The following is a 55,929-nucleotide window of genomic DNA, read 5'->3' as shown; positions in this document are numbered from 1 at the left end:
GGCGGGTACGGCATCGCCGCCTCCGCCGAGAGGGGCAGGCGCTGCGCGGGCAGGCCCAGCCGCTCCACGAAGCGCTGCGTGTTCCCCGAGGCCGAGGAGTAATAGATCAGCCTTGCCTGTCCCATGATCCGGGCCCGCGCTCAGCTGAGCTGTCCGATCATGTCGGGCCGGAAGCCCGCCCAGTGATCCTCGCCCGCGATCACCACGGGCGCCTGACGGTAGCCGAGGTCCTGCACCATCTCCATCGCGGCGGCATCCTCGGTGAGGTCGATCACGTTGTAGTCGATCCCCTTGGCATCCAGCGCACGGGTCGTGGCGGTGCATTGCACGCAGGCCGGTTTCGAATAGACGGTGATGGTCATGTGTCCTGTCCCTTTGTTGGCTGTCGGCAGCGCGGGACAAGGCTCGTGGGCAGGGTGCCGCAGCACATAGCCACGCGCCCGGGCCCTCCGCCGCGGTCGTCGTCTATGTGCTCTGGCAGGTCTCCTGGCTCGCGGCTCGAGCGCCTCTCGGTCCGTCTTCCCGGCGCATCGCACCAGTGACATTCGGACATCAGGCTCGCCGCTTACAGTTGCGGGGGCAGCGCCGGAATCTCACCGGCTTCCCTCTTCGCCTGCGGAGTGACTCGCAGGAACCAAAGCAACATCATATTGGGATGCATGGTGTAGTGGTGTCAATATATAGATTGCCCTGCCGCGCGAAACTCTCGCGTGACAGGAGCGTGTCTTGCCTCAGGCCCCGTCGCCGAGCGCCCGGATATGCGCCGGGAGGCGGTCGTTCTGGCCATACATGAAGTGGTTCTCCATGCGCTCCGAGAAGCGGCTGGCCTCGGTCTCGCGACCCACGGCCTCGGCCATTTCGCGGATATGCATCGGGCTCGCCCCGCAGCACACGCCGAGATAATTCACCCCGATCGCCTGCGCCTCACGCGCGAAGGCGCCGATCTCGTAGCGGTTGCAGGCCAACGGATCGAGCGCGGTCGGGAAGGTCCGGCCATGCGGCGAGGGGCAGGTGCAGCCGTTGTGATCGGAGAGGTTGAAGAAGGTGGGCTCCTCTTTCGTGGTCCGGTAGGGCACGGGCAGGGCGCCGACATGGCAGCTCACCGCCGCGCGCACCTTGCGCAGCCACGGCATCATCGTCTGCGGCCCGCGGAAGCAGTTCAGCCCGACGACATCGGCGCCCGCCTGTTCAAGTTTCTGGCAGGTCTCGACGATGCCGACCCCGTCCATCATCTCGTTGGCCGCCATCGGTGCCAGCGTCAGCACCACCGGCAGCCCCGACGCCTTCGCGGCCTCGAGCGCGCATAGCGCCTCGCCCGCGTAGTAAAAGGTCTCGCCGATGAGAATATCCGCGCCTTCCTCGACCGCCCAGCCGACCATCTCGTCGAACATCGCGCGCACCTCGGCCTGCCGCGCCGGATCGGCCGGGTCCCAGATATTCGTGTTCGAGATATTGCCCGCCATCAGGTTTCCGGTCTTGGCATTGGCGACCTCGCGGGCGATCTTCAGCGCCGCGCGGTTGAGCGGCTCCAGCAGGTCTTCCTTGCCGATCACGCGCATCTTCTCGCGGTGGCCGTTATAGGTGAAGGCCTCGACGATATCGCTTCCGGCGCGCTGGAAATCGACATGCAGATTGCGCAGCGCCTGCGGGTATTCGAGCGCCACCTCGGGCACGAATTCCCCGGCGGTCAGATAGCCGCGCCGTTCCAGTTCGAACAGAAAGCCCTCGGCGCAGATTACCGGGCGCGCGTCGAGCAGGCGGGTCAGTTTGTTGTCATTCATGGAGAGATCCTCTCAGTTCATCCATGACCATCGTTGGACAGAGCCGAGCCTCACAGGAGACGGAGTGCCGTTCCCTGCTGCAATGGTCCTCGGCCGGGCCGCTGAATGCGACCGCAAGACGAAGAACGGGTTAGAGGCCGCGCCGCGCGCGTGCGCCGCCGCGCCGCACCGGCGGGGGCATCTCGATCGGCAAGGCGAAAGGCTGCGGGGTCAGCGACTCCAGCAACAGCTCGCAGAACACCTCCGCCGCTGGTGAGATCAGGGAGTGCGGATAGGCCTGCATATGGGCGACGATCGCCGCCTTCGCATAGGGCATGTCGCCCGGCAGCGTGCCAAGCCATTCCATGTAGCCCAGCGTGCCCAGCTCACGCGCCCGCAGCGGCGAGATCGGTCCTATATCGAGTTGTAAGAGTGAAAGCGTTCGTTCCAAAAGCATCGCGCCCTCCGCGCAAAAGGGCGGGATTGGTCGCGGCACGGCGATATGCGAGGTCCGATCTGGTCCATCACTCGACTCTCCGTCCCAGGGCACCCCGCCCGGGTTTAAGGTGACCGAGATGCGCGGCGGCGCATCCGAGATGGCAGGTCTCCTGACTCGCGGGTCGTGGCTTCACCGGACCTTCCCAACCTTTGCAGGTCAGTGGCGTTTTCGGTGGCGCTCGCCGCTTACAGTTGCGGGGGCAGTCACGGAGTTGGGCCTCGCCCGCACCGTGTTCCCTTTTCAGCCGACCCTTTGGGGCCGGACACCATCCCGGATTTGATCGCAGGAAAATCTCTCGCTGTCCAGACCGGATTGGGCGGCGGAGGGTACGCGGGCAGAGCCCCGTCCGAAAGGCTCCGCGTTGACAGAGATCAAGGCCCCGATGCGCGCCTCGGATAGAGTGCCCGCAAGTGCAAACAGGAGAGGCGAGCCCATGACGACGAAGAAAGAAGTCATTCCTTTCGACAGCTTACGCCGCGAGGATGTCGCGCTTGTGGGCGGCAAGAACTCTTCGCTTGGCGAGATGGTGCAGGAGTTGGGCGCCAAGGGTATTCAGGTCCCGCCGGGCTTCGCCACCACCGCCGACGCCTATCGGATGTTTCTCGATGAAAACAAGCTGACAGAGGCCATCGCGGGCTATCTTGCGGATTACGATGCGGACAAGATCACCCTTCATGTCGCGGGGCAAAGCATTCGCGACACGATCGTGGCAGGCGATTGGCCTGCCTCGACCGAAGCCGCAATCCGGGAGGCGTATCGCGATCTGTCCAAGCGGGCAGGGGTGCCCGAGGTCTCCGTCGCCGTGCGCTCGAGCGCGACGGCCGAAGACCTTCCCGATGCCAGCTTCGCCGGTCAGCAGGAGACCTATCTCAACGTCTCGGGCGAGGAGGAGCTTCTGACCGCCTGCCGCAAGTGCTATGCCTCGCTCTTTACCGACCGCGCGATCACCTATCGCAAGCTCAGAGGGTTCAATCACCTCGATGTCGCGCTCTCCGTGGGCGTTCAGCAGATGGTGCGCTCGGATATCGGCGGGTCAGGGGTGATGTTCTCGATCGACACCGAAACCGGCTTCGACAAGGTCGTGCTGATCAGCGCGGCCTGGGGCTTGGGCGAAAACGTCGTGCAGGGCGCGGTGACGCCGGACGAGTTTCAGGTCTACAAGCCGTTCCTCGGTAAGACGGGGATCAAACCGATCATCGAGAGGAAGCTCGGCGCGAAAGAGATCAAGATGATCTATGCCGGGCCGGACGCTCCGAACCCGGTGCGCAACGTGCCGACCTCGAAAGCCGAGCGCGGGAGGTTCGTCCTGTCGGATGACGAGGTGCTCGACCTCGCGCAGCAAGCGGCGACCATCGAAGCGCATTACGGGCAGCCGATGGACATGGAATGGGCCAAGGACGGCGTCACGGGCAAGCTTTACATCGTGCAGGCGCGCCCCGAGACGGTTCAGTCGCGAGTGTCCGCCGGGTCTTTGCGGCGCTACACGATCGGCGCGCATGGTCCGGTCGTCGTCAACGGTCTGTCGGTGGGCGAGCAGATCGCGACCGGGCGGGTCTGTCTGATCGAGGACGTCAAGGACATCGACGATTTCGTGGACGGCTCGATCCTTGTCACCTCGACGACGGACCCCGACTGGGTGCCGGTGATGAAACGGGCCTCGGCGATCATCACCGATCACGGAGGCAGAACCAGCCATGCCGCCATCGTCAGCCGCGAGTTGGGTGTTCCCGCCGTCGTCGGGTGTGGAGATGCGACCCATGTGCTGCATGACGAGCAGGAGGTGACCGTCTGCTGCGCCGAAGGAGACGAGGGTCTGGTCTATGACGGCTTTGCCGAATTCTCGGTCGAAGATCTGAACCTCGATGCGGTGCCGGAGACCAAGACCAAGGTCATGCTCAACCTCGCCAACCCGGCGATCGCGGCGCGCTGGTGGCGGCTGCCGATCGACGGTGTCGGTCTGGCGCGGATGGAATTCGTGATCTCGAACACGATCCGGGTCCACCCGATGGCGCTGCTGCATTTCTCCGACATTCAGGAGGCGGAAGTGCGGGAGGAAATCGAAACCCTCACTAGGGGATACGAGGACAAGTCCGAATATTTCGTCGATCAACTGGCGCTCGGCCTGTCCCGGATCGCCGCCGTGGCCTATCCGAACCCGATGATCCTGCGGCTGAGCGATTTCAAGACGAACGAATATGCCGACCTGCTTGGCGGGCGGCAGTTCGAGCCGGTGGAATCCAACCCGATGATCGGCTGGCGCGGCGCCTCGCGCTATTACGATCCGGCCTATGTCGACGGGTTCCGGCTGGAATGTCGGGCGATCCGTCGGCTGCGCGAAGAGGCCGGATTCGACAATGTGCTGGTGATGGTGCCGTTCTGCCGGACGCCCGAGGAAGCCGACCGCGTGCTGGCGGTGATGGCCGAGGAAGGGCTGGTGCGCGGATCGAACGGGCTGCAGATCTACGTGATGTGCGAAGTGCCCTCGAACGTCATCCTCGCCGAAGCCTTCGCCGAGCGGTTCGACGGGTTCTCCATCGGGTCCAACGATCTGACGCAGCTGACCCTAGGGATCGATCGCGACAGCGACAGGCTCGCGACGCTCTTCGACGAACGCCATGCCGCCGTTCAGTGGATGATCCGGACGGTCATAGAGAAAGCGCATGACGTGGGCGCGAAGGTCGGTCTCTGCGGTCAGGCGCCCTCGAACTACCCGGAATTCGCCCGCACACTGGTGGAGTTCGGGATCGACTCGATCTCGGTGACGCCGGACAGCTTTCTGAAGGTGAAAGGCCATGTCGCGGAGGCCGAAGGCAAAGGGTGACCGGACGCCCGCGGGCTGCACGCGTTAGAGGCGCAGCCCGGTCTCGGCGTCGAAGACCTTGGCCTTGCCCATATCGACCTCAAAGCTGAAGGGCGCGCCCGGGGGCAGGGCGTCCTCGGGCCGGACCCGGGCGATCACCTCGGTCTCGCCCAGGGCGAAGACGATCATCGTGTCCGGTCCGGTCGGCTCGACCAGATCCACCGGACGTTCGAAGACGAAACGGTCGGGGCCGGGCAGTTCGGTCCCGGCCATGAAGATCACCTCCGGCCGAAGCCCGAGGACGACCTTTTGCCCGTCGGGGGCGGTGATCCGCTCCGCGAGCTTTTGGGACAAGGGGAACCGAAGCGCTTCTGCCGCGCCCTCCGCCACTTCGACAGATACGCCTTCCGGCTCCCCGCGGCGCAGGACACCGGGCAGCATGTTCATCGGCGGCGAGCCCATGAAGCCTGCGACGAACAGGTCCACCGGATCGTCGTAGATCGCGCCGGGCTCGGCCACCTGACGGATATGGCCGTTATCCATCACCGCGATCCGTGTCGCCAGCGTCATCGCCTCGATCTGGTCGTGGGTGACATAGACGACGGTCTTGCCGAGCCGCTGGTGCAGCTTCTTGATCTCGGTGCGCATCTCGATCCGCAGTTTGGCGTCGAGGTTCGACAGGGGCTCGTCGAACAGAAACACTTCGGGCTTGCGCACGAGCGCGCGGCCCATTGCGACTCGCTGGCGCTGGCCGCCCGAAAGCTGGCCGGGCTTGCGGTCGAGATAGGGATGGATCTGCAGAAGCGTGCTGAACTCCTCGACGGCTTTGGTCTGATCGGCGCGCGGGACGTGGCGGGTCTGCATCCCGAAGGTGATGTTCTCGCGCACCGTCTTGGTCGGGTAGAGCGCATAGGACTGGAACACCATCGCGATGTCGCGGTCGCGCGGCGGGGTGTCGTCGACCCGTCGCCCGGCGATGTCGATATGGCCGTCGCTCAGCGTCTCGAGCCCGGCGATCAGGTTGAGCAGGGTCGACTTGCCGCAGCCCGAGGGCCCGACGAGGACAATGAACTCGCCCGCCTCGATCTCGAGGTCGATGCCCTTGATCACCTCGTTGGTCCCGAAGCGTTTGCGCACGCCCTGAAGGGAAATTCCCGCTGCCATCGCTACCCTTTCACCGCTCCGGCCGAGAGACCGCGCACGAACCACGCCCCGGCCAAGACATAGACCGCCAGCGTCGGCAGGGCCGCGATGATCGCCGCGGCCATGTCGACATTGTATTCCTTCACCCCCGTGGAGGTGTTCACCACGTTGTTGAGCGCCACCGTCACCGGGTTGCTGTCGCCGATCGTGAATGCGACGCCGAACAGGAAGTCGTTCCAGATCTGGGTGAACTGCCAGATCACGGTGACGACGATCGCGGGCAGCGACATCGGCAGCACGAGCCGGAAGAAGATTCCGAAGAAACCCGCCCCGTCGACCTTCGCCGCCTGAATGATGCCGTCCGAGACCCCGATGAAGAAGTTGCGGAAGAACAGGGTCGTGAAGGCGAGGCCATAGACCGTGTGCACGAGGATCAGCCCCGGGACCGTGCCCGCAAGCCCGAGCTGGCCCAGCACCCGCGCCATCGGCAGAAGGATCACCTGAAACGGAATGAAGGCGCCGAACAGCATCAGCGCGAAGATCGTATCGGCGCCGCGAAAGCGCCACTTGGTCAGCGCATAGCCGTTGAGCGCGCCCAGTATCGTCGAGATCGCCACCGCCGGGACGGTCATCATCACCGAGTTCCAGACATAGGGCGCAAGCCCGTTGCAACGCACACCTACGCAGGCGCTGTTCCACGCCTTCTCCCAGGCGCTGAAGTCGAGCGCCTGCGGCGGGCTGATGAGAGAGCCCTCCCTGATCTCGGCCAGCGATTTCAGCGAGGTCGATATCATCACCAGAAGCGGGATCAGGTAGTAGATGCAGAACAGCCCGAGCACCGCGAAGAGCAGCGCGCGCATCAGGCCGTGATGCAGCCCCTTGCGCCGGACGATCCCGCCTGTGCTGCGTGCGCTCATCCGGCTGTCTTCCTCAGTTCCGAGTAGAGATAGGGCACGATGATCGCGATGACCGTCATAAGCATCATCGTGGCACTCGCCGCCGCCACGCCCAGCTCGCTGCGCTGAAAGGCGAAGGAATACATGAAGGTGGCGGGCATGTCGGTGGCATAGCCCGGCCCCCCGCCAGTCAGCGCTATCACCAGATCGAAGCTCTTGATCGCGAGATGGGCGAGGATGATGACGGTGGAGAGGAACACCGGTCGCAGCATCGGCAGCACGATCCCGGTATAAGTGCGCCACGGACCCGCGCCGTCGATCGCCGCCGCTTTCAGCACCTCGTCATCGACCGAGCGGAGCCCGGCCAGAAACAGCGCCATCGCATAGCCGGAGCTTTGCCAGACGGCCGCGATCACCACCGTGTAGATCGCGTAATGCGAGTTCACCAGCCAGTCGAATCTGAAGCTCTCGAACCCGGCCTGATGCATCAACCGCTCCAGGCCGAGGCCGGGGTTCAGCATCCATTTCCAGACCGTTCCGGTGACGATGAAACTCAGCGCCATCGGGTAGAGGTAGATCGTGCGGATCACCCCCTCGATGCGCACCTTCTGGTCGAGCAGGATCGCCAGAAGGATGCCGATCGCCATCGAGATCGAGATGAACAGGCCCGAAAAGACAAACAGGTTGCGGATCGCCACGTACCAGCGCGGCGTCTGCCAGAGACGGACATATTGGCTCACCCCGTCGAATTGGTAGTCGGGCATCACCCCCGAGCGGGTCAGCGAGATATAGGCCGTCCAGCCGATGAAGCCGTAGACGAAGAACAGGCTCGCCGCGAAAAGCGGAGAGACGACAATCGCGGGCAGGCGCCTTTCCAGCGCCCGCCCGAACCTTGCCATGGGGCCCGTCCTCCCGGACATTGCAGGCCCTAGTTTTCCTGCGCGCGCTTGACCGCGGCAGCGAGTTGCTTGACCGCGTCCTCGGAACTCATGTCGGAGTTGAAGAACGCCGTCACAAGATCGAGGAACTCGCCGCGCACCGAGCGGGGCACCGCCATCTCATGCGCCATCGACGGCACCAGCGTGTCGTTCTCGATCGCGGCCAGCAGGTCTTCGTGCGAGCGTTTGGCACAGGCGTCGAAATCATCGAGCGGCACATCCGTGCGCGCCGGGATCGACCCTTTCGCGAGATTGAAGACCTTCTGGAACTCGGGCGACATAATCAACCGCGCCAGCACTTTCTGGCCCTCGATGCGGTCTTCTCCCTCCACCTTGAAGAAGGTGAAGCTGTCCGAATTCAGCACGAAGCCCTTGCCCGGCGTGGGCCAGCACAGGAAATCCTTTTCCGGAACCTTGCCCGCCGCGAGGAATTCGCCCTTGGCCCAGTCGCCCATGATCTGGAAACCGGCCTCGCCGCGCATCACCATCGCGGTCGCGAGGTTCCAGTCGCGGCCCGAGAAGTTCGGATCGACATAGCCGCGCAGCTTGCGCAGCTGATCGAAGGATTTGACCATCATGTCCGAGGTCAGGGCCTCTGGATCGAGCTCCACCAGCGCCTTGCGGTAGAAATCGGCCCCACCGATTCCCAACACCACGTCTTCGAACAGCGTCGCGTCCTGCCAAGGCTGACCGCCATGGGCGAGCGGCACGATACCCGCCGCCTGCAGCTTGTCGGCGGCTGCGTTGAACTCGTCCCATGTCGTGGGCATGCCTTCGACGCCCGCTTTCTTCAGCGCCTCGGGGTTGGCCCAGATCCAGTCGACGCGGTGGATGTTGACCGGGGCTGCGACGTATTTGCCTTCGTATTTCATGATTTCGGCCAGCGCCGGCGGCAACACATCGTCCCAATTGCCCTCATCCGCCACGGACTGGACGTCGTTGAGCGCGCCTTGCTGGGCCCATTCCTGAATGCCGGGCCCTTTGAGCTGCACGGCGGTCGGCGGGTTTCCGGCCACGACGCGCGCCCTCAGCGCCGTCATCGCGGCATCGCCGCCACCGCCCGCGATCGGCGAGTCGATCCATTCCCCGCCCTCGGCCTCGAAGGCTTTCTTCAGTTCTCCGACGGCCTTGGCCTCGCCCCCGGAGGTCCACCAGTGCAGAACCTCGACCGTGCCATCCGCCCGCGCGGCGCTGGCCGAGAGCGCGCCAGCGACACTCACCGCCGCCATCATGGCTTTACAAATATGCATGTTTTCCTCCTCCTCCCGGTCGCGCTTGCGGTGAAATTTCGCAGCCAGACCTGCGATCTAGGCTGGGGCGACATCGGTGAACCGTCATTGACCGGGATCAACGATCCGTGATCTGGGTGCGGCCGGGGGAGCGTTCTGCGGCATTCCTACGCAAGGCGAGACGATTGCGTAGGCCGCGGAAAGGCTTACCATCGACGTGGGATCACCGAAGGCCCCCGGGAATGCAGGATACCGACGCCGCACCAGCATTTGTCGAAACCGCCGAGGCGGTGCTGGCGCGTCTGTCCGTGCCGTTTCCGGACGGGCTGTCCGCCGAGGAGGCCGCCGCGCGCCTCGCGCGCCACGGCCCGAACGCCCTGCGCCGTCAGAAACCGCGCAGTGCGCTCAGCATCCTGCTGCATCAGTTCCAGGGGGTGATCGTCGCGCTTCTCGTTCTGGCGACGGTGTTCTCGCTGGTCATCAACGATATCGTCGAGGCGTTGGCGATACTCGTCGTGCTGCTCCTGAACGGCGCGATCGGGTTCTTCACCGAGCTGCGCGCGACCCGTTCCATGGAGGCGCTGTTCAGTGTCGCCGAGGTCCGTACCCGGGTGCGCCGGGACGGGATGCTGCGCGAAGTCGACGCCCACGATCTGGTGCCGGGCGATCTCGTGATGCTCGAGGCGGGCGACGTCGTGACCGCCGATCTGCGGCTGGTCGAAGCGTCGGGGCTTTATTGCGATGAATCCGTGCTGACGGGCGAGTCTCTTCCGGTGCGCAAGATCACCGAAGCGTTGCCCTCCGACGTCGTGTTGGGGGATCGTTCCAATATGGCGTTCAAGGGCGCGGCCGTGACGCGGGGTGCGGGGATCGGCGTGGTGGTGCGCACCGGCATGGAGACCGAGATCGGCAAGATCAGCCAGCTCGCGATGGAGGCCAGCACGGAGCCCACACCGCTCGAACACCAATTGACGCGGCTCGGGCAGCGACTTGTCTGGCTGACGATCGCCCTCGCCGTCGCGATCATCGTCACGGGGCTGGCGCAGGGCCACCCGCTCACCGGTATGATCCAGACCGGGGTCGCGCTTGCCGTGGCCGCGATCCCCGAAGGTATTCCCGTCGTTGCCACGCTGTCGCTCGCGCGTGGGATGTGGCGGATGGTGCAGCGCAACGCCCTGATCAGCCGGTTGTCCTCGGTCGAGACGCTCGGGGCGACCACGCTGATCCTGACGGACAAGACGGGGACGCTGACCGAGAACCGGATGAGCGTGGTTCAGGTCTTGCTCGACGGGGGGAGCGTGAATCTGGACGGCCCGGATAGCGGAATCGCGGACGACCGTCTGCGCGCGGCGCTGCAGATCGGCATGCTGTGCAACAATGCCGAGCTGGGGGACGGCGAGGATGGCCGGATCGGGGATCCGACCGAGCTGGCGCTACTGAGTGCAGCGCGAAAGCTAGGGGTGTCCGAAGACGGAGCAGAGTCACGCCTGCTCCAGCATGCGTTCGAGACCGACAGCCTGATGATGGCGACGGTCCATGAACTTCCGCAGGGGGGTATGCTCTACGCGACAAAGGGCGCGCCCGAAGCGGTGATCGCTGCGTGCTCCGAGGTTCTGGGGCCGGAGGGTGCGCGTCCGCTGAGCGATGAGGACAAGGCAAGCTGGATCGCCCGCAACGCTGAAGCGGCGGGCGAGGGGTTGCGCGGGATCGGACTCGCTATGAAGCAGGCGGAGGGGACGGAGGAGGCCCCCTATGAAGGGCTGACGCTGGTCGGTATCGCCTGTCTCGCCGATCCCCTGCGCAAGGATGTCCCGCCCGCGATCGCGGCCTGCCAGAGCGCAGGGATACGGGTGATCATGCTGACAGGGGATCACGCCGAGACCGCCGCACGCATCGCCAGAGATGCCGGGATCAGTGAGGACGGTGTAATGGCGATCGAGGGGAGAGAGCTGACAGGCCTCGATCTTGAGAGCGCCAGCGATGACACGCTCGACCGCCTGCGCAAGGCCAGCGTCTTCGCCCGCGTGGCCCCGGCGACGAAACTGGAGCTTGTCAGTTTCTACCAGCGCGAGGGGGAGACCGTTGCGATGACGGGCGACGGGGTGAATGACGCACCGGCGCTGAAGAAGGCCGATATCGGCATTGCGATGGGACAACGCGGCACTCAAGTCGCCCGCGAGGCGGCGCATATGGTGCTCAAGGACGATGATTTCGCAACCATCGTCGAGGCGGTGCGACAGGGCAGGGTGATATTCGGCAATCTCCGCAAGTTCATCGTCTACCTGATGTCGTGCAATCTCTCGGAAATCCTCGTGGTGGGGATCGCCGTGGGGGTGGGGCTCCCCGCGCCGCTCCTGCCCCTGCAGATCCTGTTTCTCAATCTCGTCACCGATGTCTTCCCGGCGCTTGCGCTTGGGATGGGGCATGGCGACGGACACGAAATGAGCCGTCCGCCCCGCGACCGTGCGGAGCCGATCCTCGCGCGGCGTGAATGGGAACGCATCGTCATTCTTGGGGTCATTGTAACCCTCGCGACGATGCTGGCCTTCGGAGGGGCGCTCTACGGGTTACAGCTTGCCCCCGGGGCCGCCGTCACGGTGGCCTTCGTCACCCTCGCGCTGGGCCAGCTTTGGAACGTGTTCAACATGCGGGAGGGGGACACTCACGCCTTGCGCAATGATGTGACGCGCAACCCTTATGTCTGGGGCGCGCTCGTGCTGTGTCTCGTGCTGATCGCGGGGGCGCTGTGGCTACCCGGGCTCTCCGACGTGCTACAGCTTCCGTCGCCCGGAATCGCGGGGCTGACGCTCGCCGGGGCGATGAGCCTGCTTCCGCCGCTGCTGGGGCATCTGGTCGTATCGCGCGCAACCCGCAGATAATTTCCGCTCCCGCGTTGAGCCACATCAATGAAACTGCCTCCTGTCTTCGCCTAGGGAAGATCATGGCCGTTCGTGACAGGGAGCGGTCTGTCGACTGGCATCACCTTGGGAGGAGGCGTGATGACTTGGGCGATCATCCAGAAGTCGGCCGCTGAACGCGCCGCCGCCACGCTCTCCGAGGAGGACCGCAAGGCGTTCACATGGGACACCGCGCGGGCGATGCTCGACGGGTTTCCCGATGGCGGATTAAACATCGCGCATGAGGCGGTGGATCGGCATGTCGCTGCGGGTCATGGGGATGACGAGGCGATCCTCTGGGTCGGCAAGGACGGCGAGCGGCAAAGCCTGAGCTATCGTGATCTCGCTGCCCGGACCGCCCGCTTCGCCAATGTTTTGACTGCGCACGGGCTGGAACCGGGCGACCGGCTCTTCGGTCTCGCCGGCCGGGTGCCCGATCTCTACGTCGCGGCGCTGGGCACGCTGAAGGCAGGGATGATCTTCTCGCCGCTCTTTTCCGCCTTCGGACCCGAGCCCCTGCGCACCCGGCTCGAGATCGGCGAGGCCAATGCGCTGATCACCACCGCCTCGATCTATCGCCGCAAGATCGCCGCGTGGCGGGACGAAATTCCCTCGCTCAAACTGGTGCTGATCATCGGCGACGAAGCGCCGGAGCGTTGCGTGGCGCTCGGCCCTGCGATGGCGGCGGCCTCGGAGTCGTTCGAGACGGTTCATACGGCACCCGAAGATCCCGCGTTGATCCATTTCACCTCCGGCACCACGGGCCGCCCGAAAGGCGCGGTGCATGTGCATAATGCGGTGGTGATGCACGCCGCCGCAGGCCGCTACGCGCTCGAACTGACGCCGGGCACGCGCTACTGGTGTACCGCCGATCCGGGCTGGGTGACGGGGACATCCTTCGGAATCATCTCGCCGCTGGTGAACCGGGTGCGGATGATCGTTGATGAGGCCGATTTCGATCTCGACCGCTGGTACGGCATCCTCGAGCGCGAGCAGATCGAGGTCTGGTACACCGCGCCCACCGCGATCCGCATGATGATGCGCGCAGGGAAAGAGGCGGCCGCGCCTTACGATTTCTCGACACTGCGGTTCATGGCCTCGGTGGGCGAGCCGCTCAATCCCGAGGCCGTGGTCTGGGGCAACGAGGTCTTCGGCAAGCCCTTCCACGACAACTGGTGGCAGACCGAGACCGGCGGCATCATGATCGCCAATACCCGCGCGATGGATGTGCATCCCGGCTCGATGGGAAAACCGCTGCCGGGGATTGAGGCGGGGATCGTGGAGCGTGTCGATGATGGGCTGCGCGAGTGCAAACCCGGCGAGATCGGCGAACTGGCGTTGCGCCCCGGCTGGCCCTCGATGATGCGCGCCTATCTGCATGAAGAGGCGCGCTACCAGAAGTGTTTCGTGGGTGGCTGGTATCTCTCTGGCGATCTCGCGATGCGCGACGCGGAGGGCTATTTCTGGTTCGTGGGCCGCGCTGACGATCTCATCAAATCCTCCGGTCACCTGATCGGCCCCTTCGAGGTCGAAAGCGCGCTGATCGAGCATCCGGCAGTGGCCGAGGCTGCCGTGATCGGCCTGCCCGACGAGACCGCAGGCGAGGTCGTGAAGGCCTATGTCGCGCTCAATCCGGGGTTCGAGCCGTCCGAAGATCTCGAACGCGACATCCGTGGTCTCGCGCGCAAGAAGCTCGGCGCGGCGGTCGCCCCGCGCGAGGTGGTGTTCCGCAAGACCCTGCCGAAGACCCGTTCGGGCAAGATCATGCGCCGTCTGTTGAAAGCGCGCGAGCTGGGCCTGCCGGAAGGCGATATTTCGACGCTGGAGAGTGACGAGACATGACTGCCGACAAACCGCACCTGACCCATGACCACATCCGCGAATTGCTCACGGCGATGATCCGTGTGCGCCATTTCGAGGATAAATGCGCCGAGCTCTACACGCAGGAAAAGATCCGCGGCTTCCTGCACCTCTACGATGGCGAGGAGGCGGTGGCCTCGGGCGTGATCCCGCGGCTTGGCCCCGATGATCGCGTGGTGGCGACCTATCGCGAGCACGGTCATGCGCTGGTTCGTGGCGTGCCGATGGAGCGCGTGATGGCAGAGATGTATGGCAAGGCCACTGGTGCCTCGGGCGGGCGGGGCGGCTCGATGCATATCTTCGACGCCGAACGGAATTTCTACGGAGGCAACGCGATCGTGGGGGGCGGGCTGCCGCTGGCCGTGGGGCTTGCGCTGCGCGACCGGATGATGGGTGCGCCCAATGTCACCGCCTGTTTCTTCGGCGAAGGGGCTGTGGCAGAGGGCGAGTTCCACGAGTCGATGAACCTCGCGCAGCTCTGGTCGCTGCCGGTGTTGTTCGTGTGCGAGAATAACGGCTACGCGATGGGTTCGGCCTTGGCGCGGACCGAGGCCGTGACCGACATACGGCGCAAGGCGGCGGCTTATGGGTTCGCGACCGAGCAGGTGGACGGGATGGATGTGGTCGCGGTCGAGGCCGCCACCCGCCGCGCGCTCGCCGCGATCCACGAGACTGGCAAACCCTATTTCCTCGAATGTCTGACCTATCGGTTCCGCGCCCATTCGATGTTCGACGCCCAGCTCTATCGCGACAAGGACGAGGTGGCCGCGTGGCGCGAGAAGGGACCGATCGTGCGGTTCCAGTCCTGGCTCTACGAGAGCGGGCTGATGCATCCCGAAGAGGTCGCGCAGATCGAGGCGGGGGTGGAGGACGAGATCGCCGCCGCCGTCGCCTATGCCGAGGGGAGCGAGTGGGAGCCGCTCGAGACGCTCACCCGCCATGTCATGGCCGAGGAACGCCCCGCGCCGCCCGCGCCGCCCGAACCCAGCGCCGAGACCGTCGAGATGACCTATCGCGAGGCGGTCAAGCAGGCCATCCGCGACGCGATGATCCGCGACGAGCGGGTCTTTCTGATGGGCGAGGATGTGGGCGCATATGGCGGTTGCTATGCGGTCTCGAAAGGGTTGATGGACGAATTCGGCGAGGACCGCATCCGCGACACGCCGCTGTCGGAGTCCGGCTTCACCGGGGCCGGGATCGGTGCGGCGGCCGCCGGGATGCGGCCCATCGTCGAGGTGATGACGGTGAATTTCTCGTTGCTCGCGCTCGACCAGATCATGAACACCGCCGCCACGATCCGGCATATGTCGGGCGGGCAGTTCGGGGCGCCTGTGGTTATCCGTCTTGCGACCGGCGCGGGCAAGCAACTGGCGGCGCAGCATTCCCATTCGCTCGAAGGGTGGTACGCGCATATTCCGGGGCTGCGGGTTCTCGCGCCCGCCACGCTGGAGGACGCGCGCGGGATGCTCTGGACTGCGATCGAGGATCCCGATCCGGTGCTGATCTTCGAGAATGTCATGCTCTACAACATGACCGGGCAGATCGCGGCGAATGCGGGGCCGGTCGATATCGACAAGGCCGCGATCCGGCGCGACGGCAAGGATATCAGCCTGATCACCTATGGCGGATCGCTGTGGAAGACGCTCGAGGCCGCCGAGGCGCTGGCGGGCGAGGGGATCGAGGCGGAGGTGATCGACCTGCGCTGCCTGCGCCCGCTCGATGATGAGACGATCATGGCCTCGCTCGCGCGCACGCGCCGCGCGGTGATCGTGGACGAGGGCTGGCGGTCCGGTTCGCTCTCCGCCGAGATCGCGGCCCGGATCGGCGAACAGGCCTTCTGGCACCTAGATGCGCCGGTGGGGCGGGTTTGCTCCGCCGAGGTGCCGATACCCTATCCCAAACATCTCGAGGACGCCGCCATTCCGCAGGTGCCCGCTATCGTCGCCGCCGTGAAGACGACGCTCGGGAAAGGGTGAGGCGATGGCCGTTTTCAAGATGCCCTCGCTCGGCGCGGATATGGAGGCGGGCAAGCTGGTCGAATGGCTGGTGAAGCCCGGCGACACGGTCAAGCACGGCGATATCGTTGCGGTGGTCGAGACCCAGAAGGGTGCGATCGAGATTGAGGTCTTCGAGGACGGCGTGATCGAAAAGCTGGTGGCCGAACTGGGCCAGAGTCTGCCCGTCGGCGCGCCGCTCGCGATTATTCAGGCGCCGGGGGAGGCGCTGGCGGAACCCACGGAGGAAGCGCCGCCAGTTGCGCCGCAGACCGCGACCGAACCCGCCTCGCCTGTGGCGGAAGCAGCGCCGCCAAGTGCGCCGCCTCCCGCCACCCCATCAGGGATCGCCGCCTCTCCTGCCGCGAAGGCACGCGCCGCAGAATTGGGGGTCGCGCTGGAGAGCCTGACCGGAAGCGGGCCGGGGGGCGCGATCGTGCTCGCCGATGTCGAGACGACGAAACCCGCCGCGACGCCGAGCCCGGCAGAAGATCGCGGCGCATATATTGCCGAGATGCGCAAGGCGATCGCCGCTGCGATGGCCCGGTCCAAACGCGAGATCCCGCATTACTACGTCACCCACACGGTCGATCTCGGCGCTGCGAGCGACTGGCTGAGCGCCGCCAATGCGGACCGCCCGCCCGAAGAACGCATCCTGATGGGCGCGCTCCTGATGAAGGCAGTGGCGCTGGCTGCACGCGAAGAAAAGGCGGTGAACGGGCATTTCGGGGAGGACGGGTTCACGCCATCCCCGGCGGTTCATCTAGGTCTCGCAATCGCGCTTCGGGGCGGCGGGCTCGTGGCCCCAGCAATCCTCGATGCCGACAAGAAAAGCCTGCAGGATTTGATGGAGGCGATGCGCGACCTCACGATGCGCGCTCGCGCCGGGCGGCTCAAAAGCTCGGAGATGAGCATGGCGACGCTGACCTTCTCGGCGCTCGGCGAGAGCGGGGTCGAGGCGATGGCCGGAATCATCGTGCCGCCGCAGGTCGCCATCGTCACTGCCGGCGCGCCCGGCCCGCAAGCATTGGTGCGCGACGGCAAGGTGGTTGCCGCGCAGGCCGTGACGCTGACTCTCGCCGCGGATCACCGCGTGAGCGACGGGCGGCTGGGCTCGAAATTCCTGACCGCGATCGACGCGAAGCTGCAAACGCCGGAGGAGCTATGACCGAAGATGAAATCCGCAGAGCCTATATCGAGGAGCTCGTGCGCGTCGCTCCCGATCTCGATCCCGCCGAAATCGCGGGGTCCGATCATCTTCAGGACGATCTTGAACTCGACTCGATGGATATTCTGAATTTGGTGATTGCGCTCGATAAACGCTTCGGCGTCGAGATTGCCGAAGCCGAGTATCCCCAGATCGCCACCCCGGATCTTGCCGCGGGGTTTCTCGCGTCGCGGATGTGAGAGGGAGGGGCGCAGCCGTATCTGGCGGAGCTGCTTTATCGGAAGTCCTGCGGGGGGCTGGATAGGGCTGCAAGCAGTCCGGCACCCCCCGCAAGAAGCCTCAGAGTCGCTGCAGCGGGATGCGCAGACTGATCGAGAGCACATGCGCGTCGTTCTCGAAGGTCAATGGAGCGACCGGCGATTCACCTTCGGTCAGCGGCGTGCTGCCGCCCTTCGCGGTCCCGAAGCTGTAATAGCGATAGGACATCTCGAGGATCGCCGGATGCTTGCCGGGAGCCGTCAGTTGGTAGGCCATGCCGATTCCGAGCGAATAGGCGAAATCGCCGTGGGTGTCGCCCGAGAAGGTCCGGTCTACGGAATCCTTCGCGGTATTCGTCCGCGTCCAGTCGCTGACCTTGTTGTTGGCGTAACCAAGTCCCGCCACGACGAAAGGATGCAGGCGGGAATTGACGCCCATCTGCTCGAACGGGGAATAGTAGAGATTACCCATCACCGCGCTGGTCGAAACCGAAGCCGAGGTGATGTCGGCATGCTCGCCGCTGGTCGTGTGCGGACCGGTCGTCGTGGCCGAGCCAGTCGTGAGGACGCTGACATCACCGCGGAAGCCGTTCATCCAGTCATAGCCGAAGGCGATCTCTCCGAAGCCACTCGTATCGTTGCTCAGGTTGAAATCGATCCGCGGATCGGACGGTCCGGGCGGGAGCCAGTGCTCGTCGGAGGGTCGGGTGTTTGCGACCCCGAGCCCGAAGCGTACGTAAGGTCCGTAAGTGACGCTTGCCGTGCCCACCTTGAAGAAGTTGGCCGAGTCTTGTGCCGTAGCAGCCGCCGGGGCCGCAAGGCTGAAGACAAGGGCGCAGGCCGCGGCCAGCTTCGTTGAAAATTCCATCTCGATGCCTCTCTGTCCGTCTTTAGTCATTCGCCGGGTCGGATATCCCCACGTCGCGGGATAATGATCTCCGAACCGTGCAAGCAGAAGTGAAATTCTCTGCCCACGCTTTACGCGAGGGCAGAGTGTTGCCTAGGTTCCATAGAGTCTCAGCCGTCATGCCCGGCGAGAACCGCGATCCGCACCGCTTCGGCTTGCGCGGCGAGGCTGGTCGCTGCCGCGCCCGTCACCGGCTGGCCGAGAATGGTCGTCACCGCCGTCACCGTGGCGGCCGTGATCGGCACGGTCTTGTCCGAGGCCGTGCCCAGGAAAATCGCCTCCAGCGTCGCGGTGTTGTTCGTCACCCCGAGACTCGAGAGCGCCGAGCTGCCATTCAGCGTGTCCTTGAGAAGGGCGAGGTTTTGCAGTGGCGAGTCGATGAAAGAGACGTTGTCCCAGTTCAGCGAAAGCTGGTCGATCGCCTGATTGAGCGGCAGGTTGTAGAACGAAACCATGGTCGGCGAAATCGTCGCCAGGGCTTCCTCATAGGCGCGCTGAAGCACGTGATCGGGTGAACGCGCCACGTTCAGCCGCCCGAGCTCGACCTCCGGAATTCCTTCGCTGGACCAGACGGGCTTGGTGCCGCGCGTGCCCGACGGGGTGCCGGCTTGCGGACCCTTGCCCTCGGAATCGGGGCCGGGGCCGCCCTGACCCTGCCCGGAAGAGCCGCTGGCGCCGCCATGGCCGCCGCTCTCCTCATGCGTGCCGTCGTCCTCGTGGCCGCCGCTACCATGGCCAGCCTCGCCGGTCTTGCCCTTCTGCTGGCCGCCATCCGTGTGATCGCCATCGGTATGCGAGCCGCTGTCCTGCGCAAAAGCGCTCGGCACGGACAGATGGAATGTTCCGAAGGTCGGGCCGGGCTGCACGGTAAGGCCCAGCCCCGCGATGAGCGCGATGCCGGCTACGGTCGTTGCGCGTTTTGCAGTCTTGCGTGTCATGACTGCCTCCTTGTTATGTTGGAAATGGGTCTGTCGACCCGGACCCCGCGCCGACGGGCGGGTCCGGGCTTTTGCGTTTCAGATGCGATCAGCCGTGCCCGGCGAGGATCGCGATGCGAACGGCCTCGGCATCTGCAGCGAGGGATGCCGCTGCGGTGCCCGTCACCGGAACCCCGAGGATCTGCGTCACCGCAATCACCGTATCGGTCGAGATCGGGACATTCTTGTCCGACGCCGCGCCGAGGAAGATCGCCGCGAGCGTGTCGGCATCATTCGAGACGCCGGAACTCGAGAGCGGCGTCGAGCCGTCGAGCGTTGCCTGAAGAAGGCCGAGGTTCTGCAACGGCGAGTCGATGAAGCTCACGTTGTCCCAGTTCAGCGAAAGCTCCTCGATCGCCTTGTCCAGCGACAGGTTGTAGAAGGAGACCATCTCGGGCGAGATCGACGCGAGTGCTTCTTCATAGGCCTGATCGATTACGTGCTCGGGCGAGCGCGCGACGTTCAGACGACCGAGTTCGACCTCCGGAATTCCTTCCTGAGACCAGGTCGGCTTGCCGCCGCCCGAAGAGGAGGGGGCGCCTGCCTGCGGCCCCTTGCCGTCGGAATCTTCTCCCGGGCCGCCTTGTCCCTGACCTTGCGATTGCCCGGTCTGAGCGCCTTTGCTACCCTGACCCTGACCGCCTTGATTTCCCTTGACGGTCCCTTGGCCGCCGGACTCCTGTGCATTGGCCGCGAAGCTTAGCGGACCGGTGACCGGTGCCTGCCATGCGATCGCGACTCCCAGCGCCGCTGCAAGAGCGACGAGCGAGACGCGAGATTTGCCCGTGAACAATGGATTACGCATTTCATCTTCCTCCACTTTGATGACGCATGGAACCCGCGTCGATCAGAGAAAATCACAGGAGAAGAGAGCGAACTTTGATTCCTATCAATATGATGAATATTTCTATCTAACCGCGTCACAGACCGACTCCGTGCTTCTCGATCCTCGTCTGCCACGATCGAGGTTGCGACCGCACTCCATGGATCTCGGCGGCAAGTTCCGGGCAATTTGGCGCCTGAGCGACGACCAGGTTTCAAGACCTGAGCGACGACCAGAAAGTCTCTTCCGCGAGGTTGTAATTGCCTTGCAGACGCATCGCCTTGATTTGCAATTCGCAGACCGGAAGTTCCGTGGAGAGATCGACCAGATGTCCCGCCGTGATCGGCTCCAGTGCGAGCGATTCCGGGACCCACGCGACCCCCATGCCGATCACCGCCATCTCGACCGCCGCCAGCGTCAGTGCCGTCTCGACCTTGGGCGCATAGCGGATCGCCGGGCTGAGATAGGGCAGGATACTGCGCTCCATCACTTGGCCGAAGAAAACGTCCGAGGGGTAGGCGATGTAAGGCGTCTCGACGGGACCGGCGCCCTCGGGCGCGGCTTTCGGCAGGCTGGAGTTGAAGACCGGGATCAGCCGGTCGGTGCCGATCGTGATCTCCTCGAGAAAATCGGCACGGGCGTCGTCTCTTTCGTCCGGCGTGCGGTAGACGATCGCGACATTGGCCTGCCGCGAGAGCAGTAGCCCCGTGCAGGCGTCGAGATTGGCCGAGCGCAGGCGGACATATATCCCCTCGCGCTCTGTCGGCATCTTGCGCAGGATCGATGGTATATGCCCGGTGGTCAGCGAGTGCTGGCAGGCGATCACCACGCGGTTGCTTGCCACGCTGTCGCCGCGCCGCAGATCGGCGACGAGCTGACGCAGCCCGTTCGACAGCTGCATGATTTGCTCTCGCTGTGCCCGCGTCGTCGGCTTGAGACGGATCGGCTTGTGCGAGCGGTCGAACAATTCGACGCCGACGAAATCCTCGATCTGCTTAATTCGGCGCGAGAATGCGGATTGCGTGAGCATCCTGCGCTCGGCTGCGCCGCTGAAAGATCCCGTATCCTCGATCGCGAGGATGTCTTCGAGCCATTCCAGTCGCATATCACCCCTAACTTGCAAGAAGTGCAAAACATATCAAGAATTTCGAATTTGCATACGGGATTGATCTGCGCAACGCTCGATACAGACAAGTTACCCAAGGAACTCCATATGCATCTCGCTCGCTTTCCCCGCGTTCATCTGGCGCATCTGCCGACCCCTCTCGAAAAGCTTGATCGCCTCTCGAAAGAGCTGGGCGGGCCGGAAATCTGGATCAAGCGGGACGACTGCACGGGCCTGTCGACCGGAGGCAACAAGACGCGCAAGCTGGAATTTCTGATGGCCGAGGCGCAGGCGATGGGCGCCGACACCGTGATGACGCAGGGCGCGACCCAGTCGAACCACGCACGCCAGACGGCGGCGGCTGCCGCGAAGCTCGGGATGGCCTGCCATATCCTGCTTGAGGATCGCACCGGCTCGAACGACGCCAATTACAACGAGAACGGCAACGTGCTTCTCGACCATCTGCATGGGGCGACGACGTCGAAACGGGCGGGCGGCAAGGACATGCAGGCCGAGATGGAGGCGGTCGCCGAGAAGCTGCGCGGCGAGGGCCGGACGGTCTACGTCATTCCCGGCGGTGGCTCCAACGCGACCGGCGCGCTCGGCTATGTGAACTGCGCCTTCGAACTGGTCGGGCAGGCGAATGACCGCGGGCTGGTGATCGACCATATCGCGACGGCGACCGGCTCGGCGGGCACGCAGGCCGGGCTGATCACCGGACTCAAGGCGATCAATGCCGGGATCCCGCTGACGGGGTTCGGGGTGCGCGCGCCGAAGGACAAGCAGGAGGCCAATGTCTTCGCGTTGGCGCAGAAGACCGCCGAGAAGCTGGGCTGCCCCGGTGTGGTGGCCCGCGAGGACGTGGTGGCCGATTGCAGCTATGTCGGCGAGGGTTACGGCATCCCGCGAGAGGATACGCTGGAGGCGATCCGCATGTTCGCGCAGCTCGAAGGGATCCTTCTCGATCCGGTCTATTCCGGCAAGGGCGCGGCCGGGCTGATCGACTATTGCCGCAAGGGGCATTTCAAGAAAGGCGAGCGCGTGGTCTTCCTGCATACCGGCGGCGCCGCGGCGCTGTTCGGCTACGAGACCGTCTTTGCCGAGGCCAACAAAGCCCTCGTGGTGGCCTGAGATCATGATCCGGCCGCGCTTCTCCAAGAGCTTCACCCAGCAGCCCCCGATCCCCCGGGAGGGGATCGAGGCGGCCGTGGCGGTGATGCGCTCGGGGCGGCTGCATCGCTACAACCATGCACCCGGCGAGGCGAGCGAGGTGGTGGAGCTGGAGCGCGAATACGCGCAATGGCAGGGCGCGCGCTATTGCCTCGCGGTGGCTTCGGGCGGACAGGCGATGCAGATCGCCCTGCGCGCCGCGGGGGTGATGCCGGGCGATCGCGTGCTGACCAACGCCTTCACGCTCGCCCCGGTGCCGGGCGCGATCGCGGCGGTGGGGGGCGTCCCGGTTCTGGTCGAGATCACCGAGGATCTGGTGCTCGACCTCGAAGCGCTGGAGACGAAGGCTGCGCAAAGCGGCGCGCGGCACCTTCTGCTGTCGCATATGCGCGGTCACCTGTGCGACATGGACCGTCTGATGGAGATCGCGACGGCGCATGGGCTGACCGTGATCGAGGATTGCGCCCACACGATGGGGGCGCGGTGGAACGGTCGGTTGTCCGGCTCTTTCGGGCTGGCGGGGTGTTTCAGCACCCAGACCTACAAGCACATGAATTCCGGCGAGGGAGGCTTGCTGACCTCGGATGACGCCGAATTCATGGCGCGCGCGACGGTCCTGTCGGGCTCCTACATGAACTACGAGAGCCATGGGGCCGGGCCCGCGCCCGAGATCTACGACAAGATCCGGCTGGAGACGCCCAACATGTCCGCCCGGATGGACAATCTGCGCGCGGCGATCCTGCGCCCGCAGCTTCGCCAGCTGGAACAGAGTGTTGCCGCGTGGAACGCGCGCTACGATCTGGTGGCCGATGGGCTGACGCGCTCGCCCGCGATCTGCCTGCCGCGTCGACCGAAGGCGGAATTCTATGTCGGCTCCTCGATCCAGTTTCGGGTGCCCGGCCTTGCGCCTTCCGAGGCCGAGGTCCTGATCGCGCGGCTTGCGGAGGCGGGGGTCGAGGTGAAATGGTTCGGGGCCGATCAGCCCCGGGGCTTCACCTCCGATCATCGCAGCTGGCGCTACGTCGCCGCGCAGGAGCTGCCCCAGACCGATGCGGTTCTCGCCAGCCTCTTCGATATGCGCCTGCCGCTGACGTTCAGTCTCGAGGATTGCGCGCATCTCGCAGGTCACATCGTCGATGCAGTCGAGAGCGTCCGCGCCAGGGTGAGCGCATGATGCGGCGGGTCGGCATTCTGGGCGGCATGGGACCGGAGGCGACGATCCTGGTTATGCAGAAGGTTCTGGCCAGCGTGACGGCGCGCGACGATGCCGATCATGTGCCGCTGATCGTGGATCAGAACCCGCAGGTCCCCTCGCGTATCCGCCACCTGATCGAAGGTACGGGCGAAGATCCGGGCCCGGGTCTCGCCGACATGGCGCGCCGGCTGGTGGCAGGCGGGGCGCAGGCTCTCGCGATCCCCTGCAACACCGCGCATCACTACCTGCCCGCGATCCGCGCGGCGGTCGACGTGCCGGTGCTCGACATGGTGGAGCTGTCGGTTGCCCGGGGCGCACGCTTGGCCGGGCAGGGTGGTAGGGTCGGCGTTCTTGGCTCACCCGCGCTGCGCAAGGTGAAACTCTTCGATTCAGCCGCAGCGCGACACGGGCTGGACCTGCGCTACAGCGAGGCGGAAGACGACCTTCTGGCTGCGATCCGCCAGATCAAGGCGGACGGCCCGCAACCGGGCGCGCGCGAAAAACTGGCGGCCGCCTCGAGCGCGTTGTTCGAGCGCGGCGCAACTGTGCAGATGATCGCCTGCACCGAATTTTCGCTTATTCCGGAGGCAGTCAGTCCCCGGGCGGACGTATTTGACACGCTCGACGAGCTTGTCAGTGCTATCGTCGCCTTTGCGACCGCACCGGCGGAGGGGCACAGCGATAGTGGAACGCGATAACCATCAAAGCGAGAGATACATCTCGCAATGTTACCAACGGAGGTTCTGACATGAACAAATTCAACAAGATGATGATGACGGCGGCGGCCGCGCTGACGCTCTCGACGTCCGCGCTCTGGGCCGAGACGATGACGATCGGGACGTTCAGCGATCCGACCCCGATGAACGCCGCGCGCGCCGAAAAGGCTTTCGAGAAGGCCACCGGCTGGACGATCGAATGGCGGGTGTTCAACTCGGGCACCGACGTGATCGCAGCCATGGCCTCGGGTGATGTCGAGGTCGCGGAACTTGGCTCCTCGCCGCTGGCGATCGCCGCGAGCCAGGGCGTCGACCTGCAAATGTTCATGGTGTCCTACGCGATCGGCGATTCCGAGAGCCTGATCGCGCATAACGGCTCGGGCATCAAATCGCTGGAAGATCTGAAGGGCAAGCGCGTCGCGGTGCCGGTGGGCTCCACCGCGCATTACTCGCTGATGGGCGCGATTTCCCATGCCGGGATGAAGGAATCCGATCTGACCATCATCTCGATGCCGCCGGACCAGATCGCCGCCGCATGGGATCAGGGCACGATCGACGCCGCTTTCATCTGGCCGCCGGTGCAGACAAATATCCTCGAGACCGGCAGCCGTATCGTGAGCGCCGCCCAAACCGCGAAATGGGGCTATCCGACCTTCAACGCATGGACCGTGAACACCAAGTTCGCCGAGTCCCACGAGAAGGAAATGGTGGCCTTCGCCAAGGCGATGAACGCGGCGAACAAGGCCTATCTGGACGATCCCTCGGCCTGGACGCCCGATAACGAGAAGGTCAAGGAGATCGCCAGCGTGACCGGCGCGGGCGCCGACCAGATCCCCGGCATTCTCAAGGGCTACACCTTCGTGCCGCTGTCCGAACAAGTCAGCGACACCTGGCTTGGCAATGCCGCGAACATCATGAAATCGACCGCGGAATTCCTGAAATCCGCGGGCCGCATCGACAGTGTCGCCGACGATTACTCGGCCTTCGTGAATACGAAGATCGCCGAAGACGCCCTGAAGTGAAACAGTCTTTCCTGCCCGGGTATACGATCCGGGCAGGACCAAGAAACCGAGAGGGAGCAGCGACGTGGGATTAAATGTCGAGGACGTATCGGTCGTCTATCCAGCGGCGGATGGTCGCCCGCCCGTCGAGGCCTTGAGCCGGATCAACCTGACAATCGAGGACGATGAATTCGTCGTGGCGCTCGGCGCATCGGGGTGTGGGAAATCCACGCTTCTCAACCTGATCGCGGGGTTTCTGTCGCCGTCCTCGGGGGCGCTGATGCTCGATGGCGAGCAGGTCTCCGGCCCGGGCGCGGACCGCGCGGTGGTGTTTCAGAAACACGCGCTCCTGCCGTGGCTGAACGTTTTGGACAACGTGGCTTTCGGCCTGCAGATTCAGGGCGTCGCCGAGGCCGAGCGCAAGAAGGTCGCCAACAGGTTCCTGAGCATGCTCGGGCTCGACGGGTTTCAGGGCGCGCCGGTGTACTCGCTTTCCGGCGGGATGCAGCAGCGCGTCGGCATCGCCCGCGCGCTTACCTGCGATCCGCGCGTTCTGCTGATGGACGAGCCGCTGGGCGCGCTCGACGCGCTGACCCGCGAAAAGGCGCAGGAACTGATCCTGAACATCTGGAACGACACCCATAAATCGGTCTTCTTCATCACGCATAGCGTGGAGGAAGCACTGTTCATGGGCACCAAGCTGGTGGTCATGTCGCCGCGCCCGGGGCGGATCACCCACGTATTCGACCTGCCGTTCTCGCGGCAGTTTCTCGATGGGATGCCCGCCCGACAGGTGAAGGCCTCCCCGAAATTCATCGAACTTCGCGAAGAAGTCCTGAAGATCATCTTCGCCGACGAAGAGGCCGCGGCATGACGGAGCAAACAACTCAAACCCCGACGAAACCGCCCGGACTGTGGGCGCGGATTTCCCGCTCGCGCGCGACCAAGCCCGGCCAGACCTACGGCGTCCCGGGGCAGGGCAATACGCTGTGGCTCTCGATTGGCTCGATCCTGTTTTTCTTCTTCGTCTGGTGGCTCGTGACCTTCATGGGCTGGGTGAAGCCGCTCTTCGTCCCCTCGCCGATGGCGATCGTGTCGAAGTTTCTCTCGGTCTGGAGCGACGGCTATACTGGCACCTCGTTTCTCGATCACGTAGTGATCTCGACCGTGCGAGTCTTCGGCGCCTTCCTGCTGGCTTGCGTGATCGGGATTCCGTTGGGGCTCGCGATGGGGATGAGCCCGATCATGCGCGGCATTTTCGACCCGCCGATCGAGTTCTACCGGCCGATTCCGCCGCTCGCCTACCTGCCGCTGATGATCATCTGGTTCGGCATCGGCGAGACCTCCAAGGTCCTGCTGATCTTCCTGTCGGTCTTCGCGCCGGTCGTGCTGGGGGCGCGCTCTGGCGTGAAATCCGCCGCGATCGAGCAGATCCACGCCGCCTATTCCTTCGGTGCGACACGCTGGCAGGTGATGCGCCATGTCATCATGCCCTCCGCGATGCCGGAGATCCTGACGGCGATGCGGATCGGGGTCGGCTTCGGCTGGACCACGCTGGTCGCCGCGGAGATGGTCGCCTCGACCAAGGGGCTTGGCTATATGGTGCTCTCCGCCAGCCAGTTCCTGCAGACACCGGTCGTGATCATGGGGATCTTCGTGATCGCCGCGATTGCCTTCGCTTTCGATCTTTTGATGCGCTTCGTCGAGCGTCGCCTCGTGCCCTGGAAAGGCAGAATGTAACGGGAAGAACCACCATGATCTACTTGAAGAAAGCCGTCCGGACAGCCGAGGCGGATCAGGAAGGCGTGCATGACATCGTCTCGAAGATGCTGGCGAAGATCGCGGCCGGCGGCGAGGACGCGGCGCGTCACTATGCAAGAGAACTCGACAAATGGACCGGCGAGATCGTCGTCACCCCGGAGCAGCGCGCCGCCGCCAGCGCCGCCGTGCCCGAGCAGCTCAAGGCCGATATCCAGTTTGCCCATAACAACGTGCGCCGCTTCGCCGAGGCGCAGCGCGCGACGGTCACCGATTGCACGATCGAGATACTTCCGGGCCTGACCGCCGGGCAGAAGCAGATCCCGGTCTCGGCCACCGGTTGCTACGTGCCCGGCGGGCGCTACAGCCACGTTGCCAGCGCGATCATGACGATCACCACTGCCAAGGTCGCGGGCGTGCCCCACATCACCGCCTGTTCGCCGCCGCGGCCCGGTCTCGGCATCCCGCCCGCGATCCTCTACGCGATGGACCTGTGCGGCGCCGACGTGATCCTTTCGATGGGCGGCGTGCAGGGGGTGGCCGCGATGGCCAATGGTCTGTTCGGCCTGCCCAAGGCGGATATCCTCGTCGGACCCGGCAACCAATATGTCGCTGAGGCCAAGCGGATCCTCTTCGGCCAGATCGGCATCGACATGTTCGCTGGCCCCACCGACAGCATGGTGATCGCCGATGCGACGGCGGATCCCGAGATGGTCGCCTATGATCTGGTGGGGCAGGCGGAGCATGGCTACAACTCGCCCGTCTCGCTCGTCACCTCCGATCGCGCTCTGGCCGATCAGGTCATGCGCCTCGTGCCGGAGCTGATAGAGACCCTGCCGGAACTCAATCGCCACAGCGCGAAAGCGTCCTGGGCGGATTTCGCGGAAGTCATCCTGTGCGACGGCGCCGAGGAGATGGCGCGGTTCGCCGATCAACTCGCGCCCGAGCATCTGCACGTGCAGTGTCGGGATCTCGACTGGTGGCTGGCCCGGCTGAAATCCTACGGCTCGCTGTTTCTCGGCGAAGAGACGACCGTAGCCTTCGGTGACAAGACATCGGGCCCCAATCATGTGCTGCCGACCTCTGGGGCCGCGCGCTACACTGGCGGGCTCTCGGTGCACAAGTTCATGAAGACGATCACCTGGCAGCGCGCCACCCGCGAGGCGGCCCGACCGCTCGCGGAGGCGACGGCACGAATCTCGCGGCTCGAAGGGATGGAGGGGCATGCGCGGTCCGCCGATATCCGGCTCTCCAAGTTCTTCCCCGAGGAGCATTTCGACCTGCGTCCGGCGCAGGTCCAGGGCTGACGCGGAGCGCGGACGGAGAAGGGAGGCAGGGATGCCGGAATTGTCCTTCACCCGGGCAGGCAACGGGCCGCCCCTCGTCCTCGTGCATGGCTATCTCGGCGGCAGCGCAATGTGGGACGCGCAGCTTGCGCATTTCAGCCCGTTCCGCGATGTCATATGTCCCGATCTCGCGGGGTTCGGGGCAAGCGCAACGCTCGAGGCGCCCGAGAGCATCGAAGGTCACGCGCGCATGGTGCTCGGACTTCTCGACCGGCTCGAGGTCGAGCGCTTCGATCTTCTCGGCCATTCGATGGGCGGCATGGTCGTGCAGGAGATGATCCGGCTGGCCCCCGCGCGCATCCGCAAGCTGATACTCTACGGCACCGGGCCGCGCGGCGTGATGCCGGGGCGGTTCGAGACGATCGCGCAATCCCGTGAACGGCTTCTGCGCGACGGGGTGCCCGCGACCGCGCGGCGGATCGCGGCGACATGGTTCCGGCAGGGAGAGGCGGCGGAGGGTTTTCCGCTCTGCCTGTCGCTCGGGCAGAAGGCGCGCCTGCAGGCCGCACTCGCAAGCCTCACGGCCTGGGAAGCTTGGGATGGCACGCCCGCTCTTGGCGCGATTGCAAGCCCGACCCTCGTCCTTTGGGGCAGCCGCGACCGCTCCTATGACTGGACGCAGCCCGAAGCGCTCTGGCGCGGCATCCCGGGGGCGGATCTCGCCGTGATGCCCGGCTGCGCGCATAACGTTCACATGGAGAAACCGGACCGGTTCGACAGGCTGGTCGGCGATTTCCTCGATGCGGCAGACTTTTAGCAGGACGCTGAAATCGCCGCGCCGCGACGGGAAGCCGGAAAACAGAAAGCCCAGAGCGAACTCTGGGCTTTGATCTTTGAAATCAATCTCTTGCGAGAGCTTTGGCTGCCGGCGGTAAGGAGTTGATCCGTCTTGCCTTCATGCTTAAGGCATTGCATGCGTTATTGTTTTTCTGCGTGGCCTCTTGGTTTTTGCTACATCCGGGTGTTCCGGGGCTAGATATTCGAATTCGGCGCGGCAGGGAATTTTTCGGTAGTCCGCACAGGTGATTAAGCCAATAAATCTTCCGAGTTGATAGAAGGGTCAGCCTAGCGATTTCACCGTCGCCCGCAGCAGGAGCACCCCGCCGCTACCGTGGCCGGATTTTACTCCGCCGTTGACAAGGCCCGGATGCGCGCAATGATCGCCGCTCAGGACAATACCTCCGACACGCTGACCGAGCTGATCCAAACCTCGCGCAGCCTGCGGCAGGACGAAATCACCGAGGAGATCGTGGAGCTTGCCACCGCAAGCCTGCCGGTTCGGTAATCGAGGAGGAGCCGATGTCGGAGACAATCGAAGGGGAACGCACCAAGCCCCAGCCCGCCGATGACGTGGCGCGCGAGGTCGATCTGCCGTGGTGCGAGCCCAAGCCCAGCCACGAGGATGTCCGCGCCCCCGATCTGACCCGCGAGATCATGGCGCATCCGAATTACTTGCAGGCCGATGAGGATGTCGATTTCCTCAACCGCGACGACATGCGCGGCGCGCGCCTGCAGCTCGATTACCAGAAGGCCGAGACGCTGCTGCGCGAACAGGGCATCGCCCATTCGATCGTGGTCTTCGGCGGCACCCGGATCCCCGAACCGCAAGGCGCGCATGAGAAGCTGGCAGAGATGGAGGCCCGAAGCGCGGCCGATCCGGGCAATGACGATCTGACGCGACGCGTCGAGATTGCCAGACGCGTCGCCGCGAAAAGTCGCTATTACGACGTCGCCCGCGAATTTGGCCGGATCGTCGGTGCGCGCGAGGGCCCGCATGGCAACCGGCTGGTGATCGTCACCGGCGGCGGGCCGGGGATGATGGAGGCCGCCAATCGCGGCGCCTATGATGCGGGCGCGCGCACGGTGGGGCTCAATATTACGCTCCCGCACGAGCAATTCCCCAACCCCTACATCACGCCCGGCCTGTGTTTCCGCTTCCGCTATTTCGCCCTGCGCAAGCTTCATTTCCTGATGCGCGCGCGGGCGCTCGTGGTGTTTCCGGGCGGCTATGGCACGCTCGACGAACTGTTCGAGACGCTCACGCTGATCCAGACCCGCAAGATCCGCCCGCTGCCGGTGATCCTTGTCGGGCGCGAGTATTGGAGCCGGGTCTTCGATCCGGATTTCCTTGTGGAGGAGGGGGTGATCGACCCCGAGGACCGCGACCTGTTCTGGTATGCCGAAAGCGCCGAGGAGATCTGGGAGGATATCGGGCGTTGGTATGCGCAGTTCGGTCGCAATATCGACGAACCAATGGGAGGAGAGGATGAAGATTTCATTTCACGGTGCCGCGCATGAGGTGACGGGCTCCTGCCATCTCGTCGAATGCGCGGGGCGCAAGATCCTGATCGATTGCGGCATGTTCCAGGGCCGCTCGGAACTGGTCGAAGACAATGCCGCGAAATTCGGCTTCGAGCCCTCAGAGATCGACATGGTGTTGCTGACCCATGCCCATCTCGATCACTGCGGGCGGCTCCCGCTTCTGGTCAAGCGCGGCTTCAAGGGCGAGATCATCGCGACCTCGGCCACGCGCGATCTGGCGCGACTGGTGATGCTCGACGCGGCGCATCTGCAAGAGGAAGAGGCGCGCCGTCATCACCGCCATGGGCGGCGCGGCGGGTCGCGTGAGGCGCTTTACGACACGATGGATGCGCTCGACGCGGTCGATCGGTTCGGGCGCAACGCGACTTATCGCAAGACGCTCTCGCTGTTCGACGGGATCGAGGCGACCTTTTTCGACGCGGGCCATATCCTCGGCTCGGCCTCGATCCGGCTTGACCTGACCGAGCATGGCCGCAGCCGAAAGGTTCTGTTCTCGGGCGATCTGGGCCCCGACAATCGTCCGCTTCTCAACGATGCCGACCCGCCGGAGGATGCAGATATCGTGGTGATGGAAACCACCTATGGCGAGCGTGACCATCGCGGGCTCGAGGCCTCGATCGCGGAATTCCTCGCCGCGATCCGCGCGACCACGGGGCGGGGCGGCAATGTCATCATCCCGACCTTCGCGCTGGAGCGTGCGCAGGAGTTGCTGTGGTTCCTGCGCGAGGGGATGGCCTCGGGCGAGATCGAGAAATCGCTGCGGGTGTTCCTCGACTCTCCGATGGCGATCTCCGCGACCCGGATCTTCGCGCGCCATGACGAGGCGCTGCGCCCGGAACTGGCCAATATCATCCACAAGGGGCGCGACCCGTTCCAGCTGCCCGAGCTGCATTTCACCCGCGAGACGCAGGATTCGATCGCACTCAACGAGATCCGCTCGGGCGCGGTCATCATGGCGGGTTCGGGGATGTGCACGGGCGGGCGCGTGCGCCACCACCTGCGCCACAATCTCGCGCGGCAAGAAAGTGCTGTGATCTTCGTGGGCTATGCCGCCGAAGGGACGCTGGCGCGGATCATCGTGGACGGGGCGAAACATGTGAAACTCTTCGGCGAGGAGATCCCGGTGCGTGCGCAGATCCACACGATCAACGGCTTTTCCGCCCATGCCGACCAGAGCGATCTGAAACGCTGGCTGGCCCGCACCCGCCACCCGGAAAAAATCTTCCTCGTGCATGGCGAGAAAAAGTCGATGGAAGCCTTCGCGGAAGGGCTCGACCCGGCGAAAGTGGTGATGCCCGAGCTGCATCAGAGCTTCGAGCTCTAGCCGCGCTCACAGCCCCGGCAGGTCGATCGCGACGGCCGCGTGATCGCTTGCATGGGGGCGGTGGCGGCCGATGCCGGGCAGGTGCTCGCCCTGATAGCGGGCGGCCTCGGTGCCCAAGCCCTTGCGCAGGATACGCGGCGCCGCATCGGGGTAGCGCGCGGCGAGCGCGCGCGAGGCGAGCAGCACATCGGGGCAATGGTAACGCGCCGAATGGGGGTCGTAATAGGTCCAGCGTTCGGGCCGGGGCATCCGCGCCATCAGATCCACGCTGAACCCGTGTTCAAGCGGCGCCGTCGCGCGGGGCAGAGGTAGCTCGGAGTCGTCGGGTTCGTTGAGATCGCCAAGGATCAGCCAGAGCGCTTCGGCCGGATTGTCGAAGTGCTGCTCGATCAGCGCCCGCGTCGCCAGCGCCTCGAGGTGCCGGGTGCGCCAGGCGGCGGCCTCGTCGGGGTAGGGCGATTTGAAATGCGTGATGAACAGCGTCAGCGCGCCCACTTCGACCATCAGGCAATCGCGCCGGAAGATCGGCATCTCGGGATCGACGCCCTCGGGCAGCTCTAGGCCCAGATCGCCCGGCGTCAGCGCGGCGTGACTGCGCACCGCTCCCAGCTTCCGGCGCGACAGCACCGCCAAATCGAGCCCGCGCCCGTCATTGCCCGGCAGGCAGACCCGCTCGGGGTAAGGCCGCGTGCCGGTGGGCAGCAGGTAGCGCGCGTGGAAGTGCTCCAGGGTCGCGAGGTCGAACACCTCTTGCAGCGCGACCAGATCGGCGTCGATCCCGGCGAGCAGATCGGCCGTCAACCGCCGGTCGATCGGATCGAGGCGCGGGTCCTCGGGGTCGTCGCTGTCCCAAGCCCCATGCAGCCGCCCTAGCTCCCGGTTCGGTAGCAGGCGCATGTTTTGGGTGTTGAGGCTCGCGATCCGCATCTTGGCGTCAGCATCGCATGGGCGGGGCGGTTTGGAACAGCGCGAATGCGTCCGTTGATCCTCCCCCAATGAAGCTGTCCGCCGTTATGTTTAGAAAAACGGAGGATCAGAATGGCTACGAAGCGACACAAGCCGGAAGAGATTGCCACGAAGCTGCGGTGATCACGGGGGCAACGCCTTGCAAGAGCTTGAGCGCGAGGCAGCGGGGCGCATCTTCGACACGCAGGTCGCTCGGATCGGTGAACATCGCCCGAACCGCGCTTTGGATCGTCTCCGGCGATGCGGACAGCGCAATGGCATTATCACCGGATTTCTACATTTTGGCCTTGCCGTCGACACCGGGCAACCGGCCTGACTTGGGGAGGATTGCCCTAGCCTCGGCCAGCACGGCGCAACCTGTCACTGCGTTGATGCGCCGCGCCTTCTCGGGATCATGGGCGTTGTGGGTTAACGCGTGCCAAATGGCCCTTCCCCTATTTGTCGCGCGAGATTAGCTGCTGGATGAGTGTTGGCGGGGCGTTTTTGCGTGCTTTTGTTTCTGCCCCATTTGGGTCAAATGCTGTTTGTAAGATTCATGAAAAGCTCTAACTATTGCGCTCGTTCAGAAAACCCAATCTGCATTGGACCGATTAAGTGAATTCGCAAGACGCTTTGATGCCGGGAGCACGCGGCGCCGAGGACCAAACTGCTCCTGACGCTGGCTACAAGGCCTTGATGGAGTTGATCGATGACGGGTTCTGCGTCATCCAGTTCATCGACGGTCCCAGAGGACCACTCAGCGATTACGTCCATATCGAAGCCAATTCCGGTTACGAGAGGCATACCGGGATTGACGGCATTGTCGGCAAGACCGTTTTCGATGTCGCTCCGCAAGATGGGGACGAGTGGGTGAAAATCTACGGCGAAGTGCTCAGAACCGGGGAGCCTCTGAGGTTCGAGCGCGAATTCGTTGAGGTCGGGCGGCACATCGAGGTCTCTGCGAGGCGGGTGGAGCCCGCAAGCAAAGCTCAGGTCGCGGTTCTCTTTCGCGATATCACCGATCGCAAACAGAAGGAGCGCGAGCTACGCGAAAGCCAGCGGCGCGCGGAAAAGAACGCGCGTCACGTCGCGCGAGCGCTCTCGGCCGGGGCGATCCTGGGCACTTGGGTCTGGTATCTCGACAGCGAAACCTTCGACCTCGATGACGACTTTTCCCGCAGCATGGGGCTCGACCCCGCGCGGGCTGTCGAAGGCCTGACCATCGAGCAGATTGTCGTAAACGTGCACGAGGACGACAAGCCGGGTCTGATGGCGGCGATCCAACGCGCGACGCAGCAGACGTCGCCTTACGCGCATCAGTTCCGTGTCCGGCGGGCCGACGGGCGCTATCACTGGGTCGAAGCCAACGGCCGGATGGAATCGCAAACACCGCGCATTTTCGCAGGCGTTCTGATGGATCTCGATGATCGGCGCGCCATTCTCGAGGAGCGCGACAAGGCGGCCGCGGCGCTGTCTCAGCTGAATGAGACTCTGGAGCAGCGCGTCGAAGAGCAGACCGCGAAACTGATGCAGCAGGAGGAGAAACTCCGGCAGGCCCAGAAAATGGAGGCCGTGGGGCAATTGACCGGCGGTCTCGCTCACGACTTCAACAATCTCCTCACCGCGATTTCGGGATCCCTCGAATTCGTCGCGAAGCGCCTTGAAGATGGGCGTCCCGAGGAAATCCTGCGTTATCTGGAAGCCGCGCAATCGTCGACCGAACGTGCCGCAGGCGTCACCCAGCGCTTGCTTTCCTTCTCGCGTCAGCAGTCGCTCATGCCCAAGCCCACCGACGTCCCCCAGCTGGTGCACGGTATGGAGGACCTGTTGCGGCACACGATCGGGCCGCACATCTTGATCAGAACGGAGCACAGCGCAGCGCCTTGGCCCGCGATGGTCGATCCGAACCAGCTCGAGAGTGCGCTGCTAAATCTTTGCATCAATTCGCGCGATGCCATGCCCGACGGTGGCACGATCACGATCAGCACGGCCAACGAAGTCATACAAGATGGACATTCGGAACTTCAGCCCGGTAACTACCTGCGCCTTTCCGTGCGTGACACCGGAACGGGGATGTCCGCAGAAGAGATATCGAAAGCGTTCGATCCTTATTTTACCACCAAGCCCAGCGGTAAAGGCACCGGCTTGGGCCTCTCGATGGTCTATGGGTTTGCGCGGCAAAGCGGCGGATGCGCTACGATCGAAGCCGATTGCGGTGTGGGAACGACAGTGAACATCTTTCTGCCGCGCTCTACGGCGGCGATCGAGTTCCCCACTGCGCAGCGTCCGGTGGCAGAGGCTCCGGACGCGAGCGCCGATCACTCGATCCTCGTGGTCGATGACGAAGTCATCGTGCGCTTCGTCGTGGTGGAGGCCTTGGAAGAGGCAGGGTTCACTGTCTACGAAGCCGGGAACGCGGCTGACGGCCTCGCGTTGCTGCACGAACAGCCGGGGGTGTCGGTTCTGCTGACGGATATCGGCTTGCCCGGCGGGATGACGGGTCGTGAACTCGCATCCCGGGCGAAAGAGTCCCGCGAAGACCTGAAAATCATATTCATGACCGGATATGACGAAGAAGCCGCGACAGGGCCGGCTCAGGTCGACGCCGAAGTCCTTTTGAAACCGTTTGATTTCGACGAGATGGTGCATCGCGTGAAGAGGCTCTCTGGGCTCAGCTGAGTGATGCGGTTCGTCACGAACGGTGTTCGGCGCATTCGCTTTTGCGATTTCGAGTGACAGGGACGTCGGTTCCATTGACCGGTTTGCAAGATCGCAGTGCCCGTGGACGTCGACGATCAGGGGCTTGTCCTCGGCGCAAGATTGAAGACCATGCGTTGACTTTGCCGCAGCTAATTGGCTTACCTGTTTTATTCATAAGAACGGGAGTTCCTGCACATGCCGCAGACAGCGACGGCAAATATCCTGACCATACTCGAAACTGATTTCTCAGGAGTCGTCGAGGAGTGGCTTGGCACTCAGGTGAAAGAGGGCGTGAAACGCTCTGACCTGTTCTCCGACTCCGAGAGTCGTGCGCAGAACCAGGAACTTCTGAAAGCCTTCACCAAGGGTATCCGTGCCGGCGTCGTAAACGAAGAGTTCAGTCTGGACGACGACGAGTGGGAAGACCTGCGTGCCGTCCTCGCAGACGTCAGCAAGGAGCGCGTCGGCCGTGGCGTCACGCCGACCGAGATGGCGACATTCGTGCTCGCCCTCAAAGCTCCGCTTTTCAAGCGGCTCGAGGCGATGACGGATGTCGAAAGCGGGAAGCTTATCAGCGACGTGCTGATGGTGACCCGTCTCGTCGATGCCTTCGCGATCTACACCAACGAAATCTTCATCGGCGAGCGCGACCAGATCATAGAGCGCCAACGTCAGGAAATGCTCGAGCTGTCGACCCCGGTGGTCGAACTCTGGGATCGCGTTCTCACGCTGCCGCTGATCGGCACTCTGGATTCCGCCCGGGCGCAGGAGGTCATGGAGAACCTGTTGCAGACCATTCTCGAGCGGCAGGCCGAGGTGGTGATCATGGACATTACCGGTGTCGGCACGGTCGATACGCAGGTGGCGCAGCACCTTTTGCGCGCTGCGGCCGCCGTGCGCCTGATGGGCGCGGAATGCATCATCAGCGGCATCAGCCCGATGATCGCGCAGACCATGGTGCAGCTCGGCATCGACGTGGGCACCGTGTCCACCCGGTCCAGCATCCGCACGGCCCTGGCCGATGCATTGCAGAAGGTCGGCTACGTCATCAAAACCAGCGAGGTCTCCTGACGTGTCGGGTGTGACGTCCATAAACCTGGTCGAGAACGCGCTTCTGGTCTCCATTCAGGACGACGTCACCGATACGGAAATCGTGGAACTGCAGGACACGCTCTCCAACCGGATCGCCAAGGAAAACGTCAAGGGCGTGATCCTCGACATCAGTTCGCTGGAGATCGTCGATACCTTCGTCGGCCGCGTCATTGCCCAGCTCGCTGGCATTTCCAAGCTGCTGGCCGCGGAAACCTACGTTGTCGGGATGCGTCCAGCGGTTGCGGTGACCTTGGTCGAACTGGGGATGTATCTGCCCGAGACCCGCACGGCGCTCAGCCTGACCCATGCACTTACCCAGTTGCGGCGTGCCTGATCCAAACGAAACATCCAGCAGACCCGCCGTCGCGGAGATAACGCTTGCGACCAGCCGCGATGTGGTCGCTGCGCGTCAGGCCGTCGCTCGAATTCTCAAGGAGCGCGGGCTGTCGGCGGTGCGGATCACCCGTTTTGCGACGGCTGTGAGCGAAATCACTCGCAACGCAATCGTGCACGGAGGCGGCGGCAAGATTTCAATTTATCTCGACGACCGTTCCGAGTATCTGCGCGTCGAATGCCGCGACGAGGGGCCGGGAATCGAAAACGTAACGCTGGCCATGTCCGACGGTTACACGACCGCGGGAGGCCTCGGCAGAGGGCTCGGCGGCGCCAAGCGCCTTTCACACGGGTTCGAGGTCCGCTCTGCCCCCGGCAAGGGCACAACCGTTTCCATGAGCGTGAAGCTATGAACCAGTGGGTGGAAATTGATGATCGCAGTGCCGTGGCAGTCGTTCGGCGGCTCGCGCGGCGCCATGGGGTCGCGATCGGTCTTCCCGAGACACGCGTCGGCGAACTCGCGATCGTGGCTACGGAGGCCGCGACCAACATGCTGCGCTACGCAGAGCGCGGGCGAGCCCTGATCGAACTTGTGCGCCAGCCCGGTGCCGACGTCATCAACATGATCTTCACGGATCGAGGGCCGGGGATCTCGGATATCGACCGGATGTTCCAAGATGGCGAAAGCTCGACTGACTCCGCCGGTCTCGGGCTCGGGGCGATCGTGCGCCTCTCGGATACGTTCGACATTTTCAGTTCGCCCGACACCGGAACGACGATCGTATGCACCTTCGGCGGGAAAAGCGGCGGTGCTGATTGCGGCGTCGAAGCGGTGGGGCTGCGTGTTTGCCACCCGAACGAAGACACCTGCGGCGACGACTTTCAGATCCGGCAGACCCCGCGGGCGACCGATGTGTTGCTCTGCGACGGCCTTGGGCATGGCCCCGCCGCCGCCGAAGCCGCCAGCGAGGTGATCGCAGCTGCAGGCGCCGCGGGCGGGCTTTCATCGGAGCCAGGTAAGCTGATGCGCCAGATTACCGAGCGGCTGGTCGGTCGACGCGGGGCGGTGGTAGCTCTGATGCATGTCGCACAGCCGCAGATGGAGCTACGTTACGCGGCGCTTGGCAATATCTCGACCTTGCTGATCGGCGCGAAGGGTATCAGGCGGCTGGCGGTGCGCGACGGTCGCATCGGTGGCGCGGCGACTCATGGCTACGAGGAAGCCGTGCAGCTGGAGGCGGGGGACATGGTGATCCTGCATAGCGACGGTTTGAAAACCCTGCGGGAGGCGCATTTTCCGCCCGGATTGCTGAAGAAAAGCCCGCTGTTGATCGCCGGATTTCTTCTGGATCGCGCGTTCCGCGGGCGCGATGATGCGAGCATCGTCGTCATGCGCATAAACCGGGGAGGCGACCAGTTACCATGGCAAAACTCACCACCGTGACCCTTGAGAAGAGCGCCGACGTGGCCCGGCTGCGCGATGTCGCCATGACGCTCACCAACGTCCTGCAATTCGGCGCGTTCGAGCGCACACGGGCCATCACCGCCGTCGTCGAACTCGGTCGCAATGCAATCGAACATGGGCAGAAGGGACGCGCGACCTTCTCGCTCACCGAGGTGGAGGGCAAACCGGCACTCGGGCTTCTCGTGACCGACCAGGGGCGCGGCATCCCGAAGGAGAAACTTCAGCCGGATGGGGCGCCGTCCTCCTCGACGGGGATGGGGCTGGGACTGCGCGGCGTGCAGCGCATCGCAACGCGTTTCGATGTCGAGACCGGTCACGAAGGAACTCGGATCGAGGCGGTTTTCCGCTCGTCGGCAAATCTGTCGGCGGATGCCCGGCTCATCGATCAGGCGACAGAAGCGCTAAACGATCTCAGCATGAAGGACCCGACAGCGGCCCTCAGCGAACAGAACCGCGAACTCTCGGAGGGGATCACCGAACGCGACCTGCTGATGCAGGAGCTACACCACCGGACCGGCAATAACCTCGCGCTCATCGCCGCGCTCATTCGTATGAGCAAGTCGCGGGCCCAACAACCGGAGACCCAGCAGGTTCTGACCGAACTCGAAGTCCGTGTCGGGGCGCTCTCCAAGGCCCACGAATTGATGCAGCGCGGGAAGGAGACCGGAAAGGTGGATCTCGCGCAGATGGCTGCCGAAGTCGCGAGAACTTCGGAGCGTGCGTTCAGCGGCGAAAGCCTCGACGCCAATATCGAGGTGACCTGCGCAGAGCTGATGCTCGACAGCAAGCTCGCCATCGACATTGGGCTCATCATCGGAGAGCTCATCACCAATGCGTTCAAATATGCCTTTACCGGCAGGGAGAGCGGAACCATTCGCGTCGACGTCTCCGGCGACCTGCAAAGCGGGATCGCCTTGGTCGTCTCTGACAACGGCATCGGCTTGCCGTCGGATGCGGAGCGCCCGGAACGGTCGAATTCACTCGGCTGGCGCCTGATCCGGACCCTGACGTTCCAGCATGACGCGACGCTGACCGTGGACGGCTCCGACGGGCTGCGCGTCTGTATCAAGTTTCCGGCACAAAGCTAAATTTCGGCTCTGATCGTCTTCAGGAATACGCCTGCTTCCCGATGATCAGGATCGTGCGACGATTTCAAGTAAGATGCCGTCGCGCAGATCACGGAGAGGGTCTACCCGGTCAGAGAGGTGGCCGAGCGCTTGGGCGTGAGCCAATGCTCCCTCTGCTCCTGGAAGAAGAAGTTCTAGAAAGCGTCGGCTAGCGACACGGAGACGGATGCCGAGATCTGTCGGCTGAAGAAGGAACTGGCACGGGTCTCGGAGGAGCGCGACATCTTAAAAATGGTCCCCGCTTATTTCGCCTGGAATGCAAAGTGAGATACGCGTTCGCGGCCGAGCATCGCGGGCAGTTCGTCGTCAGAGCCATGTGCCGCGGCCTTCGTCGGTCCGTGCCGCGTTTGTGCCTTTGGGACGCCGGAAAAAAGAAAGCCCAGAGCGAACTCTAGGCTTTTCTCTTTGAAATCAGTCTCTTGCGAGAGATTTGGCTCCGGCGGTAGGGATCGAACCTACGACCAATTGATTAACAGTCAACTGCTCTACCGCTGAGCTACGCCGGAACATGTGAGGGTGTATATGAATCTCGAATTGGGATGTCCAGAGGGTTCTGGCGAAAAAATTCAGGCTTTCGTCACGTCAGCGAAAATAGCGCCTCCGGGCGCAGGTCGGGCGCGGCGATGACTTCGTTTTGTACCGACATTTCAACGAGATGGGCGAATACATTCCGTTCGGCGGCTGGCAGGAGGGCTGCGGGCACGTCAGTGTATATCGCGCGGGTGAGCGTCTGCGGGGTGGCGGGGCGCTCTGCCAAGGCGCTTCGGATCTGCGCGGTGCGGGCGTCGCGATGTGCGCGCTGACTCGCGATCAGCGTTTGCGGATCGGTCACCGGCTCGCCATGGCCCGGATAGAGAATGCGCGGGCGGAGTGCCTCGATGCGCGCGAGGGAGCGATAGTAGTCGCCCAGATCTCCGTCGGGCGGTGAGATCAGCGTCGAGGACCAGCCCATCACCACATCGCCGGTCAGAAGCGCATCGCCCATCGCGAAGCTCAGATGGTTGCAGAAATGGCCGGGCGTATGCAGCGCCGTGAGCGACCAGTCGCCATGGCTCAGCGTCTCGCCATCCTCGATAAGGATGTCGGGGTCGAACGCGTGATCGACCCCTTCGCCGCCGCCGGCATGGCCGCGCGCTGCAAGTTCCGCCATCACAGGCGCGCGCCCGGCCTCGGGCGGGCCGAAAGCGAGGATGGGCGCGCCCGTGGCCTCGGCCAAGAGCCGCGCGCCGGGGGAATGGTCGAGATGCGCATGGGTCACGAGGATATGGCTGACGCGCTCTCCGGAGGCGAGCGCGTCGAGCAGCGCCTGCAGATGGGCGGGATCGGCGGGGCCGGGATCGACCACCGCGACCTCGCCTGTGCCAATGACATAGGTGCAGGTGCCGGTATAAGTCATGGGGGATGGGTTCGGAGCCACGATCCGACGCAAGCCGGGCTGCAATTCTTCCATCTTTCCCTCCGTCGCGGCCATCGCTAGGGTTCTGGCATGAATTTTCGCTGGCTGAAACAGATGATGCCGCGCGGGCTTTATGGGCGGGCCGCGTTGATCCTGATTCTGCCGGTGGTGACGATCCAGCTGGTGGTATCCGTCGTCTTCATCCAGCGCCATTTCGAACGTGTCACCCAGCAGATGACCGAAGGGATGGTGCGCGAGATCGCGCTGCTCGATCAGGTCGCGACCAATGCGCCGACGGCCGAGGTTGCGCGCGAGCGGCTCGACGTGCTCGACAAGACACTGAACTTCACCTCGCAATTCCCGGCGCCGACGGATATTGCGTCGCAGCGGGGCGATACGCGCAACTTCTTCGATCTCACCGGGATCGTGGTGATCTCGACCCTGCGCACCAATCTGTCGCAGATTCGCTCGATCGTTCTCGACAACACCACCAACTCCGTGCGGGTGGTGCAGGAGACGCCGAACGGGCCGCTGGCGGTGACCTTCGCGCGCAGCCGGGTATCGGCGTCGAATCCCCACCAATTGCTCGTTCTGATGGTCTTTGTTTCCATTCTGATGACGCTGATCGCCTATATCTTCCTGCGCAATCAGCTGCGCCCGATCCGCAGGCTGAGCCATGCGGCGGAGGAATTCGGCAAGGGGCGCAACCTGAATTACCGCGTCTCGGGGGCGACGGAGGTGCGCGCCGCGGGCCGCGCCTTTCTCGACATGCGCAACCGGATCGAGCGGCAGATCGAGCAGCGCACGCTGATGCTCTCGGGTGTCAGCCACGATCTGCGCACACCGCTCACGCGTCTGCGGCTCGGGCTGTCGATGATGGAGGAGACGGACGAGGTCCGCGCGATGGAGCGCGACGTCGAGGAGATGGGTCGCCTTGTCGATGCCTTCCTCGATTTTTCGCGCGACGGCGCCTCGCATGGCGAGCCGGAGACGCTGCCGATCTGCGGCTTCGTCGAAGGCGTGGTGGAAGACATGCGGCGGATGGGCCGCGACGTGACGCTCGTCGATTGCGACACGGAGGAGGAGGCGACTTTCCGTCCCGATGCGCTCAAACGCGCGCTGGCAAACCTGATCGGCAATGCGGTCCGCTACGGCACCCGCGCCGAGATTAGCGTCTCGATCGCGCGCACGGGATGGCGAATCGCGGTGCATGACGACGGCCCTGGCATCCCGCCCGAACGCCGCGAAGAGGCGATCCTGCCCTTCACGCGGCTCGATCCGGCGCGCAATCAGGATCGCGGGCAGGGGGTGGGCCTTGGCCTCTCGATCACCGCTGACATCCTGCGGCGCCATGGCGGATCGCTGAAACTCGGGCGATCCGAACGGCTTGGCGGCTTGATGGCCGAGATGATCCTGCCGCGGTGAGCGGCTACACGGTCGATCACGCGCGCGCACGAACCGCTCACGGCAGCGAGATCGCCTCTTGCGGCCTGTCCCGGGGCCACGCATTGTGACGGATGAGTGACATGGCCTAGTTGAATGGACGCTTCGCGGCTCCTAGATATTGGGTCGAACAGGGGAGGGACGTGGTCGCCGAAAACGGGGCCGGACCCTCCTGCCAAGAGAGGAACGCCGATGACCGAATTTAGCTCTGTCACCCATCCGGTCCTGCCGTTGCGCGATATCGTGGTTTTCCCCCACATGATCGTGCCGCTCTTCGTCGGGCGCGAGAAATCCGTGCGCGCACTCGAAGAGGTGATGGCGGATGACCGTCAGATCTTGCTCGCGAGCCAGATCGACCCGTCGCAAGACGACCCTGACACGGACGGGATTTTCCGCGTTGGCGTGCTCGCCAACGTCCTGCAACTGCTGAAACTGCCCGATGGCACCGTGAAGGTTCTGGTCGAGGGCAAGAGCCGCGTGCGCATCAGCGAGTTCGTCGAGAATGACGACTACTTTGAAGCGAATGCCGAGCCGCTGATCGAAACCGAGGGCGACGTGGAGACGATCCGCGCGCTGCTGCGTTCGGTCGCCGAGGAATTCGAGCGCTACGCGAAGATCAAGAAGAACATCCCCGAAGAGGCGCTCTCGGCCGTGGCCGACGCGACCGAAGCGGACAAGCTGGCCGATCTCGTCTCGGGCCATCTGGGGCTGGAAGTGGCCCAGAAGCAGGAGCTTCTGGAAACGCTCGACGTCTCCGAGCGGCTGGAGCGGGTCTACGGGCTCATGCAGGGTGAGGTCTCGGTTCTCCAGGTGGAGAAAAAGATCAAGTCCCGTGTGAAAACGCAGATGGAGAAGACCCAGCGCGAGTACTACCTGAATGAGCAGATGAAGGCCATTCAGAAGGAACTCGGCGATGGCGAAGACGGCCAGAACGAGATCCTCGAGCTGGAAGAGCGCATCGAGAACACGAAGCTTTCCAAAGAGGCCAAGGAAAAGGCCGAGGCCGAGCTGAAGAAGCTCAAGTCGATGTCGCCGATGTCGGCGGAAGCCACCGTCGTGCGCAACTATCTCGACTGGATGCTGTCGATCCCGTGGGGCACCAAATCCCGCGTGAAGAAAGACCTCAGCAAGGCGGAGGCCGTGCTTGATGCCGATCACTACGGGCTCGAGAAGGTCAAGGAACGCATCGTTGAGTATCTCGCCGTGCAGGCGCGCTCGGCCAAGCTGAAAGGCCCGATCATGTGCCTCGTGGGTCCCCCCGGCGTGGGTAAGACCTCGCTCGGCCGGTCTGTCGCCAAGGCAACGGGGCGCGAATTCATCCGCATCTCGCTTGGCGGCGTGCGCGACGAATCCGAGATCCGCGGCCACCGTCGGACCTATATCGGCTCGATGCCCGGCAAGATCATTCAGGCGCTGAAGAAGGCGAAAACCACGAACCCGCTGATCCTGCTCGACGAGATCGACAAGATGGGTCAGGACTTCCGTGGCGACCCGGCTTCGGCCATGCTTGAAGTGCTCGACCCCGAGCAGAACGCGACCTTCGTGGACCACTATCTCGAAGTGGAATACGACCTCTCGAACGTGATGTTTCTGACGACGGCGAACTCCTACAACATGCCGGGCCCGCTTCTGGACCGGATGGAGATCATCCCGCTCGCGGGCTACACCGAGGACGAGAAGGCCGAGATCGCCAAGCAGCACCTGATCCCGAAGCAGATCAAGGGTCACGGGCTCAAGAAGAACGAGTTCGAACTGACCGATGGCGCGCTGACCGACGTGATCCGCTACTACACCCGCGAGGCGGGCGTGCGGAACCTCGAGCGCGATATCGCGAAGCTCGCCCGGAAAGCGGTGACCGAGATCATCAAGTCGAAGGGTCAGATCAAGCACATCACCGTCGATGAGGCGAAGGTGGGCGAATATCTGGGCGTCAAGAAGCACCGCTACGGTCTGGCCGAGAAGGAAGATCAGGTGGGCGTCGTGACCGGCCTCGCCTGGACCTCCGTGGGCGGCGACTTGCTGCAGATCGAAGCTCTGCGCCTGCCGGGTAAAGGCCGGATGAAGACCACCGGTAAGCTGGGCGACGTGATGAAGGAATCGATCGACGCGGCATCCAGTTACGTCCGCTCGGTCGCGCCGCAATTCGGCATCAAGCCGCCGCGCTTCGAGAAGTGGGACATCCACGTCCACGTGCCGGATGGCGCGACGCCGAAAGACGGGCCCTCTGCGGGTCTGGCGATGGTGACCTCCATCGTCTCGGTGTTGACCGGAATCCCGGTGCGCAAGGATATCGCCATGACCGGCGAGGTCAGCTTGCGTGGCAACGCGATGCCGATCGGTGGCTTGAAAGAGAAACTGCTCGCGGCACTGCGTGGTGGGATCAAGACGGTGTTCATCCCCGAGGAGAATGAAAAAGACCTCGCGGATATCCCCGACAACGTGAAGGAAGGGCTGGAGATCGTTCCAGTCACTCACGTTCGCGAAGTCCTCGCCCGCGCGCTGGTGCGTCAGCCCGAGCCGGTCGATTGGGACGAAGAGGCCGAAGAGGCGGCAGCCGCCGCCGCAGCCGCGGCCAAATCGGACGCACAGGGCGCAACCGCGCACTGATCGGCTTTGGATTGAAAACGAAAACGCCCGTCGCATATCGCGGCGGGCGTTTTTGCATCTGAAGGCATTTGCACGTAACCTCCTTTTATTCCGGTCAAAAAAGGAGCCGCCATGGCCAAGAGCCAGAAGCCGAAATCGACCCGCAAGCCCCCCGCCGCGACACCTCCGGCCTCCGCCGCGACGCTCACGCCGGCAGCTCCTGATCCGGGGGCCGAGGCGAAGGCGCTCGTGCGCAAGAGAAGCTTCGTGGATCGGGTGATGGTCGAGGCCGGCGTGAAGCGCGGCGAGGCGAAGGCCATGTCGGAAGCGGTCCTCAAGGTTCTGGGCGAGGCGCTCTCGGAAGGCGAGGAACTCAGCATCCCGCCGCTCGGCAAGCTGAAGATCAACCGCCAGTTCGAAAAGAACGGCGACGAGATCCTCGTGGTCAAGCTGCGCCGCCCTTCGGGCATGCTGGAGGCCGTCGCGGCAGAGGCGGATGGCGCCGTGCAGGCCGAGGACGACGCCTTGGAAAGCGAGGTCGAAAACCGGGGCTGAGATTTCGTCGAAAACCCTCTTGCGGAGCCAGAAGCGGGGCGCTAAAAGCCCGCCACGGAGGGCGATTAGCTCAGCGGTAGAGCGCATCGTTCACATCGATGATGTCGGGGGTTCAAATCCCTCATCGCCCACCATTTTCCTACGAAGGCGCGTCTTGAACAGACGCGCCTTCGTCGTTTTCCGGTTAGTTTTCTGCGCCCCGCGGCGTCAGATTATGGGCCAGACAGCACGCCAGAGAAGCGCCCGAGGCGCGAGACGCGGAGGATGCGATGACCGACACGATGCCGATGAACGAAACGACCCCCGACGAGGGGCTGCGCGTCTCCGATTGTCCGGACTGGCTCTATCTGCTGCGGGAATTCGACACGCTCTACCGTCATGGCTCGGCGGGCGGCAGTCGCCTCATCCGCAGCCACCGCAAACGGGTGCGCGACACGCTCTCGCAGATCATCGACACCAATCCCCCGGTGACGCCGCGCCAGCCGCAGCCGAAACCGGTGACCGCGCATCTGTCGCGGGCACTCGATCTGGGCGAGCGCGGTGCGGTGGCGGGCATGGCGCGGGCGCTGTCGCGTGTCGCGAGCCAGCTGACATGGGAATATGGCTACGAGAAAGTGCCGAAGGCGCTGGCACGCAAATATGCCTATTGCGAGGTGCTGGGCCCGCGCGGTCCGGTGGCTTCGGATCGGCTGGTGCTGGGATTCGTCCTGTTCGCGCCGCGCACGACCTATCCGCAGCACAGCCATAAGGAGATCGAGGAAAGCTATATCTCGGTCGCGGGCCCGTGGTCGGAAAATGACACTGCGGTGCATGCGCCGGGGTCGCTGATCCTGAACCGACCCGATCACGAACACCGCATCACCACGGCCGATCTCGATCCTTGCCTGCTTGCCTATGCCTGGGTCGGGCCGGAAGCGCGGCTGACCGCGCCGGGGATGAAACTTTCCTCGACCCGCAAGGCGCGGATGCGCGAAGGCGTCTGAGCCCTTGATCCCCGCGCAAGGCGGAGCTAGAGGAAGGGGCGGGGGCGGTTAGCTCAGTTGGTAGAGCGCTTCGTTTACACCGAAGATGTCGGGGGTTCGAGCCCCTCACCGCCCACCATTGTTTTCAATAACTTACGCAGATTTTACGAAGTGCGCCTTGGTTCGATAAACCTATCGAACTCAAGAATCGCTGCAGCGTTCGCTAGGTGTTCCGGCATGAACCGCGCATATGTCTTGTATGTAATCGCCGTGTTCGAGTGTCCGAGGTATTGCGCGACGGCCTCGATGGGCTGGCCTGCCGATAGCATACGCACCGCGACTGTGTGGCGAATCTGGTGAATGTTCACATCGGAAAGGCCTGCACGCTCAAGCGCAGCTGCATAGCCCTTCCGGATAGATCTGACGGGCTTTCCGGCCCATTCCACAACAGTATCGGTAAGGCGCGCCTGAAAGGCAGTCTCCAGCGCAGCGCGGGCCATTCTGTTCATTGGGACTACGGCGCGGCCTTTGCGCGTTACGCCATCCGGCAAACGTAGGTCAATCACGCCGCGATCGAAGTCAACGCGCGCCCATGTCAGGTCTAGGATCGCACCGACGCGCGCTCCAGTGGCCAGCAGTAGGATAACGGCAAGTCTGATGTGTGGGGCGGTGCAGCCATCTAGCAGGGCAGTGATCTGCTGATCGCTGAGCGGTCGAACATCACTGGATGGCTTTGGCGGCTGCTCGATGTGCGGGGCCTGATCTATCAGGCGGATTTTTGCAGCCCATCTGAGCGCCGATCGAAGGTGGCCAAGCTCAGTATGGACTGTGCCTATCTTACGGCCTTCCGCTAGGCGCTTTGTGCTATAGGAGCGGCAATCTTGGATGGTGATCTGTTCCGGCCGGAAGCTGCCGAACTCTGGCAGGATCGCTTTCCCAGTGTAGCGCATCGTCGTGGCGGTTGGCTTGTCACCCAAGTGGTTGAGATATGCATCCCATATCTGCGCCACAGTTGCCCCAGCACGTGGGGCCATCTCTTTCAGATATCGGTCTCGGCCTTCGGCTTCTGCTTCCGCTCTGGTGCGTGCCTTAAGCTGATAACGGCGGCGCTTTCCGGTCGCTGTCTCATCCCAGTAGACGCAGAATCCTCCGCGCAGGCGTCCGATACTGATTGTTGACATTCATAGTCCTCGATGGCGTTTTGCGTGATTCTGATCATGCGCCCGACGCGAAAGCCACGCAATTCTCCGCGTTTTACCATTTTCCGGACGGTCTCGGCGCTGCATTTCCAGCGCTCGGCAACCATTTCTGGGGTCATGGCGCGGCGCGTATCTTTGAATCTGTCATGCTGTCCCATCAGTTCCTCCTTTAAGCTTGAGACCAGCTTTTTTAATCCACTGCTCGACTGGCTTCTTCAGCGCCTCGCGCGCAGCCTTTGGCGATTTCGCCGGGCGCCAGTCCCATGTCCAGGCTGGGCGCAGGTGACTGGCCAATGCGCTGGATCGACCATCGAACATCACGCGGCCAACCTCGATTTCTCCAAGCATCGCGACCTCGATCTGTGCGCCGGGATAGGTTCCGATGAAAGTGATGGGTATGATGGCATAATTGTCCTCCTTTAGTGGGTTAGCTGGACTGACGCCGGGCGCGCAGGATGCGACCTAGCTCCATCATCGAAATTTCGACGGCGCCGGCTTCGACTGCCAGCCTCCGCTTTGTGAGCGCGATATCGAAATGCTCTCGCGTGGTGCCGCTTTTCTGCAGCCACTTTCGCTGGATGCCGATTTGATCGGCCATCGCTAGCAGTTCCTCGGTGCTGTCCGCGATCATGTGGCACATCTTCATTCGCCCGAAGCGGGCTCGCATGTGGTCGACGTAGACGCTCACTTCTTCGCCTCCCGCGCCGCCTGCTCGAGGCGCGCGATCCCGAGCAGAGTCGGCTTCAGCTCGTTCGGCGCGCTGTCGTAGTGTACGCCCTTCTTTGCCCCGGCGAGGCGGGGGAGCATCGACCGCGACACCAGGGCCCAGTTCTCCGGGGCTGTGTTCTGCTTGTCGCCATCCAGACACTTGAGCGCGTGGCCCGCCGGGATCGGCCCGTTGACGGCTTCCCAGTTGATCAGGTGAACCGCGCGCCATCGCTTCTGGAGAGGCAGGTCGTCGTTGACTTTCCGCTCGAGGTAGCCATCCTTCGAGACCCGCTCGGTTCCGATCGGCTGATAGAGGCGAACGGCCACGCCGCGGCGCTCACCGCGCTTGAACCAGCCCTTCTCTGAGCCAGGTGCGCAGAAGCCCTTCATGCCTTTGTTGTGCGTCTCGTGGCCGCGCTTGAACTGCCCGGTGCGGCCGGTGAGCCAGCCCCGCCGCTTGCACAACGAATGATAGTTCGCGAGGGAAACGTCTTCGCGATCGAACTTCTCGACAAACAGCGCGTGCGCCTCGCGCCGGATCATCGACTTATGCGCCTCGATCCACGCAAGCTCCTCGTCGCTGTAGCTGATCCGCTCACCTACATCTTGGTCGATGAGACGCACGTGCTCGCGAGCAAGCACAAGGCACCGGACATCTTCATCGAGTTGCGCGGCGGTCTCGCCTCGCGGCCTGAAGGTTTTATGCTGCAGATCACGACGCAGTCGAAGGATCGGCCGACCGGACAGTTCGAGAAGGAGCTGCAGCGGGCCAGAGATGTGCGCGACGGGAAGCTCGACCTGCCTGTGCTGGCAGTTCTCTATGAGCTGCCGAAGAAGATGATCGAAGCGGAAGCATGGCGCGACCAGAAGACTTGGGGGTTGGTAAATCCGAACCTGGAGCGGTCTGTATCGCTCGACTATCTGCGCGACAAGATGATCGAGGCCGAAAGCGACGGGCCGGAAGCGCTCGCGCTGTTCGCCTCGCAGCACTTGAACGTGCAGATCGGGATCGGTCTCGGCAGCGGCCGCTGGGTCGGCGCTGATTACTGGGAGAAGGCCGGGCGCGACATGTCGCTCGACGATGTGATTGAGACGTCCGAGGTCTGCGTCGTCGGGATCGACGGCGGCGGTCTCGATGATCTTCTTGGCCTGTCGGTGGTTGGCCGGCATTCGGAAACGAAGAAATGGCAGCATTGGGGGCGCGCCTGGGCGGATCGCGATGTACTGCGGCTGCGCCAAGTCATCGCGCCGGAACTGACGAAACTAGAGCAAATCGGTCAGCTGACGCTCGTCGACAATATCGAGGACGAAGCGAACCCGCAGATCGTCGAGATCTGCATGCGGTTGCGCGAGGCGGGGCTATTGCCGGAGGAGCGCGGGATCGGGATGGACCCGGAAGGGGGCGGCTCGATCATTGACGCTCTGGTCGAGGCAGACTTCGAGATGTCGATGATCTGCCCGATCAGCCAAGGCTACAAGCTGAACGCGGCGATCAAGACTGCACCGGTCAAGCTGAAGAATGGAACATTCGTTCACTGCAACCAGCGTCTCATGACGTGGTGCGTAACAGTCTAATTGCTTTTGAAAGTGCGCCAATTCCTCTCAATTCTAGCGACAAGATTACTGCTGCTCACGGGCTTGGAGTGGCACCGTCATTAGTTACATACTCCCTTGTATGCACTAGCGATAATTCCGGGTTTTCTGTCGGTGATCGCATATACGATATGTTCTATGAGAAGGATTTTGGGAACGATATTTCGACAACTACTTGGGGTAGCGCGACTGAGTGCGGGTTCTCTATAGATGCTACAGTCGGAATATTCTGCGCAGGCAAAAACGGTGGCTCGTCAGCTAGTCTAAATCGGGCTAGCTGGAGTATTATCTTGCGGGCGTGGGTCTAATGGCCCGTCTCTGGAACATCGCCTTCGGCCCGCGTCCCTCACCGTGGAACCTTCCCGCCTATCTGATCTGGGCGATATTTGGGAACGTCGAGGATGGCCCCTATGGCTGGCTTCCGCGCGACGCGTCGAAGCCTGATCCGAACTGGAGCGCGACATGGGCATGGTGGACACGCAACCCACTGCATAATCTTACGCACCGCACGCTGGCTGTCCCTTTCAAGCGACAGCGCGTTCTGATTGGTCGAGTGAGCAACCCGCCTGCGTTCTGGCCTGATGGTCATGTCCTTCTGGCGATCAATGGCCTGCCCTTCTTTGCTGTCCAGTTCACCCGCTGGGAAGCCTACGCCGGGTTCCGCCCGAAGGTGGTGGATGATCGCCTTGTCGGCGTCTTCGGTCTCGCGCTGCGCGGTCGGCGCTAACACACCCCACAACCTGACGACCACGACCCCGCCCAACAGGCGGGCTTTTTTATGCCGAAAGGGGGGCGGACGTGACGCCTGAAGAGCATGAAATGATCCGGGAACTGCGCTCGGAGATGGCCGAGCTGCGTGACGAGGTTTCGGCGCTGAACCGGGCGCTTTTGCTGCCGGAGCCAGATGGCACCCCGCCGTTCCTGCAGCGCGCCGCCAGGGTGGTCAACGCGGCTGAGAGCGGGTCATGGGGCATCAAGTGGTCGGTCCGCATCTTCCTCGCTCTCGGAGCGATCCTCGCCACGGTGAGCACGATCAAGGGGAGCATCTGGAAATGAGGAAAACGAAACCTTGGACGCTCGTCGACAAGATCGGCGGGCTCGCTCTCCTGGCATGCATTCTCGTCGGCTGCACGGTCGGCGCGATCTACTTTTGGCGCGCTCTCTGGCCCGCCTCACGCTGGTACGTCCTCAGCGAGGTGAAGGTCGATGACGCAGACTTCGGCGATCAGATCCGCGTGACGCCGAGCCGGGTGATCTTGCGCGACTTCAACGGGCGATATGTCACCACGGTGCGATCTTTCCCGGAAAATGAGGTGATGTGCTCAGGCGGTGAAGATGTGCCCTACCGAGCCGGTGCCGCGCTGCGCGAGTCCATCGATCTCGACTGGTGGACTGCCGGCGCCATGCCGCCCTGCATGCAGCAGCTGATCCCCGGACAATACGTCCTGACGACCTGCGTCTTCGTGAAGACAGGCATCCCGCTCGTCGGAGAGCGCGGTGAGTGCATCGATTCCAACATCTTCGAGGTGACCCAATGATGATTCCTGAGTGGAAGCTGATCGCGCAGCGCGCCTGGTCGTTCCTGTTCTCGATCGCGAACGCGATCTTTCTCGCCGCGGCTGCCGGGTGGGAGACGTTCGCGCCCGAGGATCTGCACCTCAAGACGTCGACCTACCTCATGGTCGGCGCGATGCTGGCGGCCGTCACCGGCGGCTCGCGTCTCATCCAGCAGCAGAAGCTGGCCGAGGCGATCGCGGCGTACCTGACAGAGCAGGGTGGGGCGATCAGCAAGAAGGCGGCAGCGGCGATCATGGCGGCCGTGCTGGCGTTCGGCGTGCCTCTCACGGCGAAGTGGGAGGGCAAGGAGAATACGGCCTATCGTGATGTGATCGGCGTCATGACTGTCTGCTATGGCGAGACGCGTGGCGTGAAGGCTGGCGACGCCTACACCGACGCCGAATGCACGGCCATGCTCCAGGGCCGATGGGCCGAGTTCTACACCGGAATGCTCAGGATTGCGCCGCCGATGCGGCAGGCTCCTGTCGAGGTGCAGGCAGCGGTCACGAGCTGGGCCTATAACGTTGGCCTCGGGAATGCCGCTAAATCGACGCTTGCGAAGAAGCTGCGCGCCCGCGACTGGCGCGGAGCCTGCAACGAGCTGCCGAAGTGGACGCGATCGGGCGGGCGCTTCCTGCAGGGGCTGCTGAACCGGCGGCTCGATGAGCGCAAGCTCTGCCTGTCGGGGCTGCACTGATGGCGCGCATTGGTAAGAAGCTGCGCAGCCTTGAGGGCGGTATGGTCGCGTTCATGTGCCCAGGTTGCAGGACGATGCATCATGTGACGGTCGACGGTTCGCGTGGTTGGACATGGAACAGAGATGCTGATGCGCCGACCTTTGCGCCATCTGTTCTGGTCCAAGGTACTGTCCCGATCACCGAAGAAGAAGAACATGACCTGATCATAGCGGGCGAAAAGGTCGATACTAAGCTACTTCGCTGCCACTCCTTTGTGCGCGATGGTCGTATCCAGTTCCTGAGCGACTGCACCCATGAATTGGCGGGGCAAACTGTCGACCTGCCGGACCTGGAGACCGTGCCATGATCTGGTTTGCGAAAAACTGGCGGCTCTTAGCGGTCGCTGGTTACGCCGTGGCGCTTGTTCTGGGCGGCTGGATCACGCGCGGCGTCTATGACCGATCGCTGCAAGCCTCTGCGCTCAAGAGCCAGATCGAGGCGCAGAACAAGGCTCAGGCTAAGGCAACCGCCACCAACACCGCCAACTCCACCGCAGAGGTCGCGCGCCTCACTGCACAGGCCGCAGATTACGCGCTGGGGCGCAAACTAGAGGATCAGGCATATGCTGACACGTCAAATGGCTGCGGCCTGTCTGCTGGCCGTATTGAGCGGTTGCGGCAGCAATGAACAGGCGGGATCGATTGCGCCAGTTATCCCGCCGTCGCTGCTGGTGCCTTGCTCTGCGCCGGTAGCGATCCCTCCGGGGGCAATGAGTGAGCGTGATGTGGAGCTTGGTTGGGGCAGGGACCGCGCCGCGCTGCGGGCTTGTGGAGGGCAGGTGGCAGCGCTGGTAGGTATGATCTGACCGCCATTTTGGTAACAGAATTCAGGCAGGAACTGGAGGCCCAAACTCTGCAAGCAATGCAGAAATTGCAACATCATTTCCATTCTCTGTACCGTCACCAAGATTGACGGAACGCAGGTTCACTTGTTGCGATCCTGGCCATTCTACAATTCTCGTCTTAGGGCCAATGTGACGTACGATGCTGCCTTGTTTGCGCGCCATCCAGTAGAACCAAAGATCGTCTGCGGTCGGGCAAAGGGCCATGAATTTGTCGCGGTCCGTCGCGGATTGGTGCAGAGAACCTGGTGGATAAAGGGCACCAGCGCCCCCGGTTGCGAAGATGTCGTCTCCCTCGACCGCGCCCTCAATATTCTTTGCCCAATCGCGGTAGGGACGAATTTCGCCCTCAGACGTATATGCTATGCGATGTGCTCGGTGTGCAGCGATACGGCGAGGATGCTTGCGCACAGTTTTCACCATCTGCTCTAGCCAGTCTGCGGGATAGTGCAGGTCATCATCCGCCGTAGCGATATAGCGGTGCGGGTCTTCGATCAGCGCTGGCACGAGTTTTTTGTAGGATCGCAGATCATCACAGGGTGCAATGCTTAGGCCCTGAGATTTCATGTCCAGGATCTCTTGCGGAAGCGCAGGAATATCACTGACTGCACACCAAAGGACCACATTGTCGGGCTGTATGGTCTGGTTTAACAGGCAACGCAGAGTATGAACGAGCTGCGGAAAACGGGGCGGAAAACTGGTAAGAGAAACGACAAGGGGAGCGTCTAGCTCATGCGCACGGGGTATGACATGACGCGTTTCGATCTCGCGCAGGTTCGCGTGTACCCGTTTTTTCAATTTATAGCGGCGCAGCCAGTCGGACAGGCTCATCTGCGTTGCTCCGGAGCTTGCCAAAGAGATTTGAGCCAGCTGACATCCCCGATCCGGCGATACCATTTTCCGCCTTTTCCGTTCAGCGCATCGTCCATTTTGGGTGAACCCGCGAAGACCACGATTTTCGCACCTTTGGGCAAGGATGGGTCGGCAACGTAGCTTTTGAAACCTTTCGGCACACAATGGTTTTTGAAACTGACGCACCACTCTTTTGGCCAATAGGCGAGGTGGCCGTTTTTGGCTAGCTGGGCGCTTTGGAATTGCTGACTGATTTCGTAGCGCGACGTAGCGGCGACAGGATCTGCAAGGAATGCATCAAGAATGTAGCTATGCGCCCCGATTTCGTACCGAAAGACAGACGAGTTGCCGACCGAATGCAGGAACTGATCTCGTGATGGATTGATCTTGCGCAGCGGCTTGGCGCGGAACAGATCGTCATCCCGAATGATATAGAATTCACCTTCAAGATCGAACATCGGCCCCAAATCGTCGACGATGACAAGATCAAGGTCAAGGAACAGTGCTGTTCCTTCTAGCCCTGCGAGATCCTTACGAAATAGCGCGAGTTTGCGCCAGCGCGTGTCGCCATGGCTCTCAGATACGCCAAGGTTGGGAAGGGGGAGCGCTTCGATCTCGGGATCGAGGCCGCTGGTGTCATCTGTAAAACAGATGAACCGGTGCGGTCGTTGCAGGTGCTGCCGTACCCCACGTGCCAGGTTGTTCACGTAGTGGGGGCCATAGAGATCTCCCCACTTCATCGTCAGGATTAAAAGAGGGGCGATCATCTTTCTCCTTTTTCACGGCCAACGCGGACGGAGATACGTCTTCTGAACTTGGCACCGAGACCGGTTGTGCCGGGGACATTTGGTCTAAATTTCGCTTTTGTGAGTTTATCGCGCCCTTCATGAAGATGCGATGGTTGCCCCGAACCGGGTGCATGATGGCGCGCCAGTCTCGGTGCGGCGATCCATGCATTGAGATGGTAAAGCGACATTGGCCAATCTGCCAAAGCCCGAACTGGCGTTGTGGCTGACAAAAGACGTCGGGCTGTTCCCTTCGCAACGCTGTAGGCCGAGGCCATAGTCGGCTGAGTGGCGCATTTGTGGAGTGTACCCGATTGCATTTGGCGCACCCTGAAAGGCAGTGCGCGACCAAAGGCGTGATCCAACAAGATCATCGGTGCTTTTTCGAAATCGCCTGAGCGAACAAATTTCGCGAAATCATCCATAAGAATGGCATCATCTTCAAGGATGATACCTCCGGGTAGGTCTCGTTCAACGATGTAGCTATAGATTAACCTGTGGGAGAGGGCGCAGGCATACTCGCCATCGCTTAGTTCGCGACCCGTAATGGCGGGCGTTCCTTCGCGATCAATCATCTTCTCGCATTCAGGTGGAAGCCCTTTGCGACCGTCGATGCCGAACACAAGCTCATAAGGCAGCCCAAGGGCGTCAAGCCGTTCCAGCAGCGGTCCGCGACGTTCGTCGTCTCCGGAAAGTGTTAGAACAAAGATTGGAAAGGCAGCTATCATTGGGGCATTCCGCGCAAATATTTATGAATCGGGTATCAACAGGATTGAGGGAACTCAACTCCTTTCTGCTGGCTGATCTTCGGCATGCTTGGTCTTCCGAAAGCATGGGGATGCGGTTCTGAGTGGCGTGGATACGGGCGTTTCGGGTCGCACATTACTGAGGTGATCTGATCCCCGGAAACTGGACCGTTTGAAGCTGGAGTTTTCCGCTACGCTTCCTTGGCTGGAAGAGGAGTGGAG

The 55,929-nt window shown here is 63.3% G+C and carries 56 protein-coding genes, 3 tRNA genes, 1 pseudogene and 2 riboswitches (1 of these 62 only partly in view); of the genes and pseudogenes, 37 read left to right on the top strand and 23 right to left on the bottom strand.

Annotated elements, in window-relative coordinates:
• The 4 genes from nrdI to B6V72_RS11490 all read right to left on the bottom strand — a co-directional run.
• On the bottom strand, positions 1-125 hold the 5' end (the start) of the coding sequence (gene nrdI, locus B6V72_RS11505) for a class Ib ribonucleoside-diphosphate reductase assembly flavoprotein NrdI (RefSeq protein WP_088735621.1). The gene continues 298 nt to the left of window position 1, outside the view; the window shows 125 of its 423 coding nt (coding positions 1-125); its start codon is at positions 123-125; its stop codon lies beyond the left edge, outside the window.
• A 15-nt stretch (positions 126-140) separates the two neighbouring features.
• Positions 141-362 (bottom strand): glutaredoxin-like protein NrdH, encoded by a 222-nt coding sequence (gene nrdH / locus B6V72_RS11500; protein WP_075774684.1) that lies wholly within the window; start codon positions 360-362, stop codon positions 141-143.
• A gap of 96 nt (positions 363-458) precedes the next feature.
• A riboswitch (cobalamin riboswitch) is annotated at positions 459-654 on the bottom strand.
• A 77-nt stretch (positions 655-731) separates the two neighbouring features.
• Complete coding sequence (locus B6V72_RS11495) at positions 732-1,781, bottom strand: homocysteine S-methyltransferase family protein (protein WP_088735620.1); 1,050 nt, start codon at positions 1,779-1,781, stop codon at positions 732-734.
• Positions 1,782-1,911: 130 nt separating this feature from the next.
• Positions 1,912-2,217, bottom strand: coding sequence for a hypothetical protein (locus B6V72_RS11490; protein WP_088735619.1), 306 nt, complete (start codon positions 2,215-2,217; stop codon positions 1,912-1,914).
• A 123-nt stretch (positions 2,218-2,340) separates the two neighbouring features.
• A riboswitch (cobalamin riboswitch) is annotated at positions 2,341-2,544 on the bottom strand.
• A gap of 148 nt (positions 2,545-2,692) precedes the next feature.
• Here B6V72_RS11490 and ppsA point away from each other — a divergent pair.
• Positions 2,693-5,080: a phosphoenolpyruvate synthase gene (ppsA, locus tag B6V72_RS11485; RefSeq protein WP_088735618.1), complete on the top strand. Its 2,388-nt coding sequence runs from the start codon at positions 2,693-2,695 to the stop codon at positions 5,078-5,080.
• Between the two features lie 24 nt (positions 5,081-5,104).
• Here ppsA and ugpC read toward each other — a convergent pair whose 3' ends face one another.
• The 4 genes from ugpC to B6V72_RS11465 are packed head-to-tail and all read right to left on the bottom strand — an operon-like array spanning position 5,105 to position 9,286.
• Positions 5,105-6,223 carry a sn-glycerol-3-phosphate ABC transporter ATP-binding protein UgpC gene (gene ugpC / locus B6V72_RS11480; RefSeq protein WP_088721663.1) on the bottom strand — a complete coding sequence of 373 codons (1,119 nt, stop codon included), beginning with the start codon at positions 6,221-6,223 and terminating at the stop codon, positions 5,105-5,107.
• Positions 6,224-6,225: 2 nt separating this feature from the next.
• Positions 6,226-7,119, bottom strand: coding sequence for a carbohydrate ABC transporter permease (locus tag B6V72_RS11475; RefSeq protein ID WP_088718764.1), 894 nt, complete (start codon positions 7,117-7,119; stop codon positions 6,226-6,228).
• Positions 7,116-7,997 carry a sugar ABC transporter permease gene (locus B6V72_RS11470; RefSeq protein ID WP_088718763.1) on the bottom strand — a complete coding sequence of 294 codons (882 nt, stop codon included), beginning with the start codon at positions 7,995-7,997 and terminating at the stop codon, positions 7,116-7,118. Before B6V72_RS11470 ends, B6V72_RS11475 begins: the two co-directional genes overlap by 4 nt.
• Before the next feature lie 29 nt (positions 7,998-8,026).
• Positions 8,027-9,286, bottom strand: a complete 1,260-nt coding sequence (locus B6V72_RS11465) for an ABC transporter substrate-binding protein (protein ID WP_088718762.1) — start codon at positions 9,284-9,286, stop codon at positions 8,027-8,029.
• Between the two features lie 221 nt (positions 9,287-9,507).
• Between B6V72_RS11465 and B6V72_RS11460 the strand changes: the two genes are divergently transcribed.
• The 5 genes from B6V72_RS11460 to B6V72_RS11440 all read left to right on the top strand — a co-directional run bounded on the left by B6V72_RS11460 (position 9,508) and on the right by B6V72_RS11440 (position 17,423).
• A complete protein-coding gene (locus B6V72_RS11460; protein ID WP_088735617.1) occupies positions 9,508-12,144 on the top strand; it encodes a cation-transporting P-type ATPase in 2,637 nt (878 codons plus the stop codon).
• A 120-nt stretch (positions 12,145-12,264) separates the two neighbouring features.
• The gene (gene acsA, locus B6V72_RS11455) at positions 12,265-14,004 is read left to right on the top strand and encodes an acetate--CoA ligase (protein ID WP_088735616.1); all 1,740 of its coding nucleotides are present in this window, start codon (positions 12,265-12,267) and stop codon (positions 14,002-14,004) included.
• Complete coding sequence (pdhA, locus tag B6V72_RS11450; protein ID WP_088735615.1) at positions 14,001-15,998, top strand: pyruvate dehydrogenase (acetyl-transferring) E1 component subunit alpha; 1,998 nt, start codon at positions 14,001-14,003, stop codon at positions 15,996-15,998. The genes acsA and pdhA overlap by 4 nt, the downstream gene beginning before the upstream one ends.
• Before the next feature lie 4 nt (positions 15,999-16,002).
• Entirely contained in the window at positions 16,003-17,184 is a 1,182-nt protein-coding gene (locus tag B6V72_RS11445; RefSeq protein ID WP_088735614.1) for a dihydrolipoamide acetyltransferase family protein, read from the top strand.
• A complete protein-coding gene (locus B6V72_RS11440) occupies positions 17,181-17,423 on the top strand; it encodes a phosphopantetheine-binding protein (RefSeq protein ID WP_075774695.1) in 243 nt (80 codons plus the stop codon). Before B6V72_RS11445 ends, B6V72_RS11440 begins: the two co-directional genes overlap by 4 nt.
• 100 nt (positions 17,424-17,523) lie before the next feature.
• Here the strand turns inward: B6V72_RS11440 and B6V72_RS11435 are convergent, their stop codons facing one another.
• From B6V72_RS11435 to B6V72_RS11420, 4 genes are all read right to left on the bottom strand, one after another.
• The gene (locus tag B6V72_RS11435) at positions 17,524-18,309 is read right to left on the bottom strand and encodes an outer membrane beta-barrel protein (RefSeq protein WP_168173043.1); all 786 of its coding nucleotides are present in this window, start codon (positions 18,307-18,309) and stop codon (positions 17,524-17,526) included.
• 149 nt (positions 18,310-18,458) lie between these two features.
• Complete coding sequence (locus tag B6V72_RS11430) at positions 18,459-19,286, bottom strand: hypothetical protein (RefSeq protein WP_088735612.1); 828 nt, start codon at positions 19,284-19,286, stop codon at positions 18,459-18,461.
• Between the two features lie 88 nt (positions 19,287-19,374).
• Complete coding sequence (locus tag B6V72_RS11425; protein WP_088735611.1) at positions 19,375-20,130, bottom strand: hypothetical protein; 756 nt, start codon at positions 20,128-20,130, stop codon at positions 19,375-19,377.
• A gap of 232 nt (positions 20,131-20,362) precedes the next feature.
• Positions 20,363-21,253 carry a LysR family transcriptional regulator gene (locus B6V72_RS11420; protein ID WP_088718754.1) on the bottom strand — a complete coding sequence of 297 codons (891 nt, stop codon included), beginning with the start codon at positions 21,251-21,253 and terminating at the stop codon, positions 20,363-20,365.
• 108 nt (positions 21,254-21,361) lie between these two features.
• Here B6V72_RS11420 and B6V72_RS11415 point away from each other — a divergent pair, with 108 nt between their 5' ends.
• From B6V72_RS11415 to B6V72_RS11365, 11 genes are all read left to right on the top strand, one after another.
• Positions 21,362-22,384: a D-cysteine desulfhydrase gene (locus tag B6V72_RS11415; protein WP_075774700.1), complete on the top strand. Its 1,023-nt coding sequence runs from the start codon at positions 21,362-21,364 to the stop codon at positions 22,382-22,384.
• 4 nt (positions 22,385-22,388) lie between these two features.
• Positions 22,389-23,597, top strand: a complete 1,209-nt coding sequence (locus tag B6V72_RS11410; RefSeq protein WP_088735610.1) for an aminotransferase class I/II-fold pyridoxal phosphate-dependent enzyme — start codon at positions 22,389-22,391, stop codon at positions 23,595-23,597.
• The gene (locus tag B6V72_RS11405; protein WP_088735609.1) at positions 23,594-24,316 is read left to right on the top strand and encodes an amino acid racemase; all 723 of its coding nucleotides are present in this window, start codon (positions 23,594-23,596) and stop codon (positions 24,314-24,316) included. The genes B6V72_RS11410 and B6V72_RS11405 overlap by 4 nt, the downstream gene beginning before the upstream one ends.
• 50 nt (positions 24,317-24,366) lie before the next feature.
• Positions 24,367-25,356 (top strand): taurine ABC transporter substrate-binding protein, encoded by a 990-nt coding sequence (gene tauA, locus B6V72_RS11400; protein WP_088718750.1) that lies wholly within the window; start codon positions 24,367-24,369, stop codon positions 25,354-25,356.
• Positions 25,357-25,420: 64 nt separating this feature from the next.
• Complete coding sequence (locus B6V72_RS11395; RefSeq protein WP_075774704.1) at positions 25,421-26,209, top strand: ATP-binding cassette domain-containing protein; 789 nt, start codon at positions 25,421-25,423, stop codon at positions 26,207-26,209.
• Positions 26,206-27,075 (top strand): ABC transporter permease subunit, encoded by an 870-nt coding sequence (locus B6V72_RS11390; protein ID WP_088721650.1) that lies wholly within the window; start codon positions 26,206-26,208, stop codon positions 27,073-27,075. Before B6V72_RS11395 ends, B6V72_RS11390 begins: the two co-directional genes overlap by 4 nt.
• Positions 27,076-27,089: 14 nt before the next feature.
• Positions 27,090-28,400, top strand: coding sequence for a histidinol dehydrogenase (hisD, locus tag B6V72_RS11385; protein ID WP_088735608.1), 1,311 nt, complete (start codon positions 27,090-27,092; stop codon positions 28,398-28,400).
• A gap of 31 nt (positions 28,401-28,431) precedes the next feature.
• A complete protein-coding gene (locus tag B6V72_RS11380) occupies positions 28,432-29,196 on the top strand; it encodes an alpha/beta fold hydrolase (RefSeq protein ID WP_088735607.1) in 765 nt (254 codons plus the stop codon).
• Positions 29,197-29,550: 354 nt separating this feature from the next.
• On the top strand, positions 29,551-29,724 hold the full coding sequence (locus tag B6V72_RS11375) for a F0F1 ATP synthase subunit gamma (RefSeq protein ID WP_206185792.1): 174 nt from the start codon (positions 29,551-29,553) through the stop codon (positions 29,722-29,724).
• Positions 29,725-29,738: 14 nt separating this feature from the next.
• Positions 29,739-30,737, top strand: coding sequence for an LOG family protein (locus tag B6V72_RS11370; protein ID WP_088735606.1), 999 nt, complete (start codon positions 29,739-29,741; stop codon positions 30,735-30,737).
• Positions 30,706-32,085: an MBL fold metallo-hydrolase gene (locus B6V72_RS11365; RefSeq protein ID WP_088735605.1), complete on the top strand. Its 1,380-nt coding sequence runs from the start codon at positions 30,706-30,708 to the stop codon at positions 32,083-32,085. Before B6V72_RS11370 ends, B6V72_RS11365 begins: the two co-directional genes overlap by 32 nt.
• Before the next feature lie 6 nt (positions 32,086-32,091).
• Here B6V72_RS11365 and B6V72_RS11360 read toward each other — a convergent pair whose 3' ends face one another.
• On the bottom strand, positions 32,092-33,012 hold the full coding sequence (locus tag B6V72_RS11360) for an endonuclease/exonuclease/phosphatase family protein (protein WP_088735604.1): 921 nt from the start codon (positions 33,010-33,012) through the stop codon (positions 32,092-32,094).
• A gap of 654 nt (positions 33,013-33,666) precedes the next feature.
• On the opposite strand from B6V72_RS11360, the gene B6V72_RS11350 reads away from it, so the two are divergent.
• The 7 genes and pseudogenes from B6V72_RS11350 to B6V72_RS19000 all read left to right on the top strand — a co-directional run.
• A complete protein-coding gene (locus B6V72_RS11350) occupies positions 33,667-35,709 on the top strand; it encodes an ATP-binding protein (RefSeq protein ID WP_088735603.1) in 2,043 nt (680 codons plus the stop codon).
• A 216-nt stretch (positions 35,710-35,925) separates the two neighbouring features.
• Positions 35,926-36,801: an STAS domain-containing protein gene (locus tag B6V72_RS11345; protein WP_075774712.1), complete on the top strand. Its 876-nt coding sequence runs from the start codon at positions 35,926-35,928 to the stop codon at positions 36,799-36,801.
• A gap of 10 nt (positions 36,802-36,811) precedes the next feature.
• Positions 36,812-37,156 carry an STAS domain-containing protein gene (locus B6V72_RS11340; protein ID WP_232621759.1) on the top strand — a complete coding sequence of 115 codons (345 nt, stop codon included), beginning with the start codon at positions 36,812-36,814 and terminating at the stop codon, positions 37,154-37,156.
• Positions 37,149-37,568 carry an ATP-binding protein gene (locus B6V72_RS11335; RefSeq protein WP_240497022.1) on the top strand — a complete coding sequence of 140 codons (420 nt, stop codon included), beginning with the start codon at positions 37,149-37,151 and terminating at the stop codon, positions 37,566-37,568. Before B6V72_RS11340 ends, B6V72_RS11335 begins: the two co-directional genes overlap by 8 nt.
• An 8-nt stretch (positions 37,569-37,576) precedes the next feature.
• The gene (locus B6V72_RS11330; RefSeq protein ID WP_168173042.1) at positions 37,577-38,599 is read left to right on the top strand and encodes an ATP-binding SpoIIE family protein phosphatase; all 1,023 of its coding nucleotides are present in this window, start codon (positions 37,577-37,579) and stop codon (positions 38,597-38,599) included.
• Complete coding sequence (locus B6V72_RS11325; protein WP_088735601.1) at positions 38,578-39,708, top strand: ATP-binding protein; 1,131 nt, start codon at positions 38,578-38,580, stop codon at positions 39,706-39,708. The genes B6V72_RS11330 and B6V72_RS11325 overlap by 22 nt, the downstream gene beginning before the upstream one ends.
• Positions 39,709-39,795: 87 nt before the next feature.
• Positions 39,796-40,079 (top strand): annotated as a pseudogene (locus tag B6V72_RS19000) (transposase); the annotation flags it as partial.
• Between the two features lie 99 nt (positions 40,080-40,178).
• Here the strand turns inward: B6V72_RS19000 and B6V72_RS11320 are convergent.
• Both B6V72_RS11320 and B6V72_RS11315 read right to left on the bottom strand, forming a co-directional pair.
• Positions 40,179-40,253: transfer RNA gene (locus tag B6V72_RS11320), tRNA-Asn, on the bottom strand.
• A gap of 71 nt (positions 40,254-40,324) precedes the next feature.
• Positions 40,325-41,197: an MBL fold metallo-hydrolase gene (locus B6V72_RS11315; protein ID WP_240497724.1), complete on the bottom strand. Its 873-nt coding sequence runs from the start codon at positions 41,195-41,197 to the stop codon at positions 40,325-40,327.
• Between the two features lie 36 nt (positions 41,198-41,233).
• Between B6V72_RS11315 and B6V72_RS11310 the strand changes: the two genes are divergently transcribed.
• The 6 genes from B6V72_RS11310 to B6V72_RS11285 all read left to right on the top strand — a co-directional run bounded on the left by B6V72_RS11310 (position 41,234) and on the right by B6V72_RS11285 (position 46,828).
• On the top strand, positions 41,234-42,568 hold the full coding sequence (locus B6V72_RS11310) for an ATP-binding protein (protein WP_088735599.1): 1,335 nt from the start codon (positions 41,234-41,236) through the stop codon (positions 42,566-42,568).
• 210 nt (positions 42,569-42,778) lie between these two features.
• Positions 42,779-45,193, top strand: a complete 2,415-nt coding sequence (gene lon, locus B6V72_RS11305; RefSeq protein WP_075774719.1) for an endopeptidase La — start codon at positions 42,779-42,781, stop codon at positions 45,191-45,193.
• Between the two features lie 111 nt (positions 45,194-45,304).
• Positions 45,305-45,727 (top strand): HU family DNA-binding protein, encoded by a 423-nt coding sequence (locus B6V72_RS11300; protein ID WP_088735598.1) that lies wholly within the window; start codon positions 45,305-45,307, stop codon positions 45,725-45,727.
• A gap of 59 nt (positions 45,728-45,786) precedes the next feature.
• Positions 45,787-45,861 (top strand) — tRNA-Val (locus B6V72_RS11295).
• 135 nt (positions 45,862-45,996) lie between these two features.
• Positions 45,997-46,710, top strand: coding sequence for a dimethylsulfonioproprionate lyase family protein (locus B6V72_RS11290; protein ID WP_168173041.1), 714 nt, complete (start codon positions 45,997-45,999; stop codon positions 46,708-46,710).
• Between the two features lie 42 nt (positions 46,711-46,752).
• Positions 46,753-46,828 (top strand) — tRNA-Val (locus tag B6V72_RS11285).
• Between the two features lie 25 nt (positions 46,829-46,853).
• On the opposite strand, the gene B6V72_RS11280 is transcribed toward B6V72_RS11285, so the two are convergent.
• From B6V72_RS11280 to B6V72_RS11265, 5 genes are all read right to left on the bottom strand, one after another.
• On the bottom strand, positions 46,854-47,699 hold the full coding sequence (locus B6V72_RS11280) for a tyrosine-type recombinase/integrase (protein ID WP_088735763.1): 846 nt from the start codon (positions 47,697-47,699) through the stop codon (positions 46,854-46,856).
• 29 nt (positions 47,700-47,728) lie between these two features.
• The gene (locus B6V72_RS11275; protein ID WP_088735597.1) at positions 47,729-48,046 is read right to left on the bottom strand and encodes a helix-turn-helix domain-containing protein; all 318 of its coding nucleotides are present in this window, start codon (positions 48,044-48,046) and stop codon (positions 47,729-47,731) included.
• On the bottom strand, positions 48,033-48,236 hold the full coding sequence (locus B6V72_RS18995; protein WP_146696200.1) for a hypothetical protein: 204 nt from the start codon (positions 48,234-48,236) through the stop codon (positions 48,033-48,035). Before B6V72_RS18995 ends, B6V72_RS11275 begins: the two co-directional genes overlap by 14 nt.
• Before the next feature lie 79 nt (positions 48,237-48,315).
• Complete coding sequence (locus B6V72_RS11270) at positions 48,316-48,576, bottom strand: DUF4031 domain-containing protein (protein ID WP_088735596.1); 261 nt, start codon at positions 48,574-48,576, stop codon at positions 48,316-48,318.
• The gene (locus B6V72_RS11265) at positions 48,573-49,220 is read right to left on the bottom strand and encodes an HNH endonuclease signature motif containing protein (protein ID WP_240497723.1); all 648 of its coding nucleotides are present in this window, start codon (positions 49,218-49,220) and stop codon (positions 48,573-48,575) included. The genes B6V72_RS11270 and B6V72_RS11265 overlap by 4 nt, the downstream gene beginning before the upstream one ends.
• Between B6V72_RS11265 and B6V72_RS11260 the strand changes: the two genes are divergently transcribed.
• From B6V72_RS11260 to B6V72_RS11230, 7 genes are all read left to right on the top strand, one after another.
• Positions 49,221-50,171: a hypothetical protein gene (locus B6V72_RS11260; protein ID WP_206185791.1), complete on the top strand. Its 951-nt coding sequence runs from the start codon at positions 49,221-49,223 to the stop codon at positions 50,169-50,171.
• Positions 50,172-50,496: 325 nt separating this feature from the next.
• The gene (locus B6V72_RS11255) at positions 50,497-50,916 is read left to right on the top strand and encodes a hypothetical protein (RefSeq protein WP_088735594.1); all 420 of its coding nucleotides are present in this window, start codon (positions 50,497-50,499) and stop codon (positions 50,914-50,916) included.
• Positions 50,917-51,008: 92 nt separating this feature from the next.
• Positions 51,009-51,245, top strand: coding sequence for a hypothetical protein (locus B6V72_RS11250; protein ID WP_088735593.1), 237 nt, complete (start codon positions 51,009-51,011; stop codon positions 51,243-51,245).
• Positions 51,242-51,727 carry a hypothetical protein gene (locus B6V72_RS11245; protein WP_088735592.1) on the top strand — a complete coding sequence of 162 codons (486 nt, stop codon included), beginning with the start codon at positions 51,242-51,244 and terminating at the stop codon, positions 51,725-51,727. The genes B6V72_RS11250 and B6V72_RS11245 overlap by 4 nt, the downstream gene beginning before the upstream one ends.
• Positions 51,724-52,443: a lysozyme gene (locus tag B6V72_RS11240; RefSeq protein WP_088735591.1), complete on the top strand. Its 720-nt coding sequence runs from the start codon at positions 51,724-51,726 to the stop codon at positions 52,441-52,443. The genes B6V72_RS11245 and B6V72_RS11240 overlap by 4 nt, the downstream gene beginning before the upstream one ends.
• Positions 52,443-52,790, top strand: coding sequence for a DUF6527 family protein (locus B6V72_RS11235; RefSeq protein ID WP_088735590.1), 348 nt, complete (start codon positions 52,443-52,445; stop codon positions 52,788-52,790). The genes B6V72_RS11240 and B6V72_RS11235 overlap by 1 nt, the downstream gene beginning before the upstream one ends.
• The gene (locus B6V72_RS11230) at positions 52,787-53,110 is read left to right on the top strand and encodes a hypothetical protein (RefSeq protein WP_088735589.1); all 324 of its coding nucleotides are present in this window, start codon (positions 52,787-52,789) and stop codon (positions 53,108-53,110) included. Before B6V72_RS11235 ends, B6V72_RS11230 begins: the two co-directional genes overlap by 4 nt.
• A 199-nt stretch (positions 53,111-53,309) precedes the next feature.
• Here B6V72_RS11230 and B6V72_RS18990 read toward each other — a convergent pair whose 3' ends face one another.
• The 3 genes from B6V72_RS18990 to B6V72_RS11220 are packed head-to-tail and all read right to left on the bottom strand — an operon-like array spanning position 53,310 to position 55,689.
• A complete protein-coding gene (locus tag B6V72_RS18990; RefSeq protein ID WP_146696199.1) occupies positions 53,310-54,155 on the bottom strand; it encodes a glycosyltransferase family 2 protein in 846 nt (281 codons plus the stop codon).
• Positions 54,152-54,943, bottom strand: a complete 792-nt coding sequence (locus B6V72_RS11225) for a hypothetical protein (RefSeq protein WP_088735588.1) — start codon at positions 54,941-54,943, stop codon at positions 54,152-54,154. Before B6V72_RS11225 ends, B6V72_RS18990 begins: the two co-directional genes overlap by 4 nt.
• Positions 54,940-55,689: a glycosyltransferase family 25 protein gene (locus tag B6V72_RS11220; protein ID WP_088735587.1), complete on the bottom strand. Its 750-nt coding sequence runs from the start codon at positions 55,687-55,689 to the stop codon at positions 54,940-54,942. Before B6V72_RS11220 ends, B6V72_RS11225 begins: the two co-directional genes overlap by 4 nt.
• Positions 55,690-55,929 lie beyond the last annotated feature (240 nt).

It is taken from the genome of Thioclava sp. F34-6, from assembly GCF_002213235.1.
GTDB lineage: Bacteria > Pseudomonadota > Alphaproteobacteria > Rhodobacterales > Rhodobacteraceae > Thioclava > Thioclava nitratireducens.
Note: the sequence above shows the minus strand (reverse complement) of the source record. Positions and strands in the feature narration are given on the sequence as shown.

Bases quoted from the DNA above. Each gene is read 5' to 3' on its own strand.
- nrdH (WP_075774684.1), bottom strand. From the start codon at position 362: ATGACCATCACCGTCTATTCGAAACCGGCCTGCGTGCAATGCACCGCC.
- B6V72_RS11495 (WP_088735620.1), bottom strand. From the start codon at position 1,781: ATGAATGACAACAAACTGACCCGCCTGCTCGACGCGCGCCCGGTAATC.
- B6V72_RS11490 (WP_088735619.1), bottom strand. From the start codon at position 2,217: ATGCTTTTGGAACGAACGCTTTCACTCTTACAACTCGATATAGGACCG.
- ppsA (WP_088735618.1), top strand. From the start codon at position 2,693: ATGACGACGAAGAAAGAAGTCATTCCTTTCGACAGCTTACGCCGCGAG.
- ugpC (WP_088721663.1), bottom strand. From the start codon at position 6,223: ATGGCAGCGGGAATTTCCCTTCAGGGCGTGCGCAAACGCTTCGGGACC.
- B6V72_RS11475 (WP_088718764.1), bottom strand. From the start codon at position 7,119: ATGAGCGCACGCAGCACAGGCGGGATCGTCCGGCGCAAGGGGCTGCAT.
- B6V72_RS11470 (WP_088718763.1), bottom strand. From the start codon at position 7,997: ATGGCAAGGTTCGGGCGGGCGCTGGAAAGGCGCCTGCCCGCGATTGTC.
- B6V72_RS11465 (WP_088718762.1), bottom strand. From the start codon at position 9,286: ATGCATATTTGTAAAGCCATGATGGCGGCGGTGAGTGTCGCTGGCGCG.
- B6V72_RS11460 (WP_088735617.1), top strand. From the start codon at position 9,508: ATGCAGGATACCGACGCCGCACCAGCATTTGTCGAAACCGCCGAGGCG.
- acsA (WP_088735616.1), top strand. From the start codon at position 12,265: ATGACTTGGGCGATCATCCAGAAGTCGGCCGCTGAACGCGCCGCCGCC.
- pdhA (WP_088735615.1), top strand. From the start codon at position 14,001: ATGACTGCCGACAAACCGCACCTGACCCATGACCACATCCGCGAATTG.
- B6V72_RS11445 (WP_088735614.1), top strand. From the start codon at position 16,003: ATGGCCGTTTTCAAGATGCCCTCGCTCGGCGCGGATATGGAGGCGGGC.
- B6V72_RS11440 (WP_075774695.1), top strand. From the start codon at position 17,181: ATGACCGAAGATGAAATCCGCAGAGCCTATATCGAGGAGCTCGTGCGC.
- B6V72_RS11435 (WP_168173043.1), bottom strand. From the start codon at position 18,309: ATGGAATTTTCAACGAAGCTGGCCGCGGCCTGCGCCCTTGTCTTCAGC.
- B6V72_RS11430 (WP_088735612.1), bottom strand. From the start codon at position 19,286: ATGACACGCAAGACTGCAAAACGCGCAACGACCGTAGCCGGCATCGCG.
- B6V72_RS11425 (WP_088735611.1), bottom strand. From the start codon at position 20,130: ATGCGTAATCCATTGTTCACGGGCAAATCTCGCGTCTCGCTCGTCGCT.
- B6V72_RS11420 (WP_088718754.1), bottom strand. From the start codon at position 21,253: ATGCGACTGGAATGGCTCGAAGACATCCTCGCGATCGAGGATACGGGA.
- B6V72_RS11415 (WP_075774700.1), top strand. From the start codon at position 21,362: ATGCATCTCGCTCGCTTTCCCCGCGTTCATCTGGCGCATCTGCCGACC.
- B6V72_RS11410 (WP_088735610.1), top strand. From the start codon at position 22,389: ATGATCCGGCCGCGCTTCTCCAAGAGCTTCACCCAGCAGCCCCCGATC.
- B6V72_RS11405 (WP_088735609.1), top strand. From the start codon at position 23,594: ATGATGCGGCGGGTCGGCATTCTGGGCGGCATGGGACCGGAGGCGACG.
- tauA (WP_088718750.1), top strand. From the start codon at position 24,367: ATGAACAAATTCAACAAGATGATGATGACGGCGGCGGCCGCGCTGACG.
- B6V72_RS11390 (WP_088721650.1), top strand. From the start codon at position 26,206: ATGACGGAGCAAACAACTCAAACCCCGACGAAACCGCCCGGACTGTGG.
- hisD (WP_088735608.1), top strand. From the start codon at position 27,090: ATGATCTACTTGAAGAAAGCCGTCCGGACAGCCGAGGCGGATCAGGAA.
- B6V72_RS11380 (WP_088735607.1), top strand. From the start codon at position 28,432: ATGCCGGAATTGTCCTTCACCCGGGCAGGCAACGGGCCGCCCCTCGTC.
- B6V72_RS11370 (WP_088735606.1), top strand. From the start codon at position 29,739: ATGTCGGAGACAATCGAAGGGGAACGCACCAAGCCCCAGCCCGCCGAT.
- B6V72_RS11365 (WP_088735605.1), top strand. From the start codon at position 30,706: ATGAAGATTTCATTTCACGGTGCCGCGCATGAGGTGACGGGCTCCTGC.
- B6V72_RS11360 (WP_088735604.1), bottom strand. From the start codon at position 33,012: ATGCGGATCGCGAGCCTCAACACCCAAAACATGCGCCTGCTACCGAAC.
- B6V72_RS11350 (WP_088735603.1), top strand. From the start codon at position 33,667: ATGCCGGGAGCACGCGGCGCCGAGGACCAAACTGCTCCTGACGCTGGC.
- B6V72_RS11345 (WP_075774712.1), top strand. From the start codon at position 35,926: ATGCCGCAGACAGCGACGGCAAATATCCTGACCATACTCGAAACTGAT.
- B6V72_RS11325 (WP_088735601.1), top strand. From the start codon at position 38,578: ATGGCAAAACTCACCACCGTGACCCTTGAGAAGAGCGCCGACGTGGCC.
- B6V72_RS11315 (WP_240497724.1), bottom strand. From the start codon at position 41,197: ATGGAAGAATTGCAGCCCGGCTTGCGTCGGATCGTGGCTCCGAACCCA.
- B6V72_RS11310 (WP_088735599.1), top strand. From the start codon at position 41,234: ATGAATTTTCGCTGGCTGAAACAGATGATGCCGCGCGGGCTTTATGGG.
- lon (WP_075774719.1), top strand. From the start codon at position 42,779: ATGACCGAATTTAGCTCTGTCACCCATCCGGTCCTGCCGTTGCGCGAT.
- B6V72_RS11300 (WP_088735598.1), top strand. From the start codon at position 45,305: ATGGCCAAGAGCCAGAAGCCGAAATCGACCCGCAAGCCCCCCGCCGCG.
- B6V72_RS11290 (WP_168173041.1), top strand. From the start codon at position 45,997: ATGACCGACACGATGCCGATGAACGAAACGACCCCCGACGAGGGGCTG.
- B6V72_RS11275 (WP_088735597.1), bottom strand. From the start codon at position 48,046: ATGGGACAGCATGACAGATTCAAAGATACGCGCCGCGCCATGACCCCA.
- B6V72_RS18995 (WP_146696200.1), bottom strand. From the start codon at position 48,236: ATGCTTGGAGAAATCGAGGTTGGCCGCGTGATGTTCGATGGTCGATCC.
- B6V72_RS11255 (WP_088735594.1), top strand. From the start codon at position 50,497: ATGGCCCGTCTCTGGAACATCGCCTTCGGCCCGCGTCCCTCACCGTGG.
- B6V72_RS11250 (WP_088735593.1), top strand. From the start codon at position 51,009: ATGATCCGGGAACTGCGCTCGGAGATGGCCGAGCTGCGTGACGAGGTT.
- B6V72_RS11245 (WP_088735592.1), top strand. From the start codon at position 51,242: ATGAGGAAAACGAAACCTTGGACGCTCGTCGACAAGATCGGCGGGCTC.
- B6V72_RS11240 (WP_088735591.1), top strand. From the start codon at position 51,724: ATGATGATTCCTGAGTGGAAGCTGATCGCGCAGCGCGCCTGGTCGTTC.
- B6V72_RS11235 (WP_088735590.1), top strand. From the start codon at position 52,443: ATGGCGCGCATTGGTAAGAAGCTGCGCAGCCTTGAGGGCGGTATGGTC.
- B6V72_RS11230 (WP_088735589.1), top strand. From the start codon at position 52,787: ATGATCTGGTTTGCGAAAAACTGGCGGCTCTTAGCGGTCGCTGGTTAC.
- B6V72_RS18990 (WP_146696199.1), bottom strand. From the start codon at position 54,155: ATGAGCCTGTCCGACTGGCTGCGCCGCTATAAATTGAAAAAACGGGTA.
- B6V72_RS11225 (WP_088735588.1), bottom strand. From the start codon at position 54,943: ATGATCGCCCCTCTTTTAATCCTGACGATGAAGTGGGGAGATCTCTAT.
- B6V72_RS11220 (WP_088735587.1), bottom strand. From the start codon at position 55,689: ATGATAGCTGCCTTTCCAATCTTTGTTCTAACACTTTCCGGAGACGAC.